Source organism: Microcoleus sp. PH2017_09_SFU_O_A (assembly GCF_020738625.1).
In the GTDB taxonomy this organism is placed as follows: domain Bacteria; phylum Cyanobacteriota; class Cyanobacteriia; order Cyanobacteriales; family Microcoleaceae; genus Microcoleus.
The window spans coordinates 1-57,671 of record NZ_JAEQCF010000091.1; the positions used below are offsets into that span (position 1 = coordinate 1).

The following is a 57,671-nucleotide window of genomic DNA, read 5'->3' on the forward strand; positions in this document are numbered from 1 at the left end:
TTTTTGACAATCGCAATAATTCTCTCAGTTTACCATTTTGACTATATGATACTACTATTGCTTACTACTGCTTACAAACTTAATAAAGTTTTATAATACATTTTTTATGATTTCACCTAAAAACAAAAAAACACTCGCGCTTCAAGAAACGGAGAGATGTTGAAAACAAGCAGCAGCTTGGGCCTGCTTACCGTTGCTGACCGACCTGCTTGTTTCGTTTTCTGGTGGAACAGATGATTCCTGCGCCTGTCAGCAGGAGTGCTACCACAGTACCGGGTTCTGGGATAGTTGTTCTTCTAATGACGGGGGGGTTTATGTAGTTTGGCAATATCGGCGATGGCACCTGTATCGGCGGAACTGGCGATGGCGATGGTGATACCGGTGGTATGACCGGTGGTATGACCGGCGTGGGTAATATCGGTATCGGGGTTGATGGTGGTGGTGAGGCTACCGGTGGTTCCGGTACTGCGGGCTCTACTATTATAGGGCCTGGTGATTGGACTACCGGCACTTCCGGCACTACAGGTTGTACGATCGGTATCGGTGCTGGATCTACCAGCGCTTCCGGTACCGCGTCTCGCACGGGTGCAGGTGATGTCGGTACTTCGACTGGTACGGGTGTTGGTGATTGAGGGCTGAGGGAATTATCAGGGACGCAGGCACTTGAATAGTTTCCGGGCCCGCACACATCGACTGCTGCTGAAGCCGGAGGGGCGGCAGCTAGATAGTAGAACCCTGTTGCCATTGTGGCAGAGAGTCCAATTGCTAGTTTTGCCAGTGGCGTACACATAACTATTTAGTTAAACAGTGGTAAAATCGGAGAATAGAAGTAGTGCTAGAGATTAGCGCTGCACGGCGGGCATAGATTTTAGAGTTCTTACCATAAATTGATGTTTTCTCTCCCGGACGCCTGTAAAAGATAGTATAGCGCTTGAGGCGATCGCCCAAACACTTTGGTCGTCTTATTTTATTTGACCCTAGTCGCCTAGGGTGGTTTGCACCGTCTGGCAACCTCTGAGCTAACAGCCCTTACAGCTATTAAAAGAGAGTTTTTACCGATACTTTTTTGCTAACATTTGCTAACAAATACATAAGTTGAGATCGGATCTCAACCAAGGCCTATCAACCTATGCCCGTAAAAATTTCTACAAGCACTTATATTCTTGCGTTCAGCTTGGTTATCGCTTAGCGCTATTAGCCAATCTGATTATTTGCTTTGATACTGTAGAGGCAACTTATTTATATAGCGGTTGCGTACTACCAAGGTTTTTCACCTACATCTGAGTGGGTAAATTCATAAAATAGCTCGGTAAGTGGGAAACGAGCGAGACTTTAGTCCTGAGAGGGAAACGACGGGCGCGGTTTCAACCGCCTTGAATCCCCTTGCGGGGTTAGAGGGGTATGGTTGCCGCTCTAGGTCGATATGGTTGTCTCCAAATCCCTTTCGGGTAATGTTAGCTTCGCCAAAGTTATAAGGGCTTTTTCCGGCTAGCAGCAGTGTAAAGCGTGACTTTAGAACTGTTTAACCACGCTTCGACAGAGCAAGGGACTAGCTTCGCATCCACAGGGTGTCGTGACCCAAATAACGTAGACCTCGAAGGTCTGAGGCCCGTCAGTACAGCTTGCTCGATCTCTCTAACAAGCTCAGTGGCTTGAGCCTAGAGTTACTGACTCTATATGATACGAAGACCTATGACAAATGTAAGCGATCGTCCGTGCAAATGTCCGAAAAAGTCTTACTGTTAATCAACCTTGAGCGCCGCCTCCTGAAGTTAAGTATGTAACCGATCGCAAACTATATCTGCTGTATTCTAATTAGCAATCCACAATCTGACTATTCTTTTATAGTCTCATGCTTCGACGAGATCTGTCCTCAGTATATGTACGTGTATTCCCGAATGTCAACTACTGAAAAGGAATATTTAAGTATTTACCGAGGGTAGAGGGCGTATTGAATGAGCTGGGCTAGTCGATCGCGCAGGCTTTCCATGCCGAGACCTTTGGCGGCCGAAATAAATACGGCTTGAGGAAACTCTTCTCGGGCGAGAGCAAGAGTATCTCCATCTACGGCATCGATTTTGTTAAATACTACAAGGGCAGGCCCGGGAGTTACGGGCATATCTGTCAAAATATTCATGACGGAGCGAATTTGGCTCTGCCACGCGGGATGCGAAAGATCGACAAGGTGCAGCAAAGCATCGGCATCTGTAACTTCTTCGAGGGTAGCCCGAAAAGCGTCGATCAATGAGAGGGGAAGTTCGCGAATAAAGCCCACTGTATCTGTGAGGACGATCGACAGCGGTTCTCCGGTGAGGGCGCCAGGAATCGTCAGCTTTCGGGTGGTGGGGTCGAGGGTGGCAAATAATTGGTCGGCTGCGTAGACCTCGGAATTTGTGAGCAGGTTGAGCAGAGTCGATTTACCTGCATTGGTGTAGCCGACGATCGCGACTGAGGGTACGTCCATGTGGTGCCGGTTCTGCCGCAGCCGGAAGCGGTGGGCTAGGAGTTGATTTACTTCTTGCTGCAATCTTGAAATGCGTTTGGCGATCGTCCGGCGTTCGGTTTCGAGTTTAGTTTCCCCGGGGCCTCTGGTACCGATACCGCCGCCTTGTCTCGACATTGCTTGACCGCGACCTGTCAGGCGGGGCAGGCTGTACTGTAGTTGAGCGAGTTCTACTTGCAATTTACCTTCGCTCGATCGCGCTCTTTGGGCGAAGATGTCGAGAATTACCTCAGTGCGATCGACGACACGAATACCAATCTGAATTTCCAAGTTGCGTATTTGTGCGGGGGACAAGTCGCGATCGAATACCACGAGGTTAGCGCTAATCGTTTGAGCGGTGAGGGAAATTTCTTGAATTTTGCCTTCGCCGACGACTGTCTGCGGGTGGGGGTTCGATCGCTTTTGACGCACTGTTTGCAATACCTGACCTCCGGCGCTTTCCACCAGCCGCGTGATTTCTGCGAGTCCGTCCTCAAAATCCAGCAGAGTCATGTGCTGAGTCATCACACCAACCAGCAGCACTTTGTCTTGGTCTGCATCTACTTGTTTGGCGACAAATTCTGCTTGAAAATCTGCTTCGAGTCCTTCCACCAACTCCAGAAAGTCTTGGTCTGCGAGGTCGTCCAAACTCAGTGGTTCTGATATTTTCCAGGGAAAGTTTTGAGTTTTGATTGGTGAGTTTTGAATTAAAGGCTCTTCTATTTCCTCTGTTTTAGTTGAAGCTGGTTCTAACTTAGCGCTCAACACAGAGAACTCAAAATTTGGTCGGTCTCCCTGGGGTATCAGGTGAACCAGATAAGTGTCTTGGATGTAACCGGCCGCACCGCCGCCGCGGCGCTGAAATCCTCCGCCGCTTAGAGTCAGCCAAACCAGGGCATCGAGGCGCTGAATTGCCATGGCGGTGATGGCTGCTTCGCTAGGGATTTCGGGCTTCAAGTGGGTGGCGATGCAGCGAATGCCACTGAGGCGACCTCCTCCGTAGCGGGGCAATTCTAGGGGTGCAATCTGGGTTTGGCGGGGCGTACCGACGCCGACGCGAATTACTTGTCCGCGACGGTTGATGTAGGTGCAGATTGGCTTGTCGATTTCGGTACTGATGGCGGCGACGCGCTGTGCGAATTCTGCCGTGGTGATGCGATCGCCCGGTAGTCTTTGGTGGTAAAGCTTTTCGAGTTGCTTGAGCTGGCTGGACTTTAAACCCTGAAGATTGCCGTAGATGGTTTCGATAACTGTTTCTCCCGATCGCTCTGTCTTTGTTCCTATTTTAGCTTACAGGCGGGAAGCCCCGCGCTCTATCCGATCAAGGATGAACGTCGGGATGAAAGCCGAGCGAATTGACGATTGCAGCCGAGCCACATAACGCGCAGCGTTTGGGGTTTGAGGCTGGATAAGGAAATGAGCAAACCTATTGCTTTTTGCCAAACTCCTTGTGATTATTTTAATTAGGTCAATCAAGGAATCATGCTAAAAGCTGTTAAAGTCCGAATCTACCCCACCGAAGCCCAGGAAGCTCATCTTGCTCAGGCTTTTGGATGTGCGCGCTGGGTTTGGAACCAGTCTTTGGCTACGATGACTGCAACTTATCAAGAAACTGGCAAAGGCGTTACAGCCATGTCGATGAAAAAGTGTATACCTCTATGGAAGAACGAGTTTGAATGGCTTGCTGAATGTTATTCTCAATGCCTTCAGCAGTCAGTTCTTAATCTAGGTGTAGCTTTTCGTAATTTTTTTGATGGTCGCGCTGGCTATCCTACATTCAAAAAACGGCAAGGAAAACAATCTATTCAGTACCCAGCTAATGTAAAAGTGTTGGGTAATACTGAGATAAAATTCCCCGGCAAGCTGGATGTGGTAAAAGCAATTGTTCATCGAAGCATTACTGGAGAGGTCAGAACCGTTACGGTTTCCAAAAACCCTGATGGTAAATACTTTGCTTCTATCCTTGTGGAAGATGGCATTGAAAAGCCGAACTCAAATTCTGATGGTGATGTCATTGGAATAGATCTAGGTCTAACCGATTTTGCGGTCACTTCTAACGGCTCGAAATATCAACATCCTAGAGCTACCAAGAAGCATGAAAAGAATCTAGCCCGCCAGCAAAAAAAACTTTCTCGTAAACGGGATAAGGCGACTAAAAATCGTCGAAAAGCAAAGCTTGCAGTTGCTAAGGTTCACTCGAAAATCAAACGTGTTCGTGAGGATTTTCTTGCGCGTACTATCGCGCAAGATAGTAGACGAAAACCAAGTCATAGTAGTAGAGAATCTGGCAGTAAGAAACATGGTGAAAAACCATTGCCTAGCCAAAGAAATTTCTGATGCTGGCTGGGGGATGTTCTGTACCATGCTCAAGTACAAAGCTGAAATGATGGGCAAGGTTTATCTAGAAATAGGTCGATTCTTTGCATCCACTCATCTTTGCTCTAATACATTGAAGCCTCTGCCGCATATGGATCTGTCAGTTCGTGAATTCGATTGTCCTCACTGTGGGCAAAGGCACGATAGAGACATCAATGCCGCGATTAACATTAAAAATGAAGGCTTGCGCGTACTGACGTTGGGAACCAGCGTTATTGCTCCTGAAGGCTACGTAAGACCAAAGCAGTATGGGCGTAAGTCTACTACTGTAGAGGCTGTGGTCGTTGAAGGGAGAAGCCCGCGCTCTACCGCAAGGTGAGCGTCGGGTAGTTCACCAGATTTAACTAGCGATAAATTAATCCAGCATTTAACCTTTGAAGAATAGAAAGAACCTACGCGCATCCAAGAAACCCGGTTTCTGAGTTCCACGCGCAAGCGTCCAAGAAACCGGGTTGCTCTGAGAATTTACGCCTCTTCACGAGATTTTCCGAAGAAACCCGGTTTCTGAGTATCGCGCGCATCCAAGAAATCGGGTTTCTGCGACAATTTATGCTTCCCCACGAGATTGTCTGAAGAAACTCGGTTTCTGAGGTGTAGCGCGATCGGGGATTGTTGATTCTGACCCATCAGAAACACTATCAACTATCAACTGACTAATTACTTTAGTTCATTGAGCGCCGCCTCGGCTTTTTGTGCGCCATCATTGTTGCCTTGCTGGCGGTAAGTGTCTAGGGCTTGTTGAAAAGCTTGAATTGCGTCGGATTTGCGATCGCGCGCTTTGAATGCTTGACCCATGTTGTAATAAGCTTCTCCTCGGGCTGGATCGAGCTGGATCACTCGCCGAAAAGTGATAATTGCTCCTGAAAAATCTTGTTTTTCTAGTTGAATTTCCCCGATTGCAACGTATGCGCTCACTAGATTCGGTCGCACGTCAATCGCTCGCTTGTAAGCTATAATCGCTCCTTCTAAGTCGTTTTGAGCTCTGAGAAGTTCGCCAATTTCTAACTGTACTTCGGGATTCCGCGGCTCTAGTTTTGACGCTTCTTCAAAAGCTGCTAGCCCTTCGGAAGTGTTGCCGCTACGCAGCAAAGCAGTACCTAATTTTAACTGAATGCTGGCTTGTTTGGGAGCGAGTTTGGCTGCTTGTTTGAGCACGGTGACAGCACTGGCAAAGTTTCCCTGCTGGATCAATACTAAACCCAATGAAGAATAAGCTTGCCAATTTTTGGGATCGAGGGCGATCGCCTCTTGGTATGCTTTAAATGCACCGCTGTAATCTTTTTGCTGAAACAGCACCACTCCGAGTCCAATTCGGGCGTTGACATTTTTGCGATCGAGCACAGCGGCGCGACGGTAAGCTGCTGCTGCTGCGGGATAGTTTTGCAGGTTCGCCATAGCATATCCTAAGGCGTATTGAAAGTCAGCATTTTTGGGTTCCAGACCGATCGCCTGTTGGTAAAATTCTACTGAGGCTTGATAGTTGCCCTGACGTGCTTGTAGATAGGCAATACCGGAAAAAATACGCGGGTTTTCCGCATCTAAACGGGCTGCTTGTTGATAAATGGCGATCGCCTTACTGTAGTCTCCTAAATCTACCAACTCGCGTCCTTGCCGCAGCAGACTATCTAAATTTGCATTATTTTTAGGTTGAACTTCCTCTGGTGTGTCTGCTGAGAGCGCTATCTGGGGCGTTGCGATCGCGAATCCCGCTACCAAAAGTGTACTGAATACCAAGAGACTTTGTTTGTGGACGGCCATTTTTTTCAAAGAGTGTGTGGATTAAAAGAGCGAATTGCTGTCAGCTTAACAAGCTTACAGCTTAGGGTTTGCCTGGAATCTTTGAGCGGGGAGATGTAGTAAACCTACAGAAATCGACCAACTCAAAATTTTCGCACTTGAGGCCAACTGATGATTGTAACAACAACTGATATCATCCAAGGAGCAGAAATTCAATCTTACTTGGGAATTGTAACTGCCGAGGTTGTCTACGGCACAAACGCCCTGCGAGATTTCTTCGCGGGTATTCGCGACATCATCGGCGGGCGCACCGGCAGTTACGAGGAAGTGTTTCTCAAAGGACAGCGAGATGCCCTCGCGGAACTGGAAAAACGGGCCCAGCGCCTGGGTGCTAATGCCGTGATCGGGGTGGAAGTTGACACCGGCACGATTAATGTAGACTCTTCGGGGGCTTTGCTGTTGATTACTGCTGTTGGGACTGCTGTCAGATTGCGTTAATAAGCCGCTTTTCCTCTATACATCAGCGAACTTTTTTAACTGGATAAAATAGTTATTGGTTATCAGCCATCAGTCATCAGTCATTAGCTAATAGCTGCTGGCTGAAAACTGATGACTTTTGAGTTTATTTCTTCAGACATAGATACTGGTTATTTCCCCAGGCAGATATGGTTTCTATCAATCTCAGCCACAATCAATGCTTAGGTGAAAGATTGTTAAAAATAAAACCAACTCTCAAAGGAAAGGAAAAGCTATGGCATACGTAAATAGACCAGTAGACAACGTTGTTACCGAGCAGACTCTAGTTAAGCCGGTCATGGAATATCACGATTTAGTGCGGTGGGGCCCAATTTTTTCAGGTTTGGTAATTGCGATCGGCACACAACTGGTGTTAAGTGCGTTGGGTGCTGCGATCGGGTTGAGCAACATTGCTAATTCAGGAGCTCCGCGCAGTATTGCAGGCAACGTCGGTACTGGAGTAGGAATTTGGTCAATTATCAGTTTATTAATAAGCTTGGGCGTTGGCGGTTGGGTAACTGCTCGCGCTTGCGGCCCGATGAACCGCAGCACCGCGCTTTTGAACGGAGCAATTTTGTGGGCAACTACCTTAACAATTGGCTCTTGGCTGTTAGCAAATGGCGTAGCTGGGACTTTTGGCGTAGTAGCAGCGAATGCCGGAGCAGCGATTAATCAAGCCCAACAAGGCGGCGTAAATCTACCCAACCAAGCGCCTAGCGTTTCTGCTCAGGATGCTCGGAATATTGCTGAAAATGCCGCTAAAGCTGGTTGGTCATTTTTGTTCGGCTCATTATTGGGTTTGGTTGCTTCAATGGCCGGAGCATCTGCCGGCGCCCGCACTCCCCGGAATCACTTGTAAAAGTTTGGTGGGACAATCAAACTTCCGGTTCATGAAAGCACTTTTTCAAGGTGCTTTTTTATTGGGTGAATTTGTGTATTCTTCAGTCCGCGAAGGCGGACTTTGTTTGTGTACTAGCGGTTTCAACCGCCGAGTTTTATTTGTATAATGCGCTTTTTGCTGAGTCTAGATCCCCCTAAATCCCCCTTAAAAAGGGGGACTTTGATATCTTCCGGTTCCCCCCTTTTTAAGGGGGGTGCCAGGGAGATCTGGGCCTAGTCGTCAAACAGTAAATCGATAGTACATTTGACGTTAAGTTGACACTAATGGTACTCCGCGCGCACTAATAAATTAAGCTGTGAAGTATTTAGCGGCTGGGTGATAGGTGATAATTGCAGTGGTTGACTGTTCCGGATAAAGTTGTTCGCTTTCATCCATATACAGGTTTATACGATCGCACTTTAGCAAATCCAATTGCTTGTACTGATCCGCCATATTCGGACAAGCAGGATAGCCGAAACTGTAGCGCGAACCGCGATATCGCTGCGCCAGCATATCCCGAATATTATCCGGTTCCTCGCTAGCAAAACCCAATTCCCGGCGAATCCGCGCGTGAGTCCATTCGGCTACTGCTTCCGCCGTCTGTACCGCCAATCCGTGGAAGTAGAGATAATCGGTGTATTGATTGTTAGCAAATAGCTTTTGTGCGTACTCCGTAGCAACTTCTCCCACCGTCGCTACTTGCATCGGAAATACATCGATTTTACCCGATTCTTTCGGTGCGAAGAAGTCGGCAATGCACAGCCGGCGCGCCGATTTTTGCCGGGGAAATGTCAATGTTGTCACAGGCAAGATGCCTGTGCCACTATTGGCATTCACAGGCAAGATGCCTGTGCCACTATTTTCTGCTGTGGGGTGGGCATCTTGCCCGCCCTTCATAATTTCTGGGTCATACAGATACAAGGAATTTCCTTCAGCTTGACAGGGGAAATACCCGTAAATTGCTTGCGGGTGCAGTAACTTTTCGGTGATAATTTTGTGTTTCCATTCTTCCAAGATTGGATAAACTGTCTCAGCTAAGAAAGCATCGTATTCTTCCCGCGATTGGTCTTTTGGCTTGCGGAATTGCCACTGTCCAGCAACTAAGGCTTGCAAATCTAAGTGCCAGAAAAGCTCTTCAAAGGGGATTTCTTCGGGCGATAACAGTTTTGTACCCCAGAAAGGAGGATTCGGGCGATCGATATTTGCATCAACTGCTTCGGAACGCTTGGTATCAACAATCACCGGAGTGTCTGCCTTCTTCGCATCCTCAACCGCAGTTTCTGCCGAAGTTTTAGCTGCTTTCACCGCCCCATTCTCACTCCCAACTTCATCTAAAAATCCAGCCAAATCTTCCCAGTTTCCAGCAGATTTGGCTGGCATCAGTTTCTCCATAAAGTTCAAGTCAGAAAACGCATCTTTGCCGTAAACAACTTTACCGTTATAAGTATTTTGGCAATCTTCATGGACAAATTTGGGAGTCAAAGCTGCACCGCCCAAAATCACTGGAACGGTAATGCCTCTCTGGTTGAATACCTCCAAATTTTCCTTCATAAATGCGGTGGATTTTACCAGCAAGCCACTCATGGCAATACAATCGGCTTTGTGCTTTTCGTAGGCTTCGATGATATTATCAACTGGCTGTTTAATTCCCAAGTTAATCACTCGATAGCCGTTGTTTGATAGGATAATATCAACCAAGTTTTTGCCAATGTCATGAACGTCGCCTTTGACAGTCGCAATGATAAATGTGCCTTTAGCATTGTCCCCGGATTCGGACTTTTCCATGTACGGTTCTAAATAAGCAACTGCCGCTTTCATGGTTTCGGCTGATTGCAATACAAATGGTAGCTGCATTTGTCCCGAACCGAACAATTCTCCGACTACTTTCATCCCATCTAACAAGAAGGTATTGATAATTTGCAGGGGCGGATAGGTTTCTAATGCTTTGGCGAGTTGGATGTCGAGGCCGATGCGTTCGCCATCGATGATGTGGCGCTTCAATCGTTCTTCGACGGGGAGGTTTTCGTCTTGGGTACGATCGCGCTTGGTAGTTTTGCCCGCAAACACCGTTGTTAGGTCGCCCAAGGGGTCGTAAATGCAAATATCGCCGTCGAACTCCCGTTCGTCGTAGATCAGTTTGCGGCAGATTTCCTGGTGTTTGGGGTCGATTTTGGCGATCGGCAAAATCTTGTTAGCGCTGATAATCGCCGAATCCATCCCCGCCTGCATCGCTTCGTGCAAAAACATGGAATTGAGAACTTGGCGCGCCGCCGGATTCAAGCCGAAGGAAATGTTAGAAACTCCCAAAATCACGTGACATCCCGGCAATTCTTGGCGGATGCGGCGGATAGATTCGATGGTAGCTTTGCCGTTTTTTCGGTCTTCTTCAATCCCGGTAGAAATCGGCAAAGCCAGGGTGTCAAAAAAGAGTTCTGAGGCGGGAATTCCATAGGCGACGGCGGCGTTATAGGCGCGTTGGGCGATCGCAAATTTTTGGTCAGCAGTGCGCGCCATCCCATCTTCATCAATCGTTCCGATCACAATCCCTGCGCCGTACTTTTTAGCCAACTCCAAAACTTGATAAAAACGCGGTTCTCCGTCTTCATAGTTAGTAGAATTCAGCAAACATTTGCCGCCCGCAACTTTCAAGCCAGCTTCCATCTTTTCCCACTCGGTGGAATCCAGCATTAAAGGCAGAGTTGCATTAGTCACAACCCGGGATACTAATTCTTTCATATCGCGCACGCCGTCGCGCCCGACATAATCGACGTTGACATCGAGAACGTGCGCGCCTTCTCGCACTTGTTCTCTAGCCATTGCTACTAAACCGTCCCAGTCTTCGGCGTTTAGCAAATCGCGGCATTTTTTGGAACCGCTAGCGTTGAGTTTTTCCCCGACAATTAAGAAGGAATTTTCTTGTTCGTAGGGTTGGGCGCTATAAATTGAAGCAGCGGCTGGTTCCCAAGTAATTTCGCGAATTTTGGGTTTAAGAGTTGTGCCAATTTCTGACAGTTCGCGGATGTGATCGTAGCGAGTACCGCAGCAGCCGCCAATGACTTGCACGCCTAAGTCTTCGACGAAGCGCATCAAGGCCATTTTTAATTCAATCGGCGTCAGTTTGTAGTGTGCGTGGCCGCCAATGTTTTCGGGTAAACCAGCGTTTGGTACGCAGGAAACCACGAAGGGCGAATGTTCGGATAGATATTTGACGTGTTCCGCCATGCGATCGGGCCCGGTGGCACAGTTTAATCCTAAAATATCTATGGGATACGGCTGCAAAATAGCTAAAGCGGCGCTGATGTCGGAACCGACTAACATTGTGCCGGTGGCTTCCATTGTGACTGATACCATCAGCGGAATCCGCGCACCTTTTTTCTTAAATACTTCTTCAATGGCATTTAATGCTGATTTAATTTGCAGCACGTCTTGACAAGTTTCGACTATAAATAAGTCAACGCCGCCGTCATAAAGTCCTTCGGCTTGTTCGGTAAAAGCGGCGGTTAGCGTGTCAAAATCGATGTGTCCTAAGGTTGGCAATTTGGTACCCGGGCCGATCGATCCTGCGACAAATCTCGGTTTTTCGGGCGTGTCAAATTCTGCTGCGATATTCTTGGCGAGTTCAGCCGCCGTTTTGTTGAGATAATAGGCTTTGTCTGCTAAATCGTACTCCGCGAGCACGATGGAAGCAGCGCCGAAGGTGTCTGTTTCGATGACATCGGCGCCTGCTTCGAGGAATCCTCGGTGCACGATGGCGACGGCTTCCGGCTTGGTGTGCACGAGATATTCGTTACAGCCTTCGTATTCTTTACCGCCGAAGTCTTCTGCGGTGAGGTTTTGGACTTGCAGGTTGGTTCCCATGGCGCCGTCGAAGACGATGACTGGGCGCGAGGGGTGGTGGAGTCGATCGAGAAATTTGCTATTCATCAGCGGTAAAAAGACGTAGGTGCTATATATTTACAATTTTATCTATTGTGCAATATTGTCAACAATTATGCGTATGTTGGGGAACGACTGATGACTGAAGGATTTAATGCTGCTGACGGTAGTTCGATCGCACCTACGATCTTACCGATCGCCCTGGATAATTGTCAAAATTCTGCTGTGGGCGCGGCTGTGGGGGCTAAACTGGCGATCGACTCTGAGGGGTTTTTTCGCTTAACTGTTGAGGAATTTTGCGAAAATGCGATCGAGATCGTGAAACGAGTGATGCAAAAGGGCGATCGTTTTATTTTACAGCAAGCAGGGAAGGATCTAGCTGCGATCGTTCCCGAAGCAGAGTTTCACAAGATAGATTATCTCATGGAAGAACTCAAACCCTCACAATTCTTTCCTGACGAAGAAGCATATTATGAAGATGAGAGAGGAATCCACTGCATTTACCCGGACGAACTTGTAGAAGACTTTGATAATATTTTAGCAGATGTCAAGGAATTCGACGAATTATTTGGCTTATTGCCCACTGAGGAAATGGGAGAAAATATTGATATTTTCATGTCTGTAGCTATTCTCATGTCGATCGATCGTTTTTGGGTACCGGAGTACCTAATCGCCGAGAAATCCCGACTAAAAATGCTATCATAATACTATTAGTAGGGTGTGTCGCCATTGAAATACCTCGCATCAGATCGACAATCTCATAGCGACGCACCTGACTATTAGTAGGGTGTGTCGCCATTGAAATACCTCGCATCAGATCGACAATCTCATAGCGACGCACCGGACAAAATACTAAACAACACTTCTTTCCTAACACGGCTGTTTATAACTGCTATAAGTTTGTTCACCTTCGATCGCAAAACCAATACAGAGGACTCGCAATATGAATCCGCAAACAATAACCCCGTCTCCTCCCGTACAAGAGCAAATTATCCGAGAGTCAAAAGTTGTTTTGAAAGGCGTTAGCTGGCAAACTTTTCAAGCGTTGCTTGCTGATGTTGGAGACGATCGTGCGTGGAGAATTGCCTATGACAATGGAGTATTAGAAATCAGAATGCCCTACCAAGAACATGAAATGCCTACAGGGATGTTAGAAAGTTTTATTGAAGCCCTAGCAGATGAGCTAGAAATTGAGGTAATGAAACTCCGATCTCTGCTGCTTAAACGAGAAGATTTAAGTCGCGCGATCGAACCAGATACCTGTTTCTACATCCAGAATGAAGCTTTAGTAAGAAGCAGAGATATTGACTTGGAAACCGATCCGCCGCCGGATTTGGCTGTCGAGTCGGATTACACCAATTCTTCTCTAAACAAATTCGCAATTTATGCAGCTTTGGGCGTTCCAGAAATTTGGAGATACCGCCGCCAAACTCTAGAAGTTTATCAACTTGTCGATGACAAATACGAGAGTGTTGGTCAAAGTGTAGCTTTTCCATTTTTGCCGATCGCAGAAATACCAGGATTTATCGAACAAAGCAGGGCGATCGGACAAAGATCGGCCGTGCGTCTATTTCGGACAAGAATTAGAGAAATTTTGCAAAATTCCAACCTATAATAAATGTAAAATTCCAACCCATAATAAAATATAATTGGGGTGGATCTGAGTTTGGTAAATATGATTGTAGGGGCGAAGCATGACCGCAGTCAATATGAGATTATAACTAATAACTCATATACGGTCATGCTTCGCCCTCTTGAAAAACCCGATGCACCCTATAATTGGTTCGTAGCCAGGACTTCAGTCCGCATCCAATCCAAGGACTGAAGTCCTCACTACGAACCTTTAAGAAGGACTGAAGTCCTCACTACAAACCTGTGAGTCTTAAAAAATATTAAATTTTTTGATTATTTCTTTCGCATCTTTCTCTGTGAACCTCTTTTAGCCAGGTGCTTAATTTCATTGTCGGCTGGAACATCCACTTGTTCTACAATTTCTAAATCCAAAACTTCAACCTCGCCTCCGCTGATTTCTTCAGCTTTCTCAACATCCTGCAAATCCTGCTGATGTTCGATTAACTCCAATCCAAATCCAGAATCTAAAATCGGCAATTCATCGATTTCTTCACTAATTTCAGATTCTCCAACCCAATCGTCAATTTCCGCCGCTAAATCTTCCTCAATTTCTTGACTAATTTGAGTTTCTCTAATTTCCTTCTCTACTAGCTGCACCGATAACTGCTGGTTTTCCCTTGACAAATGCTCAATCTGAGTCGATTGAATTCTAAGCTGTTCATTCAAAACGCGAATTTCTCGGTTTTGCTGCTGAATCATTTCTTCCCCATCAGCAATAGTTCGATTTCTCTCTAATATGACTTCATTTCTAGTTTCTAATTCCAAAGCGCTCATTGCTGCTTTAATTACATTATAAAAATGCGGCTTAGACACATCAACTTGTTTAGCATTATGGCGACTTTTCCCCAAAAGTCCAATCTTTTCTCCTTGCTTAACAGCCAACACAAAACCTTGATGATTTTTAATTTTTAATTCTTTGACAAAATCAACTTGAACTAAGCTGCAAATATATCTGTGACAGTCATAATAAAATTCTGCTTTCATGAAAAAGCACCCCTTTCTGCTACAGTCCCGCAGAATTATAGCACGAAGAATGTTAAATCTCGAACAAAATCTCTAAACCTATGGTGCGCGCCGATCGCCCTACCATAATTTCAAATGTATGCGATGTCAAGAGTTGTTGCTAAAATTAATCAAAAATCAATAATCGATCGCCATTTCAATCAAAACACCAGCTAATCCAATACTTCGGACAGTTTTTTAACGACTCTGTAAGCGTATCGCGAGTAAGCCCTGGCATTTTTAATGATTTTTTGAAACGAGCGGGCGAGACTTAAAGATCTAAAACTGTCCGAAGTATTGCTAATCAATAATAAATAATATCTTCCTCCAACTCAATCACACCCGCAATCAACTTCCAACAAGGATCGTCTCCTTCCCAATCATCAGGCCGCCAAGGCATACTTAAACTGATGGTTAGCAAACAAGCTTTTTCCGGGCGATAACCCAAATCCAACCTTCTAGTAAACACCGGATCGGTAATTGTTGCCGTCAATTTTTGATTGTATGCAGTTACAATAGATCCTTCCCATTTATTCCCACTTTCAAATCTTTTGCCGACCATTCTTACGGTAAATTTTACTGCTTTTATTAATTGTAAAGTAATGCGCTCTTCCCTTGGCAAAGACTGCATATAATCTACTGTCACAAATCGCAAATCATTATGCAAAATATATGCCCGATCGCGGAAATATTTCAGTAAATATGCAGAAGAAACCTTCCCGACGTGCTGCCATTTTCCCGGAATAATAGACAGATTTTCACACTCAAAACCAAAATCCGGCCCCGTATTTGCCAAAGGAATGTCTATAACATCTAATAATGCCGGTTCCAGTCTATTTATCTGCCGTATTTCTTTAGGAATCTGGCCGTCTGGTAAGTCGGAAATTGGACGTACCCAGTTACCATTAATTTCATTAATTCCAGCGATGCACCTGTCACCTCGTTTCCAGGAATTAGCAAGGCAAATTATCCGAGTCATTCGATTTTAGATGTTAGATTTTAGATTGATTCCTGTATTTATGGCGTACACTCCCCGCCAGCTATGCAATTCAAAGATGACTAATTTTGACATTTTGCCACTTATCGTTGAGATATTCAGCAACTAAACGGCGGTGACAGTTGTGAGGCTGTGGTTCGCTACAAAGCAGACACCCGCAGTCTAGAATATCCGGCGAAATTTTTTGCTCAATTTGTCGATCGCGAATCAACTGCAAAAACTGCTGTTCATAAACATCCCAATCTCCCTTTTTCTTTTTATAATCATCCAGAATATCTTGAGTCGGCGCTAAATCCAGAATATGCACATACTTAATATTACCAATTGTCCGCAAAAAATACTCTAAATCTTTCCGCTTAGCAAAACCAGCTAACTGGGACACATTATTCAGCCGCGTATCTATCACCCTGCGGACTCCGGCTTTTATCAAAGTATCAAAAAATTGCTCGGCGCTTTTTTGAGTAAAACCAATTGTAAATAAATTAATTGCTTTCTTTGGTGACATAAGCGATTTCCAATCCATAACGATAATAAGCTGTTTCTAAATCAACTATTTCATCTTTAACTTGAGGTTCTAATTCAAACAAGCTTAACTGAATTGGCTGATTATTTTTTTTACCTTTGTTAAACTTGCTCAAAAGTCTTGCTTCTACATCCTGATGCGATTCTAAACTGCCATCGGACAGAATATGATTTATTTGCAAATTAAATTCTTTGAGTTTGTGGCAAACTAAAATAGTGCGGTGACAAGTAATCGGGTCTTTTTCCGCACACATTAAACTGATTTTATAATTGGTGGCGCCTTTGAGCAAGCGTTGAATTCCTGAGGCAAATAGAGGAGTCGCTGCTATGCGATCGTACAAAGCTTTACCGCTAGTATCGTAACAGCTTAAGTCTTCCGGCCTCGCACCCAATTCTTGCCCCAAAAAAACATATTGAATGCCCGCAGCAGACAGAGAAGCTGTAATTTCTGATTTATTAAAATGAGGTAAATAGCGGCTGAAAGGATGCGATCGCACGTCCGCAACCGCTGTAATTCCGTGTTGTTCCAATAACAAAATAAACGCTTCAATACTGTGATTGGAGTGTCCGATCGTAAATACTTCCATTGCTTCGATCTTACTATTAAGTATTCAGCTTGCAGGCTAGATTTTCTGTAGTCTGATAGTTTCAACCAGCAGGTTTCTTCACCAACTTTTGAATCCCAATTTGCAAACCCAGCAGCATTAAGCCGACTGCCGCCAGCCCAAAAACGCCCGTACCTAAAGCCACCATCCCCACGACTAAAGTTCGCACGGCGACACTAATTTTAAGCACAGTAATATTGGTGGAATGCAGCGGCTTGCTAGCAAAATTTAGAGCGATCGACATAGTTAGCGAATACAAACCAAAAGCGAACACACTCGCGATCAGCGAACCAATCACGCACCGCAAAACAGTCGGCTGCTTGGGAGATGCAGGCGTTGCATCCCGCGCCGAACTTAGAGGTTCAGAAGTAGAATTTGGATTAGTTAAATCAGCCATGGCGATTTTAGATTTTAGATTTTAGATTTTAGATTTCTGGTTAATTTACCAAAACTAAAATCGGTGTTTCATGTCATTTTATCAGTTCTGCGATCTTAATAGACTCCGCGCAAAGTTAGATTCATTTTTGCCGTTAGCGCAGCCCTCGGAGAGGATCGCCCCCACTGACATTTAACCGACGATCGCGATCGCACCCGACAGCGAGTTACACCCTCACAATCGGCGGTTTCGTATCATTTCCTTCCGAAAAAATCCGAATCCCAGTATTGCTAAACTTTGCTACCCAAAAATCCAAATCGGGAGAAGCGATCGCACTTTTCACCCGTTCCAGAACCTGCTGAGCCTGCTCTGGAGACTCACACAGCGCAAACACCGTCGGCCCGGAACCGGACATCATCGCGCCCAAAACCCCCGCCGACTCAAAAGCCTCCCGCAATTGCAACACCTGCGGGTACACGGGTAAAGCAACTTTTTCTAAATCGTTGTGCAGCAATTGACCAATTTTCGATCGATCTTTTTGGGCGATCGCCCCCACCATCGGCCCTGAATGTAGCCTTTGGCGGCGACATTCCAAATCTTCTGGTGCACAATAGGAACTACTGAACTGTTTGCGATAAGTTTGATACGACCATGCAGTAGAAATACTGAGATTGCGAAACTTCGCCAGCACCACACAAAAACCTCCCAAATCAGGCAGGGGAGAGAGTTTATCCCCACGACCTGTTGCCAGAGCCGTACCTCCTCCAATGCAAAAAGGCACATCAGAACCCAGAGTTCCCCCCAACTCTTGCAACTCCGATTGAGTGAGTCCCAATTGCCACAGCAAGTCCATCCCGACTAAAACTGCGGCAGCATTTGCAGAACCGCCGGCGAGCCCCGCGGCCACCGGAATCTGCTTGTGAATGGCAATCTCGACTCCGCCGTATTTCGCCAAAGCATCTGGAAATTGCTGCGCCAACAAATCCGCCGCGCGATAAGCCAGATTATTCTTGTCCGGCGGGACTTGGGGGTGATCGCAGCGCACGCGGATCGTGTCCGTTCCGATCGCGCGCAAGTCAATTCGATCGGCCAAATCTATGCTTTGAAGCACCATCGCCAGTTCGTGATATCCGTCGGGGCGATCGCCTATTATCTCCAAATACAGATTGATTTTTGCTGAAGCTAGCAGAGAATATGAACGCATAGGTGATTAAGCCGCGGGTGAAAGAAACCCCTGGTTGAAGAAATTAATTGACACCAGTCAGACTACATTTTCTCACAACTCAAAGGAAATATTATGCAGGAAATGTGGAAAACTTTTTTTAGTTCGGGGTCATTTATTCCCCACGGGCGCTGTTATCGATGGCAGACCAAGTTAGTCTGGCTGCACGTAGCCTCAGATTCAATAATTGCGATCGCCTATTTCTCGCTCCCGATTACACTGCTTTACTTTATTTCCAAACGCGAAAGTCATTAGTCATTATTCATCAGTCATGTTTTGCGAGTAAACAAGAGTTCGCGAACGTTATTAATCATCAGTTATCAGTAAACTTATTGCATAAATCTTTGATTGATAGGCGAACCACAGATGCAACCGACGATGCAACGCAGATTATTTCCAGATAAGAAAGCTTGGGAGTGCAAGGATTCTAGTCATCGGAAAACAAATTATTGCTCAAATTTACCCATTGCGCCACGCTTAAATCTTCAGCGCGAGATTGAGGATTGATCTGTAACTTTTCTAACAATTGAACGAGTTTATCTAAATCCACAGATCCTTTTAAATTATTACGCAGCATCTTGCGCTTGCTGCCAAATCCTAACTTGACTAAAGTCTCTAAATAACGCGGATTAACTGCTGGCGTTTCTATCACTCGGGGCAGCAGCCGCACCACGGCGGAATCGACTTTTGGCGGCGGATAAAAGTCTCTAGACGGCACATCGCAAATTAACTCGCATTCTGCTAAATACTGCACCCGCACCGACAAAGCGCCAAAAGCTGTCGAACCAGGTTTAGCGTAAAGCCTTTGGGCTACTTCTTTCTGCACCAACAGGACGATCGCATCGAAGGGTTTCGCAACCGGCACAGATATCGTTCCCAGCAGTTTTTGCAGGATGGGGCCGGTGATATTGTAGGGAATGTTGGCAACAACTTTATTGGGATCTTGGAATTTGGGAAAGGCGATTAGTTCAGCCTCTAAATCCATTTCCAGAAAATCGCCTTGTAGCAGTAAAAAGTTGTCGTTTTTGCCTAGTTGCTTGGCGAGTTTTAGGCACAAATCTCGATCGATCTCCACCGCAACAACAGACTCAGCCGCAGCAAGCAAGGGTCGAGTCAGAATCCCAGTGCCCGGCCCGATTTCCAGGACGCGATCGCCCGACAAACTCGCCGCTTTGACAATCTTATCTAAGGCTTTCTCGCTTTTGAGCCAATGTTGAGCAAACTGTTTCCGGGGTCTGGTCGATCGCATTTTTTGAATTCTTCGAGAAATCTTAGCCTGCCATTCTATCACAACCCCATATTTTTTCCCAAGCTAAAGTTATGTTTATTTTTGTAAACAGGGGTTGAATTCAGCAAAAAACTTGGGCATCATAAAATAATTAACGATAAAAAATAAGTTTATTTCTTCCCAATTACCAATTACCAATTACCAATTACCAATTACCAATTACCAATTACCAATTACCAATTACCAATTACCAATTACCAATTCCCCAAAAATGAAATTCCAACGAGTATTTGGTACATTACCCCAAACCCAAGCCAGCGCGCCCGGAAGAGTAAATATGCTGGGCGAACACACAGACTACAACGATGGATTTGTACTTCCGACTGCGATTGGGCAGCGCACAACAGTACAAATTGGCTTCAGCAGCGATACCCGACACCATTTTTATTCAGCCGAATATGACGAACTCATAAATTTTTCAGACGACGATACCATACCGCAAAAATTCGTCAGTTATATCTGTGGCTGCATCAGACTTTTAGAAAAAGAAGGGTACAAAATACCACCAATAAATCTCTACATTACCTCCGATGTGCCGATCGGCGCCGGTTTGTCCAGCAGCGCCGCTTTAGAAATAGCCACCCTCAGAGCAATCCGCGCGCTGCTGAACCTCCCCCTAGACGACGTGCGGCTGGCTCAAATCGGACAGCTAACCGAAATCCGGTATGCCGGGGTGAACTGTGGCATCATGGATCAAATGGCGTCGAGTTTAGCAGACACCAAAACGATGCTATTTATCGACACCCGCAGCCTCGAATACCGCGCCCTACCTTTTCCCACAGGCACAGAAATTTTAGTCATTGACAGCGGTGAAAGCCACAACCTAGCAGCCGGAAGTGGCTACAACCAGCGGCGTGCTGAGTGCGAAGAATCCGCCCGGATATTGGGAGTTAAAGCCCTTAGGGATATCAGCGATCCCAAAGCAGTGGAAGTATTGCCAGAACCCCTAAAAAGGCGATCGCGCCACGTAGTCACCGAAAACAACCGCGTGCTGCAAGCTGTAAAATCTTTACCAGCCGAACGTTTCGGCGATTTAATGAATGCTTCCCATGCGAGTTTGCGCGACGACTACGAAGTTTCGGTGGTTGCAGTAGATGCCTTGGCGGCAATCTTGCAGTCAATCCCCGGAGTCTTCGGCGCGAGGCTGACGGGCGGAGGTTTTGGCGGTGCTTGTGTTGCACTGGTTAAGAGTGGGAAAGCCGATGTTATTGCATCAGAGGCGATCGATCGTTACCACCGCGCGGGTTATAATGGTCGCGTTTTAGTTCCCGAAGTTCAAGTTAATTCTTAATCGCAGAACTATCTCCCGACACCGAAGGCCACCGCACAGTCACGATAACCGAATCCTCCTCGGCCGACCAATAATGAGGCACTCCCGGCAGCCAGAGAGCATAATCTCCTTCACAACACAGCAAGATTTCTTGCGAAGGAAATTGCAAGCGAAACCGCCCTTTTACCAGAATAGAAAGCGTAGTTGCTGCCGCATTTACCGCCCACTGAGTCCTGCAATCTCCGGCGGAGTGAACGCCCCATTTTACCTCTAACGCAGAAGTCGAGCGCGCGTCATCTTCGGGCATTATAAAGTGACCCGCAAACCAACCGCCGCGACTTGCACCTTCAGCACCCGCATTTCCAAAAATCACTTCAGGTGGCATCAGTTAATAATCTAACAAACAAATATTTTAAGTAACACAAACTCAAAGGTTCGTAGTAAGAACTTTAGTCATAAACACAACAGGCACTCTTCTGGGAATCGATCTTTAGGTACGTTGTTGCGCTTCAGCGCTCTTTCATAGATCTAGCATAGCGCCCAAGCGCAACAACGTACCTTTATGTCACGATCGCAATTATAACTTGCGGCCCGAAGATTGACCTTCCGTCGTAGCTATTTCCCCAGCTTCCATAAACTGCTTAAAGTGGCGCAAATCGTCAGCAATTTGCTGTTCTGGATCTTCCCCAAATAGTTTAGCAGCGCCCGCACCGATCGCACCGCCCGGAGGGTTGTATTCGATCGCCACTTTTACCTTTGATTCGCATCCGCAGCCGACTGCAAACCCTCCACAACCCCGAGTCCGCGCGCCGCCAAACTGCCGCCCGCAACCGCCAGCAAAGCACCTCTGAGTGAACGCTGCGACAAACCAAACACCACCAGCGCTCGCCCACCGATTAACGAAGCCCAGCGTTCGGTATCGCTGGTGTTAGCTTGGTTTTGTTTGTCAGAATTTGCGATCGAAGTAGATTCGATTGCTTTAAACCTCGTCAGTCGATTTTAGATTTTAGATTTTAGATTCTTCGACTTCGCGATCGAACCAGTTTTAGATTTTAGATTTACTCCACAGATAAATCTGCGAGGTCTAACTAAGGTCTAAAATCTTGGGATACCCACGACAGCCCTGCGGGGACTTCCGTTTTTGGGCGGGTCAATTAATCGTGAAAAACAGCAGCAAAAGGGGCAACCCAAACAGATCCATCGAAACTGGGAGCATCTCAGTTTTTCATTTATAGCGGTTCTCAGAAAGATTCGCGGATGTTGTTGGGCTTGGGCCCTCTTGGTTTAAGGGTTGTGTGGGCTGTCAGTTATACCTCATCTTTTTGAGAAAGGCTATATATAGATAGTGCTGTCCCCGCTCGCGAGTTGTACAATACGCGAGCGGGGACAGCACTATAATAAAAAAAATGCTTTTTACAAAATTGAGATGCTCCCACATGAATCGCCTCAAACCGTCCCTGAAAAAGTGAACCAACTCTTTGATAGCGTTTATTAATAGCCTTAGTATAAGACAGAGTAAATGCCTGCATCAGGTTGGAAAAACGATTGGTGTTCAGGTGAACTAATAAATGATAGTGGTTCGGTATCAAACAATAAGCAAGAATATCGACACCATGAGTAATCAGATGGTTTCTTAATTGGCGTAAAAAATAAATATAGTTTTCTCGTTCAAAAAATATCAACTGACGGTTATTACCTCGGTTATAAACATGGTAGTAATTACCCGCTTGCAAGATAACTTGGCGACGTGGCATATCAGAAGGTAGGTGAGTGGCTAGCCGGAGTCAGAAACTGGGAGGCTCAGAAACCGGGTTTCTACGAAAAATCTGGTGAGGTTGTTTAAATTATCGCAGAAACCCGGTTTCTTGGACTAAGCGCGTGGAACTCAGAAACCGGGTTTCTACGAAAAATCTGGTGAAGAGGCGTAAATTCTCACAGAAACCCGGTTTCTTGGGCTCAGCGCGGGAACTCAGAAACCGGGTTTCTATGAAAAATCTCGTGAAGATACGAAAATTCTCGTAGAAACCCGGTTTCTCGGACTCAGCGCGTGGGACTCAGAAACCGGGTTTCTCGCGAAAATCTCGTGAAGAGGCGTAAATTGTCGTAGAAACCCGGTTTCTTGGACTAGGCGCGTCGAGATTCAGAAACCGGGTTTCTTCAGATCATCTCATGAGGAGGCGTAAATTCTCGTAGAAACCCGGTTTCTCGGACTCAGCGCGTGGGACTCAGAAACCGGGTTTCTGCGTAAAATCTCATGAGGAGGCGTAAATTACCGTAGAAACCCGGTTTCTTGGACTAGGCGCGTCGAGATTCAAAAACCTTACTCAAACCTCACGAATCGCCAAAATATTCGTGTTATTTTGTAGTGAGATTAAGGAATATTCAAAATCAAATCATGTCTCAAGATCGCCCTTTCATCTCAAAAGGCGATGATCGAACTTATATACAAAAATCAAAATAAGGAATTGGCAATGTCAGGAACTGAGGGCGATCGGAAAGCATATCAGCGCATTGGAAAAGCGCGGCGAGAGGGAGCAAAAACACTCAATCTTAGCGATCTGGAACTGACGAAACTGCCAGAGGCGATCGCCTCCCTCACTCAGTTGGAAAAGCTTTACCTTCACAACAACCAACTGACAAAACTGCCAGAGGCAATCGCCTCCCTCACCGAATTACAACAGCTTTACCTCCACAACAACCAACTGACGAAACTGCCAGAGGCGATCGCCTCCCTCACCCAGTTGCGTGGGCTTTACCTTTCCAGTAACCAACTGAGGGAACTACCAGAAGCGATGGTCTTCCTCACCGAGTTGCGACTGCTCTACCTCCACAACAACCCTCTCAATTCTGACCTCGCCGCCGCCTATGAACAAGGCACTAAAGCCCTTTTGCAATACCTACGAGCAAAGGCAGAAGCACAAATCACCCTGAACGAAGCCAAGCTGATTTTAATCGGCGAAGGCGAGGTAGGCAAAAGTTGCCTCCTCGGAGCATTACGAGAAGACGAATGGCTAGAAAGTCGTCCCACCACTCACGGCATTGAAATTAAGCCAGTCATTGTCACCCATCCTGAAACCGACACAGAAATATCCCTCAATGGTTGGGATTTTGGCGGTCAACCGGTTTATCGACCCACACACCAGTTGTTTTTCAGTGCACCAGCCGTGTATCTAGTGGTGTGGAAGCCACGGGAAGGCCCCCAGCAAGGCTTTGTCAAAGAGTGGATTACCCTAATCAAGCATCGGGAACCAGATGCCAAAGTGCTAGTAGTCGCCACCCACGGCGGCCCCGGACAGCGACAACCCGACATTGACAGACAGGAAATTTGCGATCGATTCGGCTGCGATACGGTGCTTGGCTTCTTTCATATCGACAGCAAACCTGACACTCAGAACTCCTGCAACGGCGTGGCAGAATTAAAAAGTGCGATCGCTAATGTCGCCGCCTCTCTTCCCGAAATGGGACGTTCGATTCCCGCCAAATGGCAGCGAGTGCGGGAAATCTTGCAGACAAACGACAAAGCCTATCTGCCCTACGATGAAGTTATTGCCATCTGCGCTAAACACGGAATCGATAAAGAACAAGCAGAACTTTTTCTTCGCATTTCCCATACCTTGGGGCATATCATCCATTACCATTACGATCCAATACTGCGAGATATTGTCATCCTCAAACCCGACTGGTTGGCCAAGGCAATTAGCTTCGTACTTGATGATGAAACGACCCGCCGCCGCAACGGTTTAGTAGACTTTGAGCATCTGGGTGAATTATGGAGGAATCCCCCGTTTCCAGGCGAAAACGGCTACCCGAAAGAACTACATCCCATCTTTCTCAAGCTGATGGAACGCTTCGATTTGTCCTACCGCGTGGTACTCGATCCAACTAAACCCAGTAATACCAGTTTGATTGCTCAACTCGTACCCGATACACGCCCGGAATTGTCCAATTGGGGACAGCAACCGGAAGCCGGAGACAGACAACAAATACAAATCTGCCGCATTGTGGACGATCGAGGACAACTTGCAGTCGCAGAAGGATTGTTTTACCAGTTAATTGTGCGCTTGCACAAATACTCACTGGGGCGATGCAATTACGAACAAAGTATCCATTGGCAACGCGGTTTGATGCTTGACGATGACTACAACGGTCGGGCATTGCTGGAATATATTGACAGTGATGTCAAAATCACCGTGCGGGCGGCTTATCCAGAACGGTTCTTGTCTTATCTCACGGCAGAGATTAAATGGCTAGTCGAAAATTATTGGAAAGGATTGCTATGTAATGTGATGGTTCCTTGTATTGCGCCTTGTGGTAAAAATCTGCCTGGGAACGGGCTATTTGAGGTAGAAAAACTAATTAAGAGCAAAAAGAAGAATCGGGATGAGCATCAATGTCACATTTCAGGCTGCGATGAATGGCAAAATATCGATTCTTTACTGAATAACGCACCAATTGCTCCACCTCCATCCCAAGAAATCGGCATTCAGCAGTTCCAAAAAATTGTTGACAAGCTAAACATCATCCACGAAAATATAGCGACTTCCGATAGTCGAAATCAAGAACGATATCAGTCATTGTCTCAGGAACAGCGGATCATTCTCAGCAAAGTCGATGAGCAATTTGCGTCACTGATGCAAATGCTCACCGATGAAGCCAAAGATGGCCCGCGCCTGTTCAGTTTCAAGCCCGTAGATCCCAAGTTTTTCGATCGCCCAAAATGGCTCAGTACAAAATTGCAAATTACCCTCTGGTGCGAACACTCTCGTCAACCGCTTCCCGCCTTAAATCCTCACGACAAGCAGAAAGGAGTTTATGAATTGGAAGTATCGCGCCAATGGTTTACCATAGCAGCCCCCTATCTCAAAATTTTGACCGGAACCCTGAGTCTAGTCTTACCTGTCGCAGCCTCTGCCACCAAGTTCATGCTAGACGAAGCTACCTACAAAGGCATTGAAGAAGAACTCGATTTAGGACAAAAAAGCATCGAATCTACCTTGAAAGGTAGCGATTTAGCTACTAATTTGTCTGGCGAAAATGACATCCCAGATTGGCAACAGGGCGACTCAGCAATCATGGCGAAAGGCTCGATTTTGCGAGAATTACACGCGCTGCTAAAAGCCAAAGATCCTGGTTTTGGTGGCTTAGTTCGGGTACAGAACAGACGGCGCGAATTCCTGTGGGTTCACGAGCAGTTTGTAGATGAGTATTAATATTGTTCGCCGATCGCCCGTTCCGCGCTACGATCGAACTATGATTCGGCGATTAAAATCGCTTCTACAAAAACGAAGTCCGCCTTCGCGGACTAAGAAAATAAACGGCGCTCTAAACCCGGATTTGGTATGATTACTGATGGCTAATAACTAATGACTGATAACTCATAACTCATACATAACTAATAACTAATGACTGATAACTCCAAACCGCCGTTATACGAGATGAATCCGCTAGGTCGATTTTCCGATCGCGCCACGGATTATGTCAAATACCGCCCGAGTTATCCAGCCGCTGCGATCGATGCGATTTTAGCAGGACTTGGGGAACTTTCACAGTTAACCGCAGCCGATATCGGTGCAGGTACAGGAATTTCTTCCCGTTTGCTAGCAGAAAGAGAGGTTCGAGTATTAGCGATCGAACCCAATGCCGAGATGAGACAAGCGGCTGCACCTCATACTTTGGTAGAGTTTAGAGACGGAACTTCCGAAGCCACTAATTTGCCTGACCGATCGCTCGATTTAGTCGCGTGTTTCCAGTCTTTCCATTGGTTCAATCCTGTTTTAACTTTACCAGAATTTCGGCGAATTCTCAAGCCGTCGGGAAGGTTGGCTGTTGTTTGGAATTTGCGCGATCGCACGGATGCGCTGACAGAGGGCTACACTCAAATTGTTAAGAGCGCTTCCCAGAGCTATCCTGCCCAAAAGCACGATCGCTCGATCGAACCTTTGCTTGCGAGTGCAGATTTTACTGATGTGCGATCGATCGAATTTGCTAACAGACAAGATTTAGATTTAGCAGGGTTAATCGGGCGGGCACAAAGCTCATCTTATATGCCGAACTCCGGGCCTCCATTGCAGAAACTTATCTCGGATTTAACCGAACTTTATCAAGCTTACTGTGGCGATCGTGGCTTTGTTTCATTGGTTTACAAAACAATAGTTTATCTGGGAAATCCTACGGATTGTTAATTTTTTATATAATACCGATAAATGAAAATTTCTGTGATATGATGCTGGGCAAATTGGCGTGGCGATCGCTCGTTCGTTCAGTTGACAGTTGACAGTTGACAGTTGACAGCTACCTCTACCTGGAAGGAAGAGGATTGGAGTAATGAATAGTCTGATTTTAATTTATCCCGATCGGGATTGGGGCTTTAAACCAATTCTTTATGGTAAATTCAAGAATAAATAAAGGCGATCGCACAGCAGCACTAGGTAAGAACTCCATCTTTTGTAAGATGCTCAAACTAATCTCTTAAGATGAATCTATTTCTATTGATAGAGCCCGCAAAGTTGTTAACATTTGTAAAATGAGAAAAACATCCTATCCCAAAGCTTCATCTATGCAAACGTATGACGTGATTATCATAGGAGCAGGTCACAACGGGCTTGTCTGTGCGTCTTATCTCCTCAAAGCCGGATATACCGTTCTTTTGTTAGAAAAACGTTCCGTTCCCGGTGGCGCCGCGACTACCGAAGCTGCGATTCCCGAATTACCAGATTTTAAATTCAACTTGTGCGCGATCGACCACGAATTTATCCATTTAGGGCCAGTTGTAGAAGAGTTAGAACTGGAAAAATACGGATTAGAATATCTTTACTGCGATCCAGTGGCGTTTTGTCCGCATCCAGACGGCAAATATTTCTTGGCGCACGGTTCCGTAGAAAAAACTTGTGCAGAAATTGCCCGCTACAACGAACGCGATGCGAAAAAATATGCCGAATATACAGATTTTTGGCAGCGCGCTTTAAGCGCGATGATTCCGATGTTTAACGCGCCGCCAAAATCCATCATAGATATTGCCGGCAACTACGATATTGCCAAACTCAAAGACTTATTTTCAGTCATCGGTTCCCCAGACAAAACGCTGGACTTTATTCGCACGATGATTACCAGCGCTGAGGACATTCTCAACGAGTGGTTTGATGAGGAATTTTTGAAAGCACCTTTGGCAAGACTGGCCGCAGAGTTGGGCGCGCCTCCTTCACAAAAAACCATTGCTGTAGGCGCAATTATGATGGCAATGCGCCACAATCCCGGCATGGCGAGGCCGCGCGGAGGAACGGGTGCATTGGTGCAAGCGCTGGTCAATTTAGTGAAAAGCTATGCGGGTGTTATACTTACTGACCAGCACGTGGAGAAAATATTAGTTGATAACGGCCGCGCTGTCGGTGTTAGAGTTGCAGGCGGCACAGAATATCGAGCTACTAAAGGCGTCATTTCTAATATTGATGCGAAGCGTTTGTTTCTGCACTTGATGGATGATAGCGATGTTGACAGTGCCGATCCGAATTTGCGGGAAAGATTGGAGCGCAAAATTGTCAATAACAATGAGACAATTCTGAAAATAGATTTAGCTCTCAATGAAGTACCGAAGTTCGATCGCTGGAACCATAAAGACGAATATTTAATGGGTTCTGTTTTGATTGCTGATTCGGTGAAACACGTGGAAATTGCTCATACTCAGCCTGCGATCGGCAAAATCCCCGATTCCGATCCGTCGATGTATGTCGTGTTTCCGACGGTACGAGACCCGTCAATGGCTCCCCCCGGACACCATACGGCTTGGATTGAATTTTTTGCTCCTTACCAAATCGAAAATGCTGAAGGAACCGGCCAGCACGGTACGGGTTGGACGGACGAGCTGAAAAACAAAGTTGCCGATCGCTGCATTGACAAATTAGCAGAATACGCACCCAATATCAAGAACTCAATTATCGGCCGCCGCGTGGAAAGTCCGGCGGAATTGGGAGAGCGTTTGGGGGCGCTGAAGGGGAATTATTACCACGTTGACATGACGCTGGATCAGATGATATTTTTCCGTCCGTTACCCGAGTTGGCGAATTACAAAACGCCGATCGACGGTTTGTTCCTCACCGGTGCCGGCACGCACCCCGGCGGCTCGATTTCGGGGATGCCGGGACGCAATACTGCTCGCGTGTTCATGCACTCGCAGCAGCCGATCGCGCAAACCTTGAGCGATGCGGCTAATTCTCTGAAATCGACGGCTAAGTCGGTGTTTCGGATTAATAATTAGAAGCTAAGAGGGCGGGCATTCCCCGCCCTTATTGATTTACTGCTTTTGGTAAGCTTAGTTGAAAAATAGGGTAATTTTATGTATAATTAAATACTAAGTTTTAGATAAAATTTAGATCAAAATAAAATCAGTAAGCTGTTATGTCGCCCGAGCTTGAACAAAGAGTTAACTATACTCTTGAAATGGATGGAAATTTTATCATTATTGAAAATGTGCCAGCCCGATTGTGTGTAGAAACAGGAGAGCGTTTTTTCTCACCAGAAACTGTAGAGCGACTACAGCAAATCATCTGGAAAGGAAAACAGCCAAGTCGCACGCTGGAAGTCCCAGTTTATGACTTTGTGTAGTTAGCAAATCTAGAGGAAGTGCAGGTAATGTCATCCCAACTTTTAAAAGATCGTTCTCAGGCTCTGGAGTTGGTTGAAATCGGCGACAGTCATCTCAAATTGGAACAAATCGAGCAAGCCGAAGAAAATTTTGCGAGAGCTTTTCAGATAGCCCAAACATTCCCGAATAACAGTCCTAAAGCTTTGCCTCAATGCTCAGTTTCTGTAAGACAGCAAGTGTTAAATGCGTTCATCCGCAGCTATGCTCAAGTAGAAAACTACGGTTCTGCTGTTCGGGTGGCACGAGGCATAGAAGATGAGGATTTTCAAGCTTGTGCGTTAAGTGCGATCGCGTCTCAAGTTGCAGCATCGGGACAAGCTGACTTAGCTCTCAGTATTGCCCAAACAATAGAAATTAACTATTATAAAGCTCTGGCTTCGATCGATATTTCTTGCAGCTACAGTCAGGCCAAACAAGCAAGCAAAGCTGCTGAAATATTGACTCAGATTGTCCGAATTGCTGGGGTCATAAAAAACGATCGAGAGCCAGCTTGGATGTTAACTCATCTTTCCTACTATGTCCAGGAAAATTTAGGACAGCTAGATACAGCTTTTGAGATTGCCCAACTGGTAGAAAATGACTGTGACAAAGCCTTGGTGTTAAATCGGCTTGCCCAAAAATATGCTCGATCGGGGAAATTTAAGCAAGCAATCCAGATTGCTGAAATAATAATAGATAACGAACAGAAAGAATTAGCTCTGGCTGGGATAGCTAGTGCATATGCCGAAGCAGGACAATCTGATGAAGCGCTGAAAATTGTGGCAACAATCGATAATTGGAAAACCTTTCCTCTGATTAAAATCATAAAAAATTATGCTGAATCTGGGGAATTTGACCTGGCCACGCAACTTACAGAAACTATCGAATACTCGGAAGATAATGACGATCGATATGAAGCATTCAATGCCATCACCGACGGCTACATTAAAGCAGAAAAATTTGAGCAAGCTATACAATTTGCTGGCAGCCTAGATGATAATTTCAACAAAACCGAGGCATTATCAGTAATTGCATATCGTTGCGCTGAGATCGGACAATTTGATCGAGCTTTTCAAGTTATTCAGACTATATATGAAATTAATGATAGTTCAGTATGTGATATTTTTTTAGAATGTATTTTTGACTTTGTTGCTAAGGCGGAAGAACGAGAGCGGGTGTTAAAGATTATTCAAACAATAGAAAATGAATCTTACAGAAATTGTATGTTAGGTTGGAGTGCTTGCGATTATGCTGATGCCGGAAAATTCGAGCAAGCTATAAGAATTGCTGAAATGGTAACAGATGACTCTCTTTCATCCTATGCGTTGAGCTGGCAAGTTGAAAGCGCGATTGCATCCAAGCAGTACGATCGAGCCGTTCAGCTTGCTCAAACAATACATGATATGAATTATCTACAATCAATCAGGTTGGGTAGGAATGTCATCGCTGTAGCTGAAGCGGGGCAGCTTGACCAAGCATTCACAATTGCCCGAACAATTAACGATAAGCATGAAAAAGCTCAGGCGTTGGCAAACGTTGCCTTGAGTTATGCGGAATCTGCACAACAGGAAAAAGCATCTGAAGTGTTTGCCGAAGCTGTTGAAGTAGCTCATTCTCTAGAGAATGTTTATCTAAAAATTACGAGTTTAGAAGTGATTGCTACTAATTTGTCTCGCACCGGACAAGTCTCACAAGCTGCGGAACTGCTTTCTCAGGCTATTCAGATTGTCTCAACAATTGAGAATGAGTTTAGGAAATTGGAATTACTGCGAGAGCTGAACTCTCAAATTAGGAAATTGACAAAAAGCTAATAATTTTGATGAGTCAGAAAAACTAAAATAGATAAATCCTCCTTTTTGTAGATGGAAATTCTGCCTCAAATAATGAGAAGCTTATATTAGCGTTACCCTTTTTTGAGCGATGACAAACCGAGTTTTGATTGTCGGCGGTCGGGGACGAATTGGCAACAGCGTTGCTCAAGACCTTGTTACCCACACCGACGCAGAAGTTACTATTACCGGACGCGATCCCAATGGCTCTCTTCCAGCAGAGTTGCCGTCGGATCGATCGCGCTATTTAGCTTTAGATTTAGCAGACAGTGCTGCTCTGCGCCAAGCGGTTTCATCCTCTAACCTCGTCGTGCACTGTGCCGGGCCTTTTCACTACCGAGATGCGGGCGTGCTGAAAACTTGCATCGAAGCAGGTGTTAATTATACCGATGTCAGCGACAGTCGCAGTTTTACTCGGAGAGCTTTAGACTGCCGGGAACTTGCTAAAAATGCCGGGGTGACAGCGATTATCAATACGGGCATTTTTCCGGGGGTTTCTAACAGCATGGTGCGCCGAGATGTGGAGCAGTTAGATACCGCAGAACACATTCATTTGAGTTATGTTGTCGGCGGTTCTGGGGGTGCTGGCGTTACCGTCATGCGTACTACTTTTTTGGGTTTGCAAACTCCTTTTGATGTTTTGGTTGATGGCAAACTACAGCAAATCAAACCCTACACCGATCGCGAAACGATAGAATTTCCAGCACCCTACGGCAAAACAGGCGTTTACTGGTTCGATATGCCGGAAGCAATTACTTTGCCCGAAACTTTCCCAGTCAAAACAGTTATTACTAAATTTGGCACTTCTCCCGACCTTTACAATCACCTTACCTGGTTTGTTGCTAAATACTGGCCGGATAGCTGGCTGAAAAATAATTCAGTCATTGAGTTTTTGTCTTATGTCAGCTACGGGATGACTGCTGTTACCAATAATTTTAGCGGTGTGGGCGTGGCTGTGCGATCGCAAGTGAGCGGCATCAAAAACGGTCAACCCGCAAAAGTGCGATCGACAGCGGTACACCCGAATGCTGCCACAGCAACGGGCATCGGTACTGGCAGCATTGCTCAATTGATGTTAGAGGGCAAACTGACAAAACCGGGGGTTTGGTCGGTAGAACAGGCTCTTTCTACTGAGCTGTTTGAAGGAGCTATGCAGAACCGAAACCTCAACATAGAGCAGGTTTTCTTGTAGTTCGATCGGGTATTTATGCAAGTTTTGATGTTTGGTCAAGGGGCTTTTTTTGATGAACCTAAGAAGGACAGGCGAGACGCCTGTTCCACCTATAGCAATCAGATCGGATTGGCACAAGATAAAAACCTTTTTGTCTTGCGAGACTCCTTGTTGAACAAGGATTTCAGGATTTCTAGGACTAGCAAATCAATTAGGATTGCTATAGAAAGACCCAGAAGAGAAGAGTAAGGGTTTGAAATTGATAGGAAAACCGCTAGATGGGTTTTTTGTAGGAATGGGGATCGCCCCTCAGACAACCTCATAAAAGATGAGTTCCGCTTGTTTAACTAATCTATCTTTTGGTAGAAGTAATGGTAACAAGCAGGAGCTTAGTATGTTGCACATCACGATAAATATCCCTGTTCGCTCGATCGCTCTTTGGTAGCTGCGACAAAGATGGCGCTTCAACCAAGGTTCTTGACGCGCGATCGCCCGATCGGGAAAACAAACACGACAATTTTTGCGACAAAATACGAGGAGACGTTGATATGAAGCGGGTTTTAAAAGCTCTTGGACAAACATTGAGTCAATCGATTTTAGATTTTAGATTTTAGATTTTAGAGGCGACCCCACGGATAAATTCGGGGGAAGAGAGGATTTTCGATTTTCGATTTGGGATTGACTTGGTCAAAGCATTTTGCTGGTATTTTTCAGTCTAGGATGCACATAAACTCGATCGTGCGGGAGTTTTGTACCAGCGCTGCTGAATGCAGCGAAGTGTTTGGGTAAGGAACGCACGTGCGGACTTAAGTCCGCAGCCGGATTGCGGACTGAAGTCCGCACTACGAACTGTTTTTTTATAGTAATCGAGCGGAGATGATATGACACTATTTTCAAGGCGAGTTTAGCAAAGTTATTGGGGATTTTTAGACCCTCTCTACATCGGGAGGGGTATTTTTCGGCTGCGTTGAAATCGCTTTTTTCAGAAAGCAAGATTTGTGCGCGGTTGGTTGTCCGGCTGGGGGTGCAGCGGCTTGTGCAAGAAAATATATCTGTAGGGGCGAAGCATGACCGCAGTGAATATGAGATATAACTAATAACTTATATGCGGTCATGCTTCGCCCTCTTCAAACAAAAGTGAGATGCACCCTCCGGCTGGGGGTGCAAAAAAACTTATTAACAACGGAGTTTGAGATGGACATTATTTTTTGAATATTAGGCTTAAAATTAAACTAATTCAGGACTCAGGCATCGATCGCATATTTCGGTCATTCTTCGCAATCTGCGCCATTCTATCCCAGCCGGAGCGTAAAGCGTCGGTTGCTTCAAGTCCGATAATTGTTAAGAATCTAAATCCTTTCATTCAAAATCGGTATAACTTGTGGATGCAATGTTGGAAAGAGCTTGGACACTCAAGCAAAATTTAATTGACTTTGTGCTGGATGCTGAGGGAGAGTTGGCGGTAGCTTTAGAAGCTTTTGCCGCAATTCGCTCGACGGGCGAGCGCTACGATATTGCTCAACAAAATCAGGTAATTGACAGTTTTACAGTCGAAGGTAAAGTCGGAAACAAAACGCCGATCGACCTTTTTGTCGAAAGTCAGCCCGATTTAACCGAGGGCGAGATCAGTTTGCTAAAAAGTTGGGGTCAAAAAAGCTTCACCGGCTTGTTTGAAATTACTCAAATTTCCCCTGACAGCTTCGAGGTGACAAACTGGCTGACGGCGAAGCACTACAATGTCAAGCCCAACAGCGCTAATTTCCTCCCAGAAATGTCTCGCTTTAAGTTAGGAGAAATCTTGCGGGCTCGGATTGCGCCTCTCACCGATGAGGCGTGGATACTCTCAGGGCCTCCGATTCCCATGGGGAAATTGGGCAAGCCGAAGTTGGCGGTGGCGATCGGCAGTTTCAAGCAAAATTACAAAAATAACCTGTACAGCGACGCCCCAGAACTGTTAGAGCAAGCTTGGAAGTCGGTAGAACAGTATCACGACGATTTTACCGAATTTTTTGGCGGCGACGAAGTGACGCTATCGGGATATCACCTCAACAAACAGTTGGCCCAATTTCAGGAGGTAATGACTAAAAAACGCTTAGCTGATATCGGCATCGATGGAAGTAAATCTCTCGCGGATATCGTTGAAGATGCCGGAATCGATCCCGAAGAAATCAAAGCAGTCGCGATCGCAGCAGCAGGCGCCGATACTAAAGCAGTTGAGGTGGCGATCGACAGCAATGCGAGTTCAAAAATGGTAACGCCGAAAGTCGAATTGCCCGATCGCTTCAAAAAAGCCGAAAAGGTGACAGCGCTTTCTCATTCCCGCTGGGGACAAACCTTTTTGTCTAACTACAGCCAGTTTACCGAAATGCTCGCAGCCGAGGACTTTTCCACCATTCCCGGTTACGAGAAAATGGTTCGCAGCTATCTAGAAGATCCGGCAATTAATGCCTGGATTTGGTGGCGGTTAGCTAAAGTTAATCCAGCGAAATTATCACAAATCTTGCAAACAGTATTGCAGCGCACAGACTTTCAGATCGAGACCGATTTAGATTCCCTACTGCAAGAGTATAAAAAACCCTTAGAACCCGAACTCCCGGAAATTGCCAGCGTTCCCCTGCACCTGCACAACTTATTTCAGGAAGCTTTAGGCGAAGTTCACAAGTCAAAGTCCAAGCCGCAGGACAAAAAGAAAAGCTCTAAGGGCTTTAAATCGTGATTGTGCGATCGCGATGGGGACGAACTCACCGCATTTGATATGAGAGTCGGTTTTAACCGACTTTAGCTTTGAGGCAGGGGTTTAAACCCCTGCCGGACTCCGGCACAAGTCAAAAGCTCGATCGAGCTTTTATTCCTAATCGGGCTGCGCCGACTCACCAAGCAGTCTCACAATAGAAAATTCAAAACTATTAATTAAGTTTGTAGTGAGGACTTTAGTCCTTCTTCACTCCAACCGGAAGGACTGAAGTCCTGACTACAAACCTGTTCTTTTCACTCTTCAACTTGTCTGACAGCCATGCGTTGCAGCGGCAGGCTGAGGATGCTAGAAGCAGTCAACAAATAAGAAAGAACAGTAGTCAGCTTCAAACTCAGCAACAACCAGCTATCCTCTGGCAAGTGAAGTTTCAGCCCGAAAACAGATATGCAGTAAACTATCCAGTAAGTAAAGCTCATCTTGATCAGGATTTCTTCGCTCAAAGTACGCGCGGCGAAGCTATCCCCTAGGGAATCGTCAGCCCCGTCAGAGGAGGCATTATCGCTCAGCACGACTAGACCCGCAATAGCAGCGACAAAAGAAACGATCACCAGATTGTCATGCCAGTTAAGCTCAAGCATTTCTAAAACTCCGCTTTTATCGTAATTTTTGGAATTAGACATCAGTCTAAAGGATAAGTTTTCCCGCTCCAAGCAATAGTTACAATTTGACACAGCCACAGTTACAAATCGCAATGAAAATTCACCGCAACCGCCCGCCACAGGCTCGTTTAGTCAATCGCAAAGGACAATTCACCTTGGGTGTTGTCAAATTGGGAGTACCTCGCCTGCATTTTGCCGATCTATATCACAGGCTGCTAACTCTTTCTTGGCCACAATTTTTCATGCTGATTTGTCTGTCGTATGTACTCACAAATTCTTTATTTGCCTTAGCTTACTTAGCGGGAGGAGATTGCATTGCTAATGCACGGCCTGGTTCATTCAAAGATGCTTTTTATTTCAGCGTGCAAACAATGGCGACAATCGGCTACGGTGCCATGTATCCGCGCACCGAGTACGCTAATACTATAGTTGCGATCGAAGCGTTTTTTGGTTTGTGGGGAGTCGCAATGGTGACGGGACTGGCTTTTTCAAGATTTTCTCGAGCAACCGCTAGAGTTATCTTCAGCCGCGTAGCTATAATCGCTCCTTTCAACGGCGTTCCGACTCTGATGTACCGCGCAGGAAATCAGCGCTTCAACCAAATTTTAGAAGCACAGCAGCGAGCTACTTTAATCCGCGACGAAGTAACATCGGAAGGAGAATATATGCGGCGTTTTTACGATTTGCAATTAATGCGGAGTCAATCTCCTATTTTTGCCTTAACTTGGACGGTAATGCACACAATTGATGAGAACAGTCCTTTGTACCAACTTACCGCCAAAGATTTGATCGAGCAGCACGCCGAAATTGTAATTACGCTAACGGGAATTGACGAGACAGTTTCGCAAACTATACACGCGCGACATTCTTTTGTAGCGTCAGAAATTGTGTGGAATATGCGGTTTGTAGATATTATTTCGAGAACTCCGGATGGCGGGCGGGTGGTTGATTATACTCGGTTTCACGATGTGAAGCCTGTGGAATAGAAGTTTTGATTTAGCGCTAGAATTAGGTGTATTGCAACACAAGCCGTAGGGACACGGCACTGCCGTGTCCCTACCTCTGTTAGATTTAGCCAGTCCTAGAAGACCTGTAGGGCAAAACAAGTTAATATTTATGAACTCAATAACTGCGAACATGACACTGAAAGAATTGCAACCGCAACTTTTGGCGTTAACTCCTGAAGAAAAGACTCAAGCTATACTATTTTTAGCCCAAAGTTTAACCAACTTTTGGTCTGGAATTCAAAAGACTCCCGGCGTGTGCGGTGGCGATGCTTGCATCAGACAAACGCGCATTCCTGTTTGGGTGTTGGTGAATGCTCGCCGTTTAGGTATTTCTGAATCTGAACTGTTAGAAGATTATCCGACTCTGCGTGCCACTGACTTGGCAAATGCTTGGGCATATGCTGAGGCATATCCTGACGAGATTGAAACAGCAATTCAAGAAAATGAGGATGATTGAAAAGTGGCACGTTTTTATATTTGTTGAATGAAGTTATGAGTTACATTATTATCTATTCTTGGCTGGCAATGCGTACTATACAATTGGCACTTAAATAGGCTCAATAAATCTGGGTGGCAAGTGCTAGAATAGTTTGACGATCACCAAACATATATTTTTTACCACTTAGTACGAATAACGAACATGACACTAAAAGAATTACAACCGCAACTCCTGGCGCTAAGTCCAGAGGAAAAAACTCAAGCTATACAATTTTTAGCCCAAAGTTTAAGTAACTTTTGGTCGGAAATTCAAAAGACTCCCGGCGTAATGGGCGGCGAAGCTTGTATCAGACAAACGCGGATTCCTGTTTGGCTGTTAATAAGTTATCGCCGTCAAGGTGCTAGCGATGCTCATATTTTAGAAGGTCATCCGGATCTGAGTGCTGCCGATTTGGTAAATGCTTTTGCTTATGCTGAGGCACACATTGAAGAGATCGATCGAGGTATTCTAGAACAAGAAAAAGAAAGCGACACCTAAACGATTGTTAGAAACCCATAAGTATTAAAATAAATAAAAGACTCCTTGTAATATGCGAATAATTCATACTGCTGACTGGCATTTGGGACGACGTTTTCGAGGGATCGATCGCACTTCTGAAATTGCGATCGCCCTGGAGCAGATTTTGAAACAAGCCAAGGAGCTCGATGTTGATGCCGTGTTGGTCGCCGGTGACATTTTTGACGTTCCCAACCCTCCAGCCTATGCTGAGCGCATTGCCTATCAATTTTTCTGCGAACTCCAAGCAGCCGAAATTCCCGCAATTGCGATCGCCGGCAATCACGATTCAGCATCCCGCATCGACAGCATCGCGCAACTGCTATCCCTTGCCGGCGTTCGCGCTTTAGGTAAACCCAGGCGATCGGCAGACGGTGGCAGCATTACTCTGAATACCAAAAATGGTAAACTATGCGTAGGAGCGATGCCTTTTGCTTCCGAACAAAGACTCTTAGATGCCAATTCTCTGTGGCACTCTGGCGACGCCAACCGCCGTCAAGATTACCGCGAGATTGTAGCAGATTTACTGCAAAATTTAACCACAGATTTTCGAGACAATACTGTGAATATGCTGATGGGACACATGAGCATTGACGGTGCTCGCTTGGCTAAATCCGAAGTCGCTTATTACACGCGAGAACAATACCTGCTATCATCGCAAACTCTGCCGCCAGAAGCTCAATATGTCGCCCTCGGACACATCCACATTCACCAGCGGATTGCTAAGAGTTCTCCTGCTTATTATTCCGGTTCTTTGATTCAGTTAGATTTTGGAGAAGCCGAACAGGAAAAAGGATTTTGCTTGATCGAAGTTGAGCCGGGAAGTCAAGCCAAAGTAGAATTTAGACCGGTGGCTTGCCACAAACCGTTAAAAGTGCTTCAATGTGATAATGACAATCTCGATCAAATTTTAGAAGCTCATCAATATCATCCTGGTTTTTTGAAGGTAATTGTCGAATTGGATAGCCCGCAAATCGGATTAGCCGATCGCGTGCGGCAAATTTGTTCTCAAGCGCTGTTAATTGAACCGCGCTATCGGGATGCACCCGTAGAACCAACAGAGAGCACTAATATCGATCCCAACAACTTCGATCCAGCAGCAGAGTTCTGCAACTATTATCAAAACCGCTTGGGAACGACACCACAACCCGCTGTATTGGAGGAATTTCAGAATTTGTACAAGAAGTTTAAAGAACCAGTTAATAATTAAATAGGTAATTGGTAATTGGTGATGGGTAATTGGTAATTCTTTGCCATTGCTCGCGAGCTCGCGAACAAACTTGATAAGGGGAGCATCTCAGTTTTGATTTTATAGTGCTGTCCCCGCTCGCAATCTATCCAACACTCTCGAGCGGGGACAGCACTGTAAAGAAATTGTTTTTTTGCAAAAGTGAGATGCTCTCCTTGATAAGTACCCTAAAACTCCGAACAACGTAATTGTAAAAATCCCGAAATCTAAAATCCAAAATCTCAAATCTAAAATCAGTATGCGTCCACTAGAACTTTTGCTCGAAGGATTTACCAGCTTCCGCCGGGAACAGCGCTTAGATTTTTCTCAACTCGATTTGTTTGCAATTACTGGTGCTACTGGTGCGGGCAAATCTTCACTGCTAGATGCCATGACTTACGCGCTTTTTGGTACGACAAATCGCAGTGGCAAACAAGTAGCTGATTTGGTAAGTCAAGGAAGCGAAAATTTAAAGGTGCAGTTGCGTTTTGCTGTGGGTTTGGCACAGTATCGGGTGACGCGGAGATGGCGTTTTCGTCCGAAATCTCCCGAGAATAAGGTGATTTTGGAATGTTGGCAAGATGGCAATTGGGAAACTTTGGGGACGAGTATTGTTGCTGTTCAAAATACGATTGAACAGATTTTGGGGATGGATTTTGATACTTTTACAAGAGCCATTATTCTGCCTCAAGGCAAGTTTGATGAGTTTATTAAAGGAGATACTTCTAAACGCCGGGAAATTTTGCGGCAGCTAGCGGGATTTGAGATTTTTGAGCAGATGCGGAAGGAAGCAAACGAACTCGCGAAGTTGCTGAAACAAGAACGGGAAATGGTGGAAAGACAGTTGGCTGAGTTGAGCGCTCCGGCGGCGAATGAGGTGGAGCTAAAACGATCGCAACTTTGGATTTTAGAGCAGCAATTACCTCAGTTCGAGCGCGCTGTTATGGAAGCTCAGAAGGCTGTGGATGAAGAAGAACAGCTATTTTCCCAAATCACTCGCTGGCAAGAGTTGCAACAAGAATTAGCGCAATTAAATGCTAGTTCCGCCGAGATTACAATTTTAGCACAGCGTTTAGAAAGAGCGCAAGCTGCGAACCATTTACAGGGAGATTGGGCTTTATTGCGATCGGCTCGCAGTCAGTATGAAACTGCCGAAAGTGCTGCTTTATCAGCGCGGGAGCGGTTAACTAAAGCTCGCTCGGAGCTAGCAACAGAGCAGCAGCAATTTGAAGCAGCCAAAGCCAAATCTGAGGTATTAGCACCACAAATTAAGGCTCGCGAAGATGCTCTGGCTGCTGCAAAAGTATATGAAGAACAGCGCACTCAATTAGACAAAGAAGTTGCCCTCGCCCAGAAAAATCAACAGGAAAAACTGCGGTTTCTTCAAGTAGCAGATAAAGAACTGCAAGCTGCTAATACTAAAATTCAGGCGGCTGGTTTTCGGGTTACTCAAGTAGCGGCAATGCTCGAAAAGTATTCGCCCGGAGGAAAGCGTTTTGAAAAATTGCAGGAAGTTGCACCTTTATTGATGGAACTTCAACTAATTGCCAAACAGGTAAAAACTCAGCGCGAACAGTTGAATAAATCTGTCGCCGAAAAAGCCAGCGCCGAACAGAATTACGTGCAGGTTGCGACTAATTTAGCAGCAGCAGAAATCAGGCTAAAAGAGTGCAGTGCCGAGTTAGAAGCGGTGGAAACTGCTAATGCGGAAGCGGCGCGTTTAGAGAGTGTTGCTGCTGTCAGGATGTCGCTGAATGCTGGCGATACTTGCCCGGTGTGCGGGGGGGTGCATCCTGAGAGCGATTTGCTCCCTGCTTTGCCGATTTCTAAGATTGTCGATGTTGCTGGTTTGCGCCGGAAAGTGGCGGCTGCAAATCAGGTTTTGCCAACTGCTCAAATGGCGGTGGCTGAGGGGAAAAGCGCAGTTTTTGCCTGCGAGCAAAAACAGTCAGAAATTGCTCTAGCATTGGAATTGACAGAGAAGAGAGTTGCTCAGTTGCAGCAGCAAATCACTCAAGTTCTGGAAAATCCGCAGTGGGAAGTCTTGCAGTTGCAGCAGGAGTTGGTTATACTTGCAGATAGCGATCGCCAATACCGCGAAACCGAGCAGCAATTCCAACTCGCATCCTTTGAATATAATAATTACGAACAAAGATTTAATTTTGCAGCGACGACTCAAGCAGCTAAACAGCAAGAATATCAAGATGCGATCGCCGAATCAGACCGTCGGAAGCAGCAGTTGCAAAGTTGTGTGAATGCGCTTTATCAAATTACGGAATATCAACCCTATGCTAATTTAGCAAAAGCCTTAGCAGAAGACAAGCAAGAGTTGGCAAATCTGCTGACAACTGCCGAAAAATCGTATCAAACCGCTCAAAATACTGCTATTCAAGCAGCCGAGAGAGAGCAACAAGCGGGGGAGGTTTTCGCACAAGCCCAAGCTAGCAAACAGCAGTTAAACCAGGATTGGTTAGCAAAATTAACAGCGGCTGATTTCACAGAAGAGACGTTTCTAGCAGCGGTGGCGCCCGTTAGCGAACAATCGCAGTGGGAAAATGCGATTCGGTGTGTACGCGAGTCAAAAATTCAGTTGGAGACGCGGGCGAAGGATTTAAGCGAGGCGATCGCAGGCAGGACTACCGATGAAGATATATTAGCACAAGTGCGATCGGCAAAACACGCCGCCCAAGAAAAATTCAAACAAGCCAACAACAACCGCGCCGAACTTTTAGCGTGGATTCAAGTAGCAGCCCAAACCCTCGAACAAGCCGAAAGACTGTCCCAGCAAATTACAAATTTCACAGAACAAGAGCAAACCTATCACACCTTAGCGCAGAATCTGAAATCCAACGAATTTCAATCCTACATCTTAGAACATTTAGAAGCAGAATTAGTCGGCAGCGCCACCTTGATTTTGCAAGAATTAACCGAAAATCGCTACAAGTTAAAAAACCAAGACGGCGAATACTGGGTAGCAGATAATTGGAATGGCGGCGAAGCTAGACGAGTGCGAACCCTTTCCGGTGGCGAAACCTTCGCCACTTCGCTATCAATGGCTTTAGCTTTGTCTGAAAAACTATCTCAAGGAACTCAACTGGGTAGCTTGTTTCTGGATGAAGGATTCGGCACTTTAGATGCAGAAACCCTCGAAAGCGTCACTCAAATTCTAGAATCATTGCGGCAGCGAGAAAGGCTAATTGGAGTGATTACCCATGTTAGAGGATTGGGCGAAAGATTGCCCGCACAAGTTAAAGTATTTAAGTCGCCCCAAGGTTCTAGAATAGAAATAGAAAGAGTTTAAAAGACCGGGCGGTTGGAAACCGCGTCTACACAAGCAAAACCCGCCTCCGCGGGTTGAAGATTTGCCCGTTAAAATTATGTTTTTTTTCTTCAGTTGTTTTCTTCAGTCCGCGGAGGCGGACTTCCCTTGTGTAGACGCGGTTTCAACCGCCGTATACAAACAAAATTAATCCTAAAAACAGACTTAAATTAAATGAAAAATTACCCAACTCGAATGCAATCAGTACAATCGCCAATCATCCCAGTAGTAGGCGAACTTATCCGACAAAATCCGGGAACGATATCATTGGGACAAGGCATAGTTTACTACAATCCGCCCCAAGAATCATTTGAAAAAATCCCAGAATTCTTCGCAAATCCCGACAATCACAAATACAAAGCCGTCGAAGGAATCCCACAATTACAAGATGCCATCGCGGCCAAACTCAAAACAGATAACGGCATAGAAATCAACAACAAAAACTGTATTATTGTTACCGCCGGTAGCAATATGGGATTTACGAACGCCATTCTCGCCATCACCTCGGCGGGAGACGAAGTTATCATTCAATCACCTTATTATTTCAACCACGAAATGGCTGCTGTCATGGCAAATTGCCACCCCGTGATAGTAGAAACCGACGCCAATTATCAACTCAATATTGCTGCGATTAAAAAAGCAATCACCGACAAAACGCGAGCAATTGTCACCATTTCACCCAACAACCCAACAGGCGTGGTTTATTCTGCCGAATCTCTCCGGGAAGTGAACGAGATTTGCCGCCAACACAATATTTATCACATCAGTGATGAAGCCTACGAATATTTTACCTATGACGGCGTGAAACACTGTTCGCCCGCAAGTTTTTCCAACAGCAGCGAACATACAATTTCCCTGTTTAGCCTTTCCAAAGCCTACGGTTTTGCGAGTTGGCGCATCGGGTATATGGTAATCCCAGAACATTTGCTGGTTTCGGTGAGGAAAATTCAAGATACCATCTTAATTTGTCCGCCGGTAATTTCCCAGTATGCAGCCCTGGGAGCCTTGCAAGTTGGTAGAGGTTACTGCGATAATTATGTAAGGGCGATCGCATTTGTGCGCCAACTCGTATTAGACGAACTCAATACCATCCAAAATCTGTGTACAATTTCCCCAGCCGCCGGGGCTTTCTACTTTTTCTTGAAAGTTGACACCGAACTCGATACAATGGAATTAGTAGAGCGATTAATTCGCGAACATCATGTAGCAGTGCTTCCCGGCACAACCTTCGGTATGGATAGCGGCTGCTATTTGCGCGTTGCTTACGGTGCCCTAGAAAATGCAACAGCCAGGGCAGGAATTAGCAGGCTCGTGAAAGGTTTGAAGACAATTTTAAATCAGTAATATAGGATATTAAACAAATGGTTGCAACTAACTTTAAATCTGAACGAATTCTGAAGAATGCCTCCGTTGAAAAAATTGCTACTTTGCGTGCTTTGATGGCAAACTATGACTTAGATTGCTATTTCATCCCAGCAGTTGACGAACACTTAAATTTATCAGTCCCAGCAGCAAAGCAGCGACGAGCTTGGATTTCAGGTTTTACGGGTTCGGCTGGCGATTTGTTAGTTGGCAAAAATTCCGCTTGGTTATTTGTAGATTCCCGTTATTACGAACAAGCAGAGTTGCAAGTCGATGCCGGATTGATTCAAATATCAAAACTTGGCTTAGAAGGAAATTTAAGCTTAATTGAAACTTTAGAAAAACTGGCAACTGAATCTGCCCCCAAATCAACTAAAATTAGATTCGGTTTTGATCCGTTTACCGTAGCGACTGAGCAATATCAAAATTGGCTCAAAAAATTTGCGACTGCGAGAATTGAACTCGTCTCAATCCCGGAAAATTTAGCAGACAAAGTTCGTCAAACAGCAGAAACTTTACCCGCGATTGACGAATCTCCTATATTTAGCTTACCAGCATCCCTGACCGGAGAAACCTGCGCCGAAAAATTAGTCCGAGTCAGGGAAGCGATGCAGAAGGCTAATATCGATGTACTCCCGATGAGCAACCTGAATCAAATAGCGTGGCTGTTCAATCTGCGAGGCTCGGATATTCCCCACATTCCCATTTTCATATCCTACGCGATTGTCACCGCAGGTGCAGCATTTTTGTTGACAAATCTCGAACGAGTTTCACCGGAAATCGAGCAAGAATTGGCGGCGGCTGTAACTTTGCTGCCCTACTCCGACTATCCGTCAACCTTAGAACTTTGTTTGAATTTGCCGAAACAAGTTCGGGTGCTGTTAGATGCGAAACACAGTACAGCAGGCACTTACCAGTTATTGTTAAACCAGCAAAAAGCTAGTGAAAATAAGATAGAAATAGTTTTCGAGCCAAATCCCGTAGAAGGGATGAAAGCTCGGAAAAATCCTGTGGAAATCGAGCAGATGCAATCTGCTAATTTTAAGGCAAGTCGAGCTAAAACTCTAACTTTAAAGTGGTTGACAGAACAGCTAGAAAATGGTAATGTATTGACGGAGTTTGATGTTAAAGAAAGTATCGAAAGTTTTTATCAGCAAGAAGCTGATTTTCACATTTTAACATTTAGAACGATCGCAGGTGCGGGAGCAAATAGCTCGATCGTACATTACGGCACTCCCAGCCCCGAAATCACGCTAAAACCCGGAGAATTGCTGCTGCTAGACTCAGGCGCACAGTATCTAGCCGGGACAACCGACGACACCAGAACCATGATAGTCGGGGAACCGACAACGCAGCAAATCGAACACTACACCACAGTTTTGATAGCACACATCAACTGTGCCATGCAGCAATTCCCGAAAGGTACAACCGGATCGCAGTTAGATGCGATCGCCCGTGCGGTATTATGGCAACAACAGCTAGATTACGGACACGGCACGGGCCACGGAGTCGGCGCATTTTTAGCCGGTCACGAAGGCCCCAACGGTATCAGCAAATTTGTCCAATATCCCCTCGAACCGGGAATGGTAACGAGTATCGAACCGGGATATTACGAACCAGGCTGGGGCGGAATTCGCCTTGAAAATCTCTACGTTGTCAGGGAAATGCCGTCTAAAAACGGTACGGCTTGGTACGGATTTGAACCGCTGACGTATATTCCGTTTGAGCAAAAATTGATAAATGTCGATCGGCTATCAACAACTCAACTACAATGGTTGAACAACTATCACGCTTCAGTAGTTGAGAAACTCTCACCCGTACTCGATACTGCTACAATCACCTGGTTGAAAAAAGCCTGTACTGCGTATTGAAAAAATAGGTACGTTGTTGGGCTTTAGCCCTCTTTCAAGATATAAATAAAGAGGGCTAAAGCCCAACAACGTACCTTGATTTGGATTATAATAAATTAGCCTTAAGCAAACGTCTTTTCAATCCAGAGCGACTGCTATATTTATTATGCAGTTGTTGAACCCGTGTGAAAAATTTAACTGTTTGGTTTTGATAATCCGCTAAATCTTGGAGTTTTAAAAGTAACAGCACTACTTCATCGTAAGAGCTAGAAGTTCCTTTTTGAATAAGAGCGTCTATATCTTCCCAAGCAGCCGTTTCTCGCTTAGCCAAAGCTTCTAAATCTCTGATTCGTGCAGCTTTAGCTTCCTGTCCTCTTCTTTCTTCTTCCTTCTTTTCTTCCTTTTCTGCGCTTGCTAAAAGCTGACGAATTGTTCGTTTACCGGGATTTTTCTCTTGTCTAACTTCTATCATTCCTGATAATTTCTTACTCAATTCAATAGAGAGATTAGATTCTCCTTTGAGTAACCGCATTAAAAAAGTATCGACTTCAGAACGTTCAAGTTTTTTGATAGCTTCTTTGATGCTACTTTCAGGAATTGAAGGTTTAGCAACACTCGCACTGATTGCAGCTTTGAGTAGATGCTCATCCACTTCAAAAATATCGATAAAAGCCTGTAACGATGAAGATAACTTACCGAAATTAGGAGGAACAGGTGGTTCTAGCCCTTCTTCATCATTTTCATCATCTTCATTTTCTTCATCATCATCTTCATCTTCGTCGTCTAATTCATCAAGATAGGTAATCCCTTTCAGCCAAGCTAAATAAAGTAAACGATAATCTCCCTGCAAAATTTCCTGACGCAAACCTATCAAAGAGGATAAATTTCCTTCTCCCTCTATCCACCCATCAAAACCTTCTTCCTCATTAATAGAAATTTCTAAAATGACAAAATCATTAATTTCCGAAACCTCAACTATGTCTTCAATGCAATATTTCCGCATCAGTTCGATATCAATCAAACCTTTAGGGAAACGAAACATTAGTTGTAGCGATCCCCAATTAGCTATGTAAAACATAGCATCGAAATATTTGATTAATAATTGTTTTTCGTTGCCCGGTAAGTCTCCATAGCTATAGACAAAGATAGCTCTGCTAGAGCTGATTTGCGCGCGACTAGACAGTTTGCTGATTGCTTCTTGTTCGGATTGAGTCAAACGTCGATCGACGCTTTGAAACTCGTAATATTGATATTCGCTCATTTTGGGTTATTCCAAGTACATCGAAGAGATGGCAAAGGCTTCTTCCGGCGTACCGTAGAAACTGCCATTTGGGAACATACAAGGCTCGTATTTTTCACTGCTATAGGCGTAAAATCCCAGAGTCCAAGCTTCTTCATCACTAAAGTAACGCAGCCGACACAGGTGAAGGGGGTTATTTCGTCTTTGTTCTAAATATTCTTCACGAGATACGCGAAGCTCTTTGAACGGAAAATCTAAGGGGACATCAGGTTCTGTGTAGGCATCAACGTAACAAAATTGACTGCGAAAACGGATGCCTAGGCGAGTGTATTTACCAGCGTAGTTAGCAGCAGCATAATTAAGAATACGCTGTTTCACCCGTTCTTGAACTGCCGGTGGGATTTTAACTCCTCCTGAATGTGGATCTTTTACCCAAGGGGACATTTCGCTGCTCCGGTACAGTGCTGACAAAGTTAGTGTAGAATAACTTGCTAAGTTGAGTGGCCAACATTTAATCAAACTTGATAATCAGACGCTCAAGTTTGCGATCGCCCGATTCAATATAACCTTCAATATAACCATAGATATTTCTATTTTTGGAAAAAAGATTACGTTAACAATCAAAATTGCTGAGGCGGGTGACAAGGACTTTGAGACGCTTGCGGGGCAAAAAAAATTAAGGCTAGAAGTTACATCTAGCCTTAATTTCATGAAATAAGCTGGTGACAAGACTCGAACTTGCGACAGGCTGATTACAAATCAGCTACTCTACCAACTGAGTTACACCAGCAGTGAAAATTAATATAGCAAACTTATCGCCATTAGCGCAACCCCCTCAGCAAACTTTTTTGCAAATTCGCCCAAAACCTCTTCCGGTAAGGGCAGAACCGGAATTATCGTCTCCTGGGCGCACCCCGAGATCAGAAACCGGGTTTCTTCCGATATTTCTCGTCACTCAACCCAAATTTTTCGTAGAAACCCGGTTTCTAGCCCCTGTGGGTAAGTCGCGTGGTGGGGGCGGGTTTATCTAGATTGTTAATGGGAATTATAGATTGTTGGTGAACCCGCCCGTACAAGTATTGTGGTTAATTAGCGGATAGGATCTGAAAACAGCCAACAGCCAACAGCCAACTGCCAACTGCCAACTGCCTAATCGCAACACCAAATCTTAATTGTCTCATCCGCGCTGCCGCTGGCTAGCAAATTGCCCGAAGGTGCGATCGCCACCGAGTATACCGTACCCGAATGTCCCTCAAGAGTGCTCAACAGCTCCCCCGTCTGCAAACTCCAAATATTAATCTTATTATCATCGCAGCCGCTAGCCAAAGTCAAACCGTCCCTACTGATAGCAACCGAATCGCCCCGACTTACATAATTCCGCAAAATATGCACAGCCTCATTCATCCCTAAATTCGCTACACCCTTTCGCTTCGCAGAATTAGAATTTAAGATCCGCAACAAACTGCCCGTGTGCAAATTCCGCAGCTTAATCGTATAATCATTGCTGACGCTAGCCAGAATTTGACCGTCCGGCGCGATCGCCACAGAATTCACCCCAACATTCAAACCCGAAAGAGTCCGCAGCAACTTACCGCTTTCCACATCCCAAACCTTGCTCGTCGCATCCGAACTCCCGCTCGCCAATATCTTACCATCCGGGCTAAAAACCACCGCATTCACATTGTCTGAATGACCCCTCAAAGTCCGCAGCAACTCACCAGTTCGCAAATTCCACAGCTTAATCGTATTATCAGCCCCGCCGCAGCTAGCAATTATCTGCCCCTTCGGATTGATCGCCACCGAATTCACCTCCATAGAATGTCCTGGAAAAGTACACAATAGATCGCCATTGTACAAATTCCAAAACTTAATTGTTTCGTCCGAACTGCCGCTGACCAACATTTTTCCGTCATAGCTAATAGCAACCGAATTTACGCGATCGGAATGTCCCGTCAAAGTGCCAACTAATTCCCTTGTTTCTAAATTCCAAATCTTAATAGTTTTATCCCAACTGCCACTAGCCAGAATTTCGCCATCAGGACTAATCGCCAGAGAATTCACAAACGATGAATGTCCCGGCAGCGTGTAAGCGCACCGCCATTTCAGATTTTTTAATTTGTGAGCGAACTCCTTCGCCCGCTTTGATTTCGCCTCAGCTTCCTGTCTGCTTTTTAGTGCCTCCTCCTCCAAACGCTTGCGTTCCGCCCTAGCTTTCGCCTCTCGCAGTGCTAACCGCCGCATCTCTCCCTTATAGGTTATTCGCTGCTGCTCCTGAATTTCTTTAAGAGTTTCCATATACGGTAGGGCCCAATCTTGAGAAAACCATTCCTGAGCAAATTCCGCCTCTAAATTAAATAGCTGAGGTTCGTGAGTAAAATCTATTTTTAAATAATACAAATCCGCTAAAAAAGCCGCCAGCAACTTATGAATTGTCACAATTATTTGCCGAATAATCCGCAGTCTCACCTTTTCATCTTTCCCCTCGGCTTCCAACTGGTGATAAACTTCTTCCCAATTCCAAGGCTGCATCGCCACTAGGGAAACATTCTGATTGATGATTCCCCAAAAACCGACATGAAAATTAACTTCATAATCGCTGATGTCGCTGTACAATATAGCGGTTGGCACGGGAGACAAAACAGTCTGCAACCGCTCCACATCAATATCAGAAATAGGGTTTTTGAAATAATCTCCGTAAAACTGAACTGGAGAGGATTCTCCGTGCTGGGGGTAGTGCTGGTTCAAAAAAGTTCTCAACTTAGCCGGCAGCTCGATATTCAGATTGTGGCGAAACGAATCCGGGCAATCTTGGCTAATTTTGGCCGGAGCAACTAACAACAGCAATCGGTGCTGCTGCTGCTGCAAAATCTGTTCAGTTTCCTGCCTGCTCAAATTGGAAAACCAGTTGTCCCTGTCCCAAATAATTTGAATTTCGTTCAGCTTAACTCGAATTGCTTCTGATTGAATCTCCCGCATTAACTCGCGGCCAAGCCGACTAATAGTCCGCTGATCTCTCAATTCTTCCGCCCTAATTCGATTGGCGCGTTCTTCCTTTACCTTTTCTTCTTCTATGCTGGCGATCGCAATTAACTCTTGTTCTCGGGCCTGCTGCCGCTGCAAATACTTCACTTGTGCTTTAGTCCAGCGGGGGTCTTTTTTGATTTGCTGGTTCAAAGCAGAAGAACCAGACGGCTCAATTTCTGCATAGCGTTCGTTGACAGCGCTTGCTCCCAATCTTTCTCCCAATTCGCAGGCTACAGGTTTCAACAGTTCAATTAGGGTATCTGAGACGGGGCGAGGTAATACCATTTTAGATTTTAGATTTTAGATTTTAGATTGTCTGAGATTTCCGATTTTAGATAATCTATTAAATTTTAGATTGTCTTTCTTAAATAACTTATGAGATTTTAGATTGTCAATTGTAGAGGAGTTATTCGATGTATTGGAGATGTCTGACAATCGAATCAATTTCCTAACGAGATTTACTTGGCAGGCTGCGATCGGATTCCCCCCACGACGCGAAAGCCCCTAAAAAACACTATCTAGAGTCGATCGCCCTTTCTCCGAAACTCGCAACTCCAGCCTTTGACCTTTGAGGTCTCGCCCAGGTTTACAGCCTCAGCAGCTTAACTTAACAATGTTTATATTCTTTACATTTTACTGCGAATCCAGGCGTACAGCACCGGGCAACTAGGCTAAGAGACGCCCGATCGACCTTTTTTTTTACCAATTTTTTTTGCTTATTGCCATTTCGCTCGCCCTTGTCTATAATCGTACTTCACCACCATAATTACGGTATCCCGACCTAATAACCGTACTTTAGTAAAGGAACAAATATAATGAGCCCGTGGCAACACCTAACTCAACAATTTCACCGACCACAACAGCTACCAATTAGCCAAAATCGATCGCTGACTGCACTTAAAAGATTTGTGTCGCTATTTGTAGTAGGAATAACTTTAAGTTTGGCAATTGTATCCTGCCAGCAGGGAACCCCAACAAACCCAGCAGCCAACAAAGGCAAAGTAGAATTAACCCTCGTTTCCTTCGCCGTCACCAAAGCAGCCCACGAAGCGATAATTCCCAAATTTGTAGAAAAGTGGCAAAAAGAAAAAGGACAAACCGTCACCTTCAGCCAAAGTTACGGCGGTTCCGGTTCCCAAACCAGAGCAGTAATTGACGGATTAGAAGCAGACATCGTACACCTAGCCCTCGCCCTCGACACCGCCAAAATCGAGAAAGCCGGACTCATCCAACCAGGCTGGGAAAAAGAAGTTCCCAGCGAAGGTATCGTCAGCAAATCCGTAGCAGCAATAGTCACCCGCGAAGGCAATCCCAAAGGCATTAAAACCTGGGAAGATTTAAGCAAAGACGGAGTTAAATTGATCACCGCCGATCCCAAAACCTCAGGCGTTGCTCGCTGGAATTTCCTAGCACTTTGGGGTTCGGTAATTAAAACCGGAGGAGACGACACCAAAGCATTAGAGTTTACCACCAAAGTCTACAAAAATGTTCCGATTCTGACTAAAGATGCCCGCGAAGCTATGGATGCTTTTTTTAAACAAGGCCAAGGCGACGCCTTAATAAATTACGAAAACGAAGTTATTTTAGTAGCTGAGAAAGGCGAAAAACCGAGTTATATTATTCCCGATGTGAATGTGTCGATCGACAATCCCGTTGCGATCGTCGATAAAAACGTGGACAAACACGGCACTCGCGAAGTCGCCGAAGCCTTTGTCAAGTATCTGTACACTCCAGAAGCCCAGCGAGAATTTGCCAAAGCAGGATTTCGCCCAGTAGATGAGACAGTCGCCAAAGAAGCAGAATTTGCCCAAAAATATCCCGCCGTCAAAACCCTATTTACAGCTAAAGATTTGGGAGGTTGGGGAGAAATTCAGAAGAAATTCTTTGATGACGGAGCCGCGTTTGACAAAATCCAAGGATCGATTAAACGCTAATTCCCGAATTACCCGCTCGTAGTGAGGACTTCAGTCCTCTCCAAACGGTTCGATCGTTCGGACTTCAGTCCTCCCCAAAATATTAGCTTTTCAAGGACTTGCATTCCTTACTACAAACGAAGAAATACTCAAACCTAAATGGCAGTATCATCTCCAGCAACCAACCCTCAATCTGCGATCGCCAATATCAAAAGAGCGATCGGCAAAATCACACTACCTTGGGGAATCACCATCGGCTACCTCAGCCTAATGCTATTTCTGCCAGTCACAGCCATGCTGCTAAAAGCCAGCACAGCAAACCCCGGCGAATTTTGGAAAATTGCCACAAGCCCGATCGCCCTTTCCGCCTACGATGTCACCTTCGTCACATCATTAATCGCAGCCCTAATCAACGGAGTCTTCGGCACATTAATAGCCTGGGTATTAGTCCGCTACGACTTTCCCTTAAAACGCATTGTCGATGCAGCAGTCGATTTACCCTTTGCGCTACCAACATCCGTTGCAGGTTTAACCCTCGCCACAGTTTACAGCGATAACGGCTGGATCGGTTCGCTATTTGCACCATTAGGAATCAAGATATCATTCACTCGCTTGGGCGTAGGCGTAGCCATGATCTTTATATCCTTACCCTTCATCGTGCGAACTGTACAGCCAGTTTTACACGAAATGGAAAAAGACATCGAAGAAGCAGCTTGGTGCTTGGGTGCTTCTCAATTTCAAACCTTTTGGCGAGTAGTTTTACCGCCGCTCTTTCCGTCAATTTTAACCGGAGTTGCCCTCGGATTTTCCCGAGCCGTTGGCGAGTACGGTTCGACGGTAATTGTAGCAGCCAACGTACCGTTTAAAGATTTAATTGCACCTGTTTTGATTTTCCAAAGATTGGAACAGTACGACTATGCAGGAGCCACAGTAATCGGCACTGTCATGTTAGGTATTTCCCTAGCAATGCTGTTCACAATTAATATTTTACAAGCCTGGAGGAGACGCTATGACGGCTGAGATCAATTTATCTAAAAATTACACAGTTCCGCCAGCGGGTTCGTCGCGGGGCAAAGAAAAAGCCTGGGTAAAGCCAACTTTGATCGGAATTGCGATCGGCTATCTCGGCCTCGTCTTATTTATCCCAACCCTCAACGTTTTTTACCAAGCATTCAAAAAGGGAGTCGAGCCATTTTTCGCCAACTTAACCTCACCAGATTTTCTATCAGCAGCACAACTTACCCTGCTGATAGCTCTGATAGTTGTACCTATAAACACAGTATTTGGTTTGTGTGCAGCTTGGGTAATCGGCCGCAATAAATTTCCCGGACGCACCCTATTAATCACCATTTTAGACGTGCCGTTTGCCATCTCTCCCGTAGTCGCAGGTTTAATGATTGTACTGCTTTACGGTCGGCTGGGATGGTTCGGCCCGTGGCTGGAAACTGCTGGAATTAAGATTATATTTGCTTTCCCAGGAATGGTGCTAGCTACTGCTTTTGTCACTCTACCTTTTGTTGCCCGCGAAGTGATTCCTGTTTTAGAAGAAGTGGGAACCGATCAAGAAGAAGCGGCGAAAACTTTGGGAGCAAATGATTGGCAAATCTTCTGGAATGTGACGCTGCCGAATATTCGCTGGGGCTTACTTTACGGTGTGATTTTGACAAATGCTAGAGCAATGGGAGAATTTGGAGCTGTTTCTGTGGTATCGGGAAATATTGCTAAAAAAACCCAAACTTTGCCTTTGTTTGTCGAGGATGCTTACAAGCAGTACGCGACGCAAGCAGCATTTTCCGCTGCGGTAGTTCTCGGTTTTTTAGCTGTTGTTACTCTCGTGGTTAAGGAGATTTTGGAACGGAAAACTAGCATTAAGGAAGTTGACAGTTGACAGTTGACAGTTGACAGTTGACAGTTGACAATTGACAGTTGACAGTTGACAGTTGACAGTTGACAGTTGACAGTTGACAGTTGACATCCCGCTTCTTAAGGGAGACTTTGAGAATACTCCTGCCCCCCTCTTGTTAAGGAGGGTTAGGGTGGATCGAAGGGCTAATCGTCAAGCAGTAGTACGTTATCCCTGAAAAGAAACAGACATTAGGAGGCCACAATGTTAAACCAGAACAATAGCGAACCTGAATTTGAGTCGATCGACAATTTCCACCAAACTCAACAATCAGACATACCGCACACTGAGTCAGGAGACAGCAGACCAACTCAAACCCGCATTCGCATTCGCATTCCCAAAGAATACCATCAGGAACCTGTTATCTCTAACCTGATTTCGGAACACGGTTTAAAGGTGAATTTTAATGCAGCTTTGTTGGGTGGCAAAACTTCCGATGACCAATAATTTTTTGATGGTACCCGCCACGTGATTTATCCGTGGAATCAATCCCAAATCGAAAATCTAAAATCCTCTCTTCCCCCGAATTTATCCGTTTGATTTGGAACTTAACGGTACAAGTCAACAAATTGAAAGTGCTCTGATTTATCTGAATGATTTAGATGTGGAAATCTGGAGCAATTCCAATCATCCCGATGAAGAAACTTGGTAATTGGCGATCGATCCAGGCTGTACAGGCTCGCGCAGCCGTGTTGGTTATTAGTCAAAAGCTAAAAACGAATAACTTTGGAATCAATACCCTAAAAAATAACATCAGATTGTAACTAATGGCGAGCGCTCGCCATTAGTTATTTTTTGCTTGACATTTATGACAATACGTTGTACTCGTTCGAGTCTAATGACATTAAAAACTGAGTACAAGCTTGACTCAAATATTTTTGTAAAAGCCGGAACAACAGCCCCCTTGAAAACTTCTACACAATCAAACTAACTTCAGTATATCCTATAGGGAGCACAAAAAAAACGTTTTGTCAATCTTCCAGGTAGGTGAAAGTTAGGGGCGATCGTCTTCGAGAGCTTCGCCAACGACAAAATCTACCCTAAAATTAAGATATCTCGCTGCTGCGTTTGGTTTGTGCTATGAATTTAATGTGTGTGTGTACCAGAGGAATTTAATCATGGAACTCTATAAAGAACGGAAACACCAGATAGTTTTTGCGGATTCACAAGTTAAAGATTGCGAAAGTTTAACAAAAACCGCGAATTCCGATACAGAAGTTATTATTCTCAAGGCCGATCGCGACGGCATCGCGCAAATCGCCGAAACACTTAAACAGCGGCAAAACATTGCAGCAGTTCATATTCTGTCTCACGGCGCAGCAGCCAGCCTGCAACTGGGAACCACAGAACTCAATCTCAGCAACATTGAAACCTACCGCAATTATTTAGAAAAATGGTTTGCTTTGCCAGCAGCCGAAGCAAACTCGAAGTCTTCAACTACTTTTGCTAAACCCGAAATTCTGCTTTACGGTTGCAACGTCGCCGCCACAGAAGCCGGTGTCGCCTTCGTCGAAAGGCTGAGCCAGCTCACGGGGGCAAATATTGCCGCATCCGATAACTTGACCGGCAGTGCAGCCTTGGGCGGAGACTGGGAACTGGAAGTAACTACGGGGAAAATAGAAACACCTTTAGCATTTTCCCAAGAGGCGAGGGAAGCTTATAGCGGCGTGTTAGGAACTTTTAGCGTCACCAACTTTAACGAACTGCGCGATGCCATCTTGACAGCTAATGCTGTCAACGATCCAGATACGATTACCCTCACCGGCAACATCACCCTAGCAGCCGGACAGGTTCTGCCCAGGATTTCCAACCCCATCACTTTTACGGGTGGGGGTTTTGGTTTAAATTTCGGTAATAACCGGGGCTTTTTGATCGACAGTGGCGCTACACCAGTCACATTTTTTAACCTGACAATTGCGGGCGGTCGCTCTGTAGGCGCTGCCGGTACAGGCGGTGGCGGCGGTGCAGCCGGCATGGGCGGTGCACTATTTATTAACAGCGGGGCTGTCACAATTAACAATGTCACCTTTAGTGGCAACAGCGCTGTGGGCGGCGCGGGCAGCGCGGCTCCCGTTGCTCCAGCAGTAGCAGGCGCGGGCGGTAACACCGATTTTGCAGCTCTGTTTCCCTTTGTCACCGCAGGTGGGCCGGGTCTAACTGGTCTTCCTGGCTTGGCAAGCATCGGCGCTGCTGGCGGCCCCGGCGGTACGGGTGGCAATGGTGGCCCTGGTAGTGGCGGATTACAAGGTACTGGTCTTAACGGCGGCCCCGGTGGTGCTGGCGGCCCCGGTGGTGCTGGTACCGGCGGTACTAACGGCGGAGTTGGTGGTATCGGTGGCCCAGGTGGCATTGGCGGCCTGGGTGGCGGTGGCGGTGGCGGTGGTGCTGGTGGCGCTGGTGGCGTCGCGGGCACTGGCGCGGCAGGTTTACCGGGCGCTGGCGGTGTTGGTGGTGCTGGTGGCTTCGGTGGCGGTGGCGGTGGTGGCGGTGTTGGTGGCAACGGCGGCGCTGGCGGCTTCGGTGGCGGCGGCGGACGCGGTACTGTAGGCGGAGCCAGCACTGCTGTAGGAGCTTTCACCCCGGGCGGCGCAGGAAGCGCAGCCGGCGGTGGTGGCGGTGCTGGTTTGGGCGGTGCAATTTTTGTGAATGCTGGCAGTTTGACCCTGAACAACAGCACTTTCTTCAGCAACACAGCCACGGGCGGCGCTGCTGGCGGTGCTGCCGCTACACCCGGCCAGGGCGCAGGAGCCGCGATTTTTGTTAACAGCGGCGCTACTGCAACTCTGACTAACAACACGATTACTGCTAACAGTGCTGCTGCGACTGCTCCTGCTCTTGCTGTGGGCGGGGGTATTGCTACTAACGGCGGTGCTGTGAATGTCAGAAACACTATTGTTGCTGGCAATACTGGTGGCGCGAGTCCTGATGTGTTCGGAACCTCTTTCGCCGCCACCAGTATCAAGAATTTGATCGGGAACATTGCTGGTAGCAATTTACCTGCTACCCAGCAATTGGCGGCGACTGTTCCTCTAGCTAATGTACTCGCACCTACCGCAGCACTGAACCAGGCTACAGGCGTTCCCTTCACTTATGCTTTGGCTGATAGCACTGCGACAGTGATTAATCCGGCGATCGATGGCGGAGATGTGGCGGCTGGGGCGGCTGCTGGCGCGACTGACGAGCGGGGTACTGGCTTTCCTCGGACGATCGGCGCTGCTGTTGATATCGGTGCCTACGAGTACGGCCCGATCGTCACAGGCGTCAAATACAACGACCTTAACGGTGACGGCGTTCGGCAGGCGGCTGAACCCGGTCTCCCAGGTTGGGTAATTTCTGTAGGCACGAAGAGCGCTACCACCGCAGCCGACGGCTCTTACACCCTCCGCGACGTAAAAACAAATACTGCGATTACAGAAGCCCCGCCCGCTGGAACGCCTCCCACTGCTTGGGTGCAGACTGTCGGCCCGACTCCGCCCTCTACAGGTATTGTGAATGTCACCGGCGCCAACTTCGGTAATTTCCAAAAAACTACGATCGCGGGCAAAACCTTCAGCGACCTCGCAGGCAACGGTTTCACTCCCGACGACACCGTATTAGCTGGCGTCGTAGTCAATCTCTACAAAGACACCAACGGCGACGGCATATTCCAAGCCGCCACAGATACAGTTGTCGGCACTCCGCAAACGACTACGGCAACAGGAGATTACAGCTTCGCGGACATCGGCCCGGGCAAGTACCTGATACAAGCCACTCCCCCAGCCAACTCCAGCATCTCTTTCCCCGCTGGCGCAATTCCGGCTATTCCGGTTACTACCCAAAGCGGTCTTGCCGTCACCGGGCAGAACTTTGGCATCTTCAAAAACATCACTATCACAGGTCAGAAGTTCAACGACCTCAACGGGAATGGGGTCAAAGAGGGGACCGAACCAGGATTAGAAGGCTGGAAAATCTTACTAGAACCACAGACCTTTATCGGCACAGCAGTACCGCGATCGACTACCACTGATGCCTCTGGGAATTACACCTTTACTGACGTTGGCGCTGGTACATTCCTCCTGCGGGAAGAGCAAAAGACTGGT

At 46.0% G+C, this 57,671-nt stretch carries 48 protein-coding genes and 1 tRNA gene (1 of these 49 running past the window's edge); 28 read left to right on the forward strand and 21 right to left on the reverse strand.

Annotated elements, in window-relative coordinates:
• Nucleotides 1-187: 187 nt before the first annotated feature.
• Nucleotides 188-790, reverse strand: coding sequence for a PEP-CTERM sorting domain-containing protein (locus JGK16_RS27310; protein WP_293185837.1), 603 nt, complete (start codon nt 788-790; stop codon nt 188-190).
• A 1,140-nt stretch (nt 791-1,930) separates the two neighbouring features.
• Nucleotides 1,931-3,577, reverse strand: coding sequence for a GTPase HflX (gene hflX, locus JGK16_RS27315; RefSeq protein ID WP_363319279.1), 1,647 nt, complete (start codon nt 3,575-3,577; stop codon nt 1,931-1,933).
• Nucleotides 3,578-3,719: 142 nt separating this feature from the next.
• Here hflX and JGK16_RS27320 point away from each other — a divergent pair, with 142 nt between their 5' ends.
• From JGK16_RS27320 to JGK16_RS27330, 3 genes are all read left to right on the forward strand, one after another.
• The gene (locus JGK16_RS27320) at nt 3,720-3,863 is read left to right on the forward strand and encodes a hypothetical protein (RefSeq protein WP_293203526.1); all 144 of its coding nucleotides are present in this window, start codon (nt 3,720-3,722) and stop codon (nt 3,861-3,863) included.
• A gap of 101 nt (nt 3,864-3,964) precedes the next feature.
• Nucleotides 3,965-4,819: an RNA-guided endonuclease TnpB family protein gene (locus JGK16_RS27325; protein ID WP_293193295.1), complete on the forward strand. Its 855-nt coding sequence runs from the start codon at nt 3,965-3,967 to the stop codon at nt 4,817-4,819.
• On the forward strand, nt 4,704-5,177 hold the full coding sequence (locus tag JGK16_RS27330; protein ID WP_293193297.1) for a transposase: 474 nt from the start codon (nt 4,704-4,706) through the stop codon (nt 5,175-5,177). Before JGK16_RS27325 ends, JGK16_RS27330 begins: the two co-directional genes overlap by 116 nt.
• 146 nt (nt 5,178-5,323) lie before the next feature.
• Here JGK16_RS27330 and JGK16_RS27335 read toward each other — a convergent pair whose 3' ends face one another.
• Together JGK16_RS27335 and JGK16_RS27340 are read right to left on the reverse strand one after the other, a co-directional pair.
• A complete protein-coding gene (locus tag JGK16_RS27335) occupies nt 5,324-5,485 on the reverse strand; it encodes a hypothetical protein (protein ID WP_293193294.1) in 162 nt (53 codons plus the stop codon).
• 30 nt (nt 5,486-5,515) lie between these two features.
• Nucleotides 5,516-6,616, reverse strand: coding sequence for a tetratricopeptide repeat protein (locus JGK16_RS27340; RefSeq protein ID WP_293193293.1), 1,101 nt, complete (start codon nt 6,614-6,616; stop codon nt 5,516-5,518).
• Nucleotides 6,617-6,766: 150 nt separating this feature from the next.
• Here JGK16_RS27340 and JGK16_RS27345 point away from each other — a divergent pair, with 150 nt between their 5' ends.
• Both JGK16_RS27345 and JGK16_RS27350 read left to right on the forward strand, forming a co-directional pair.
• Complete coding sequence (locus JGK16_RS27345) at nt 6,767-7,093, forward strand: YbjQ family protein (RefSeq protein ID WP_172184303.1); 327 nt, start codon at nt 6,767-6,769, stop codon at nt 7,091-7,093.
• A 253-nt stretch (nt 7,094-7,346) separates the two neighbouring features.
• Nucleotides 7,347-7,970, forward strand: a complete 624-nt coding sequence (locus JGK16_RS27350) for a hypothetical protein (RefSeq protein WP_293185976.1) — start codon at nt 7,347-7,349, stop codon at nt 7,968-7,970.
• A gap of 330 nt (nt 7,971-8,300) precedes the next feature.
• Here the strand turns inward: JGK16_RS27350 and metH are convergent, their stop codons facing one another.
• Nucleotides 8,301-11,915, reverse strand: coding sequence for a methionine synthase (gene metH, locus JGK16_RS27355; protein ID WP_293193292.1), 3,615 nt, complete (start codon nt 11,913-11,915; stop codon nt 8,301-8,303).
• 90 nt (nt 11,916-12,005) lie between these two features.
• Here metH and JGK16_RS27360 point away from each other — a divergent pair, with 90 nt between their 5' ends.
• Together JGK16_RS27360 and JGK16_RS27365 are read left to right on the forward strand one after the other, a co-directional pair.
• Nucleotides 12,006-12,572 carry a type II toxin-antitoxin system Phd/YefM family antitoxin gene (locus JGK16_RS27360; protein ID WP_293193291.1) on the forward strand — a complete coding sequence of 189 codons (567 nt, stop codon included), beginning with the start codon at nt 12,006-12,008 and terminating at the stop codon, nt 12,570-12,572.
• 238 nt (nt 12,573-12,810) lie between these two features.
• A complete protein-coding gene (locus JGK16_RS27365) occupies nt 12,811-13,482 on the forward strand; it encodes a Uma2 family endonuclease (RefSeq protein WP_293185980.1) in 672 nt (223 codons plus the stop codon).
• 290 nt (nt 13,483-13,772) lie between these two features.
• On the opposite strand, the gene JGK16_RS27370 is transcribed toward JGK16_RS27365, so the two are convergent.
• From JGK16_RS27370 to ispE, 6 genes are all read right to left on the reverse strand, one after another.
• Nucleotides 13,773-14,483, reverse strand: coding sequence for a hypothetical protein (locus JGK16_RS27370; RefSeq protein WP_293185981.1), 711 nt, complete (start codon nt 14,481-14,483; stop codon nt 13,773-13,775).
• 322 nt (nt 14,484-14,805) lie between these two features.
• Nucleotides 14,806-15,480, reverse strand: a complete 675-nt coding sequence (locus tag JGK16_RS27375) for a hypothetical protein (protein WP_293185982.1) — start codon at nt 15,478-15,480, stop codon at nt 14,806-14,808.
• Between the two features lie 70 nt (nt 15,481-15,550).
• Nucleotides 15,551-16,003: a DUF488 domain-containing protein gene (locus tag JGK16_RS27380; protein ID WP_293185983.1), complete on the reverse strand. Its 453-nt coding sequence runs from the start codon at nt 16,001-16,003 to the stop codon at nt 15,551-15,553.
• Nucleotides 15,981-16,607 (reverse strand): DUF488 domain-containing protein, encoded by a 627-nt coding sequence (locus JGK16_RS27385; RefSeq protein WP_293185985.1) that lies wholly within the window; start codon nt 16,605-16,607, stop codon nt 15,981-15,983. Before JGK16_RS27385 ends, JGK16_RS27380 begins: the two co-directional genes overlap by 23 nt.
• A 61-nt stretch (nt 16,608-16,668) precedes the next feature.
• Nucleotides 16,669-17,022, reverse strand: coding sequence for a DUF3082 domain-containing protein (locus JGK16_RS27390; RefSeq protein WP_293185987.1), 354 nt, complete (start codon nt 17,020-17,022; stop codon nt 16,669-16,671).
• A 205-nt stretch (nt 17,023-17,227) separates the two neighbouring features.
• A complete protein-coding gene (gene ispE, locus JGK16_RS27395; protein WP_293147908.1) occupies nt 17,228-18,205 on the reverse strand; it encodes a 4-(cytidine 5'-diphospho)-2-C-methyl-D-erythritol kinase in 978 nt (325 codons plus the stop codon).
• A gap of 93 nt (nt 18,206-18,298) precedes the next feature.
• Between ispE and JGK16_RS27400 the strand changes: the two genes are divergently transcribed.
• On the forward strand, nt 18,299-18,478 hold the full coding sequence (locus tag JGK16_RS27400; RefSeq protein ID WP_293185988.1) for a hypothetical protein: 180 nt from the start codon (nt 18,299-18,301) through the stop codon (nt 18,476-18,478).
• A 172-nt stretch (nt 18,479-18,650) separates the two neighbouring features.
• Here JGK16_RS27400 and rsmA read toward each other — a convergent pair whose 3' ends face one another.
• Complete coding sequence (gene rsmA, locus JGK16_RS27405; protein ID WP_293185990.1) at nt 18,651-19,472, reverse strand: 16S rRNA (adenine(1518)-N(6)/adenine(1519)-N(6))-dimethyltransferase RsmA; 822 nt, start codon at nt 19,470-19,472, stop codon at nt 18,651-18,653.
• 250 nt (nt 19,473-19,722) lie between these two features.
• On the opposite strand from rsmA, the gene galK reads away from it, so the two are divergent.
• Complete coding sequence (gene galK, locus JGK16_RS27410) at nt 19,723-20,802, forward strand: galactokinase (protein ID WP_293193290.1); 1,080 nt, start codon at nt 19,723-19,725, stop codon at nt 20,800-20,802.
• Here the strand turns inward: galK and JGK16_RS27415 are convergent.
• The 3 genes from JGK16_RS27415 to JGK16_RS27425 form a co-directional block, all read right to left on the reverse strand.
• On the reverse strand, nt 20,792-21,166 hold the full coding sequence (locus JGK16_RS27415; RefSeq protein ID WP_293185993.1) for a signal peptidase I: 375 nt from the start codon (nt 21,164-21,166) through the stop codon (nt 20,792-20,794). The two genes, galK and JGK16_RS27415, sit on opposite strands and share 11 nt — an antisense overlap.
• 192 nt (nt 21,167-21,358) lie before the next feature.
• Nucleotides 21,359-21,529, reverse strand: coding sequence for a hypothetical protein (locus JGK16_RS32825; RefSeq protein WP_325315344.1), 171 nt, complete (start codon nt 21,527-21,529; stop codon nt 21,359-21,361).
• A 559-nt stretch (nt 21,530-22,088) separates the two neighbouring features.
• On the reverse strand, nt 22,089-22,535 hold the full coding sequence (locus JGK16_RS27425) for a transposase (RefSeq protein ID WP_293193289.1): 447 nt from the start codon (nt 22,533-22,535) through the stop codon (nt 22,089-22,091).
• A 717-nt stretch (nt 22,536-23,252) separates the two neighbouring features.
• On the opposite strand from JGK16_RS27425, the gene JGK16_RS27430 reads away from it, so the two are divergent.
• The 6 genes from JGK16_RS27430 to JGK16_RS27455 all read left to right on the forward strand — a co-directional run bounded on the left by JGK16_RS27430 (nt 23,253) and on the right by JGK16_RS27455 (nt 32,419).
• Complete coding sequence (locus JGK16_RS27430) at nt 23,253-25,991, forward strand: COR domain-containing protein (protein ID WP_293203528.1); 2,739 nt, start codon at nt 23,253-23,255, stop codon at nt 25,989-25,991.
• A 192-nt stretch (nt 25,992-26,183) separates the two neighbouring features.
• On the forward strand, nt 26,184-26,963 hold the full coding sequence (locus JGK16_RS27435; protein ID WP_293193287.1) for a class I SAM-dependent methyltransferase: 780 nt from the start codon (nt 26,184-26,186) through the stop codon (nt 26,961-26,963).
• A 374-nt stretch (nt 26,964-27,337) separates the two neighbouring features.
• Nucleotides 27,338-29,032 (forward strand): beta-carotene ketolase CrtO, encoded by a 1,695-nt coding sequence (gene crtO / locus JGK16_RS27440; protein ID WP_293186000.1) that lies wholly within the window; start codon nt 27,338-27,340, stop codon nt 29,030-29,032.
• 140 nt (nt 29,033-29,172) lie between these two features.
• Nucleotides 29,173-29,379, forward strand: coding sequence for a YgiT-type zinc finger protein (locus JGK16_RS27445; RefSeq protein WP_293186002.1), 207 nt, complete (start codon nt 29,173-29,175; stop codon nt 29,377-29,379).
• 27 nt (nt 29,380-29,406) lie between these two features.
• Nucleotides 29,407-31,209: a hypothetical protein gene (locus tag JGK16_RS27450; protein WP_293186004.1), complete on the forward strand. Its 1,803-nt coding sequence runs from the start codon at nt 29,407-29,409 to the stop codon at nt 31,207-31,209.
• A gap of 109 nt (nt 31,210-31,318) precedes the next feature.
• Nucleotides 31,319-32,419, forward strand: coding sequence for a saccharopine dehydrogenase NADP-binding domain-containing protein (locus JGK16_RS27455; protein WP_293186006.1), 1,101 nt, complete (start codon nt 31,319-31,321; stop codon nt 32,417-32,419).
• Between the two features lie 288 nt (nt 32,420-32,707).
• Here the strand turns inward: JGK16_RS27455 and JGK16_RS27460 are convergent, their stop codons facing one another.
• Nucleotides 32,708-32,980: a hypothetical protein gene (locus tag JGK16_RS27460; RefSeq protein WP_293186007.1), complete on the reverse strand. Its 273-nt coding sequence runs from the start codon at nt 32,978-32,980 to the stop codon at nt 32,708-32,710.
• Nucleotides 32,981-33,788: 808 nt separating this feature from the next.
• Here JGK16_RS27460 and JGK16_RS27465 point away from each other — a divergent pair.
• Nucleotides 33,789-35,114, forward strand: coding sequence for a hypothetical protein (locus JGK16_RS27465; protein ID WP_363319206.1), 1,326 nt, complete (start codon nt 33,789-33,791; stop codon nt 35,112-35,114).
• Nucleotides 35,115-35,386: 272 nt separating this feature from the next.
• Here the strand turns inward: JGK16_RS27465 and JGK16_RS27470 are convergent, their stop codons facing one another.
• A complete protein-coding gene (locus tag JGK16_RS27470) occupies nt 35,387-35,773 on the reverse strand; it encodes a hypothetical protein (RefSeq protein WP_293186011.1) in 387 nt (128 codons plus the stop codon).
• A 71-nt stretch (nt 35,774-35,844) separates the two neighbouring features.
• Between JGK16_RS27470 and JGK16_RS27475 the strand changes: the two genes are divergently transcribed.
• The 7 genes from JGK16_RS27475 (at nt 35,845) to JGK16_RS27505 (ending at nt 45,533) form a co-directional block, all read left to right on the forward strand.
• Nucleotides 35,845-36,738 (forward strand): ion channel, encoded by an 894-nt coding sequence (locus JGK16_RS27475; protein WP_293186013.1) that lies wholly within the window; start codon nt 35,845-35,847, stop codon nt 36,736-36,738.
• Nucleotides 36,739-36,889: 151 nt separating this feature from the next.
• Nucleotides 36,890-37,216 carry a DUF433 domain-containing protein gene (locus JGK16_RS27480; protein ID WP_293186036.1) on the forward strand — a complete coding sequence of 109 codons (327 nt, stop codon included), beginning with the start codon at nt 36,890-36,892 and terminating at the stop codon, nt 37,214-37,216.
• A 183-nt stretch (nt 37,217-37,399) separates the two neighbouring features.
• A complete protein-coding gene (locus JGK16_RS27485; protein WP_293186015.1) occupies nt 37,400-37,735 on the forward strand; it encodes a DUF433 domain-containing protein in 336 nt (111 codons plus the stop codon).
• A 52-nt stretch (nt 37,736-37,787) separates the two neighbouring features.
• A complete protein-coding gene (locus tag JGK16_RS27490) occupies nt 37,788-38,963 on the forward strand; it encodes an exonuclease SbcCD subunit D (RefSeq protein ID WP_293193284.1) in 1,176 nt (391 codons plus the stop codon).
• A gap of 277 nt (nt 38,964-39,240) precedes the next feature.
• Nucleotides 39,241-42,282 (forward strand): SMC family ATPase, encoded by a 3,042-nt coding sequence (locus tag JGK16_RS27495; protein ID WP_293193283.1) that lies wholly within the window; start codon nt 39,241-39,243, stop codon nt 42,280-42,282.
• Nucleotides 42,283-42,474: 192 nt separating this feature from the next.
• A complete protein-coding gene (locus tag JGK16_RS27500; RefSeq protein WP_293193282.1) occupies nt 42,475-43,644 on the forward strand; it encodes a pyridoxal phosphate-dependent aminotransferase in 1,170 nt (389 codons plus the stop codon).
• Nucleotides 43,645-43,661: 17 nt separating this feature from the next.
• Nucleotides 43,662-45,533, forward strand: coding sequence for an aminopeptidase P family protein (locus JGK16_RS27505; protein ID WP_293193280.1), 1,872 nt, complete (start codon nt 43,662-43,664; stop codon nt 45,531-45,533).
• A gap of 85 nt (nt 45,534-45,618) precedes the next feature.
• Here JGK16_RS27505 and JGK16_RS27510 read toward each other — a convergent pair whose 3' ends face one another.
• From JGK16_RS27510 to JGK16_RS27525, 4 genes are all read right to left on the reverse strand, one after another.
• Nucleotides 45,619-46,773 (reverse strand): hypothetical protein, encoded by a 1,155-nt coding sequence (locus tag JGK16_RS27510; protein WP_293193279.1) that lies wholly within the window; start codon nt 46,771-46,773, stop codon nt 45,619-45,621.
• A gap of 6 nt (nt 46,774-46,779) precedes the next feature.
• The gene (locus JGK16_RS27515) at nt 46,780-47,196 is read right to left on the reverse strand and encodes a hypothetical protein (protein ID WP_293193278.1); all 417 of its coding nucleotides are present in this window, start codon (nt 47,194-47,196) and stop codon (nt 46,780-46,782) included.
• Nucleotides 47,197-47,469: 273 nt separating this feature from the next.
• Nucleotides 47,470-47,542, reverse strand: a tRNA-Thr gene (locus JGK16_RS27520).
• 359 nt (nt 47,543-47,901) lie between these two features.
• The gene (locus tag JGK16_RS27525; RefSeq protein WP_293186029.1) at nt 47,902-50,061 is read right to left on the reverse strand and encodes a serine/threonine protein kinase; all 2,160 of its coding nucleotides are present in this window, start codon (nt 50,059-50,061) and stop codon (nt 47,902-47,904) included.
• A gap of 530 nt (nt 50,062-50,591) precedes the next feature.
• Here JGK16_RS27525 and JGK16_RS27530 point away from each other — a divergent pair.
• From JGK16_RS27530 to JGK16_RS27550, 5 genes are all read left to right on the forward strand, one after another.
• Entirely contained in the window at nt 50,592-51,710 is a 1,119-nt protein-coding gene (locus JGK16_RS27530) for a sulfate ABC transporter substrate-binding protein (RefSeq protein WP_293193277.1), read from the forward strand.
• Nucleotides 51,711-51,848: 138 nt separating this feature from the next.
• Nucleotides 51,849-52,709 (forward strand): sulfate ABC transporter permease subunit CysT, encoded by an 861-nt coding sequence (gene cysT, locus JGK16_RS27535; protein WP_293186033.1) that lies wholly within the window; start codon nt 51,849-51,851, stop codon nt 52,707-52,709.
• Nucleotides 52,699-53,577 carry a sulfate ABC transporter permease subunit CysW gene (cysW, locus tag JGK16_RS27540; RefSeq protein WP_293203530.1) on the forward strand — a complete coding sequence of 293 codons (879 nt, stop codon included), beginning with the start codon at nt 52,699-52,701 and terminating at the stop codon, nt 53,575-53,577. The genes cysT and cysW overlap by 11 nt, the downstream gene beginning before the upstream one ends.
• Before the next feature lie 219 nt (nt 53,578-53,796).
• Nucleotides 53,797-54,039 carry an NIL domain-containing protein gene (locus tag JGK16_RS32830; protein WP_293201058.1) on the forward strand — a complete coding sequence of 81 codons (243 nt, stop codon included), beginning with the start codon at nt 53,797-53,799 and terminating at the stop codon, nt 54,037-54,039.
• A 671-nt stretch (nt 54,040-54,710) separates the two neighbouring features.
• A protein-coding gene (locus JGK16_RS27550; protein ID WP_293193275.1) for an SdrD B-like domain-containing protein crosses the window boundary here: on the forward strand, nt 54,711-57,671 show its 5' portion. It continues 2,103 nt past the right edge of the window; only the first 2,961 of its 5,064 coding nucleotides appear in the window; it begins with the start codon at nt 54,711-54,713; the stop codon falls past the right edge of the window.

Excerpts from the sequence above, each read along its gene's own strand:
- JGK16_RS27345 (WP_172184303.1), top strand. The coding sequence starts at position 6,767 with ATGATTGTAACAACAACTGATATCATCCAAGGAGCAGAAATTCAATCT.
- JGK16_RS27430 (WP_293203528.1), top strand. The coding sequence starts at position 23,253 with ATGTCAGGAACTGAGGGCGATCGGAAAGCATATCAGCGCATTGGAAAA.
- JGK16_RS27335 (WP_293193294.1), bottom strand. The coding sequence starts at position 5,485 with ATGGGTCAGAATCAACAATCCCCGATCGCGCTACACCTCAGAAACCGA.
- JGK16_RS27370 (WP_293185981.1), bottom strand. The coding sequence starts at position 14,483 with ATGAAAGCAGAATTTTATTATGACTGTCACAGATATATTTGCAGCTTA.
- JGK16_RS27380 (WP_293185983.1), bottom strand. The coding sequence starts at position 16,003 with ATGTCACCAAAGAAAGCAATTAATTTATTTACAATTGGTTTTACTCAA.
- metH (WP_293193292.1), bottom strand. The coding sequence starts at position 11,915 with ATGAATAGCAAATTTCTCGATCGACTCCACCACCCCTCGCGCCCAGTC.
- JGK16_RS27445 (WP_293186002.1), top strand. The coding sequence starts at position 29,173 with ATGTCGCCCGAGCTTGAACAAAGAGTTAACTATACTCTTGAAATGGAT.
- JGK16_RS27470 (WP_293186011.1), bottom strand. The coding sequence starts at position 35,773 with ATGTCTAATTCCAAAAATTACGATAAAAGCGGAGTTTTAGAAATGCTT.
- JGK16_RS27365 (WP_293185980.1), top strand. The coding sequence starts at position 12,811 with ATGAATCCGCAAACAATAACCCCGTCTCCTCCCGTACAAGAGCAAATT.
- JGK16_RS27505 (WP_293193280.1), top strand. The coding sequence starts at position 43,662 with ATGGTTGCAACTAACTTTAAATCTGAACGAATTCTGAAGAATGCCTCC.
- JGK16_RS27435 (WP_293193287.1), top strand. The coding sequence starts at position 26,184 with ATGACTGATAACTCCAAACCGCCGTTATACGAGATGAATCCGCTAGGT.
- JGK16_RS27530 (WP_293193277.1), top strand. The coding sequence starts at position 50,592 with ATGAGCCCGTGGCAACACCTAACTCAACAATTTCACCGACCACAACAG.
- JGK16_RS27320 (WP_293203526.1), top strand. The coding sequence starts at position 3,720 with ATGGTTTCGATAACTGTTTCTCCCGATCGCTCTGTCTTTGTTCCTATT.
- JGK16_RS27515 (WP_293193278.1), bottom strand. The coding sequence starts at position 47,196 with ATGTCCCCTTGGGTAAAAGATCCACATTCAGGAGGAGTTAAAATCCCA.
- JGK16_RS27475 (WP_293186013.1), top strand. The coding sequence starts at position 35,845 with ATGAAAATTCACCGCAACCGCCCGCCACAGGCTCGTTTAGTCAATCGC.
- JGK16_RS27495 (WP_293193283.1), top strand. The coding sequence starts at position 39,241 with ATGCGTCCACTAGAACTTTTGCTCGAAGGATTTACCAGCTTCCGCCGG.
- JGK16_RS27460 (WP_293186007.1), bottom strand. The coding sequence starts at position 32,980 with ATGTTTGTCCAAGAGCTTTTAAAACCCGCTTCATATCAACGTCTCCTC.
- ispE (WP_293147908.1), bottom strand. The coding sequence starts at position 18,205 with ATGCGTTCATATTCTCTGCTAGCTTCAGCAAAAATCAATCTGTATTTG.
- JGK16_RS27325 (WP_293193295.1), top strand. The coding sequence starts at position 3,965 with ATGCTAAAAGCTGTTAAAGTCCGAATCTACCCCACCGAAGCCCAGGAA.
- crtO (WP_293186000.1), top strand. The coding sequence starts at position 27,338 with ATGCAAACGTATGACGTGATTATCATAGGAGCAGGTCACAACGGGCTT.
- cysT (WP_293186033.1), top strand. The coding sequence starts at position 51,849 with ATGGCAGTATCATCTCCAGCAACCAACCCTCAATCTGCGATCGCCAAT.
- JGK16_RS27450 (WP_293186004.1), top strand. The coding sequence starts at position 29,407 with ATGTCATCCCAACTTTTAAAAGATCGTTCTCAGGCTCTGGAGTTGGTT.
- rsmA (WP_293185990.1), bottom strand. The coding sequence starts at position 19,472 with ATGCGATCGACCAGACCCCGGAAACAGTTTGCTCAACATTGGCTCAAA.
- JGK16_RS27455 (WP_293186006.1), top strand. The coding sequence starts at position 31,319 with ATGACAAACCGAGTTTTGATTGTCGGCGGTCGGGGACGAATTGGCAAC.
- JGK16_RS27350 (WP_293185976.1), top strand. The coding sequence starts at position 7,347 with ATGGCATACGTAAATAGACCAGTAGACAACGTTGTTACCGAGCAGACT.
- cysW (WP_293203530.1), top strand. The coding sequence starts at position 52,699 with ATGACGGCTGAGATCAATTTATCTAAAAATTACACAGTTCCGCCAGCG.
- JGK16_RS27485 (WP_293186015.1), top strand. The coding sequence starts at position 37,400 with ATGACACTAAAAGAATTACAACCGCAACTCCTGGCGCTAAGTCCAGAG.
- JGK16_RS27500 (WP_293193282.1), top strand. The coding sequence starts at position 42,475 with ATGAAAAATTACCCAACTCGAATGCAATCAGTACAATCGCCAATCATC.
- JGK16_RS27375 (WP_293185982.1), bottom strand. The coding sequence starts at position 15,480 with ATGACTCGGATAATTTGCCTTGCTAATTCCTGGAAACGAGGTGACAGG.
- JGK16_RS27310 (WP_293185837.1), bottom strand. The coding sequence starts at position 790 with ATGTGTACGCCACTGGCAAAACTAGCAATTGGACTCTCTGCCACAATG.
- galK (WP_293193290.1), top strand. The coding sequence starts at position 19,723 with ATGAAATTCCAACGAGTATTTGGTACATTACCCCAAACCCAAGCCAGC.
- JGK16_RS27525 (WP_293186029.1), bottom strand. The coding sequence starts at position 50,061 with ATGGTATTACCTCGCCCCGTCTCAGATACCCTAATTGAACTGTTGAAA.
- JGK16_RS27490 (WP_293193284.1), top strand. The coding sequence starts at position 37,788 with ATGCGAATAATTCATACTGCTGACTGGCATTTGGGACGACGTTTTCGA.
- JGK16_RS27425 (WP_293193289.1), bottom strand. The coding sequence starts at position 22,535 with ATGCCACGTCGCCAAGTTATCTTGCAAGCGGGTAATTACTACCATGTT.
- JGK16_RS27390 (WP_293185987.1), bottom strand. The coding sequence starts at position 17,022 with ATGGCTGATTTAACTAATCCAAATTCTACTTCTGAACCTCTAAGTTCG.
- JGK16_RS27340 (WP_293193293.1), bottom strand. The coding sequence starts at position 6,616 with ATGGCCGTCCACAAACAAAGTCTCTTGGTATTCAGTACACTTTTGGTA.
- JGK16_RS27480 (WP_293186036.1), top strand. The coding sequence starts at position 36,890 with ATGACACTGAAAGAATTGCAACCGCAACTTTTGGCGTTAACTCCTGAA.
- JGK16_RS32830 (WP_293201058.1), top strand. The coding sequence starts at position 53,797 with ATGTTAAACCAGAACAATAGCGAACCTGAATTTGAGTCGATCGACAAT.
- JGK16_RS27415 (WP_293185993.1), bottom strand. The coding sequence starts at position 21,166 with ATGCCACCTGAAGTGATTTTTGGAAATGCGGGTGCTGAAGGTGCAAGT.
- JGK16_RS27510 (WP_293193279.1), bottom strand. The coding sequence starts at position 46,773 with ATGAGCGAATATCAATATTACGAGTTTCAAAGCGTCGATCGACGTTTG.
- JGK16_RS27385 (WP_293185985.1), bottom strand. The coding sequence starts at position 16,607 with ATGGAAGTATTTACGATCGGACACTCCAATCACAGTATTGAAGCGTTT.
- JGK16_RS27465 (WP_363319206.1), top strand. The coding sequence starts at position 33,789 with ATGTTGGAAAGAGCTTGGACACTCAAGCAAAATTTAATTGACTTTGTG.
- JGK16_RS27360 (WP_293193291.1), top strand. The coding sequence starts at position 12,006 with ATGACTGAAGGATTTAATGCTGCTGACGGTAGTTCGATCGCACCTACG.
- JGK16_RS27400 (WP_293185988.1), top strand. The coding sequence starts at position 18,299 with ATGCAGGAAATGTGGAAAACTTTTTTTAGTTCGGGGTCATTTATTCCC.